This is a genomic window from Candidatus Binataceae bacterium, from assembly GCA_035500095.1.
GTDB lineage: Bacteria > Desulfobacterota > Binatia > Binatales > Binataceae > JAKAVN01.
In genome coordinates, this window is record DATJXN010000002.1 from 1 (window position 1) to 57,033 (window position 57,033).

The 57,033-nt window shown below is 63.7% G+C and carries 45 protein-coding genes and 4 tRNA genes; 23 read left to right on the forward strand and 26 right to left on the reverse strand.

The features are described 5' to 3' along the window. Positions 1 to 389 precede the first annotated feature (389 nt). The 3 genes from VMI09_00040 to VMI09_00050 form a co-directional block, all read right to left on the reverse strand. Entirely contained in the window at positions 390 to 1,871 is a 1,482-nt protein-coding gene (locus VMI09_00040; GenBank protein HTQ23057.1) for a glutamine synthetase family protein, read from the reverse strand. A 62-nt stretch (positions 1,872 to 1,933) separates the two neighbouring features. Next, complete coding sequence (locus tag VMI09_00045; GenBank protein ID HTQ23058.1) at positions 1,934 to 2,515, reverse strand: aromatic-ring-hydroxylating dioxygenase subunit beta; 582 nt, start codon at positions 2,513 to 2,515, stop codon at positions 1,934 to 1,936. 12 nt (positions 2,516 to 2,527) lie between these two features. Further along, entirely contained in the window at positions 2,528 to 3,832 is a 1,305-nt protein-coding gene (locus VMI09_00050) for a Rieske 2Fe-2S domain-containing protein (protein HTQ23059.1), read from the reverse strand. Between the two features lie 258 nt (positions 3,833 to 4,090). Between VMI09_00050 and aceE the strand changes: the two genes are divergently transcribed. Together aceE and VMI09_00060 are read left to right on the forward strand one after the other, a co-directional pair. Next, positions 4,091 to 6,751, forward strand: a complete 2,661-nt coding sequence (gene aceE, locus VMI09_00055; GenBank protein ID HTQ23060.1) for a pyruvate dehydrogenase (acetyl-transferring), homodimeric type — start codon at positions 4,091 to 4,093, stop codon at positions 6,749 to 6,751. A 4-nt stretch (positions 6,752 to 6,755) separates the two neighbouring features. Continuing rightward, positions 6,756 to 8,165 (forward strand): dihydrolipoyllysine-residue acetyltransferase, encoded by a 1,410-nt coding sequence (locus VMI09_00060; GenBank protein ID HTQ23061.1) that lies wholly within the window; start codon positions 6,756 to 6,758, stop codon positions 8,163 to 8,165. Between the two features lie 32 nt (positions 8,166 to 8,197). On the opposite strand, the gene VMI09_00065 is transcribed toward VMI09_00060, so the two are convergent. The 3 genes from VMI09_00065 to VMI09_00075 all read right to left on the reverse strand — a co-directional run bounded on the left by VMI09_00065 (position 8,198) and on the right by VMI09_00075 (position 11,505). After that, the gene (locus tag VMI09_00065; GenBank protein ID HTQ23062.1) at positions 8,198 to 9,268 is read right to left on the reverse strand and encodes an alpha/beta fold hydrolase; all 1,071 of its coding nucleotides are present in this window, start codon (positions 9,266 to 9,268) and stop codon (positions 8,198 to 8,200) included. A gap of 59 nt (positions 9,269 to 9,327) precedes the next feature. Beyond that, positions 9,328 to 9,822 (reverse strand): hypothetical protein, encoded by a 495-nt coding sequence (locus VMI09_00070; GenBank protein ID HTQ23063.1) that lies wholly within the window; start codon positions 9,820 to 9,822, stop codon positions 9,328 to 9,330. A 144-nt stretch (positions 9,823 to 9,966) separates the two neighbouring features. Next, a complete protein-coding gene (locus VMI09_00075; GenBank protein HTQ23064.1) occupies positions 9,967 to 11,505 on the reverse strand; it encodes a wax ester/triacylglycerol synthase family O-acyltransferase in 1,539 nt (512 codons plus the stop codon). 181 nt (positions 11,506 to 11,686) lie between these two features. On the opposite strand from VMI09_00075, the gene VMI09_00080 reads away from it, so the two are divergent. From VMI09_00080 to VMI09_00095, 4 genes are all read left to right on the forward strand, one after another. After that, a complete protein-coding gene (locus VMI09_00080; protein HTQ23065.1) occupies positions 11,687 to 12,271 on the forward strand; it encodes a GNAT family N-acetyltransferase in 585 nt (194 codons plus the stop codon). Between the two features lie 24 nt (positions 12,272 to 12,295). Continuing rightward, complete coding sequence (locus tag VMI09_00085) at positions 12,296 to 13,114, forward strand: SDR family oxidoreductase (protein HTQ23066.1); 819 nt, start codon at positions 12,296 to 12,298, stop codon at positions 13,112 to 13,114. A gap of 353 nt (positions 13,115 to 13,467) precedes the next feature. Beyond that, positions 13,468 to 14,112: a GNAT family N-acetyltransferase gene (locus VMI09_00090; GenBank protein ID HTQ23067.1), complete on the forward strand. Its 645-nt coding sequence runs from the start codon at positions 13,468 to 13,470 to the stop codon at positions 14,110 to 14,112. Next, a complete protein-coding gene (locus tag VMI09_00095; protein ID HTQ23068.1) occupies positions 14,090 to 15,049 on the forward strand; it encodes a peptidyl-alpha-hydroxyglycine alpha-amidating lyase family protein in 960 nt (319 codons plus the stop codon). The genes VMI09_00090 and VMI09_00095 overlap by 23 nt, the downstream gene beginning before the upstream one ends. A gap of 39 nt (positions 15,050 to 15,088) precedes the next feature. On the opposite strand, the gene VMI09_00100 is transcribed toward VMI09_00095, so the two are convergent. From VMI09_00100 to VMI09_00145, 10 genes are all read right to left on the reverse strand, one after another. Further along, positions 15,089 to 16,225 (reverse strand): VWA domain-containing protein, encoded by a 1,137-nt coding sequence (locus VMI09_00100; GenBank protein ID HTQ23069.1) that lies wholly within the window; start codon positions 16,223 to 16,225, stop codon positions 15,089 to 15,091. A 228-nt stretch (positions 16,226 to 16,453) separates the two neighbouring features. Further along, positions 16,454 to 17,074, reverse strand: coding sequence for an SCO family protein (locus tag VMI09_00105; protein ID HTQ23070.1), 621 nt, complete (start codon positions 17,072 to 17,074; stop codon positions 16,454 to 16,456). A 1-nt stretch (position 17,075) separates the two neighbouring features. Beyond that, a complete protein-coding gene (locus tag VMI09_00110) occupies positions 17,076 to 18,644 on the reverse strand; it encodes a GMC family oxidoreductase (protein HTQ23071.1) in 1,569 nt (522 codons plus the stop codon). Between the two features lie 15 nt (positions 18,645 to 18,659). Next, entirely contained in the window at positions 18,660 to 19,208 is a 549-nt protein-coding gene (locus tag VMI09_00115) for a hypothetical protein (protein ID HTQ23072.1), read from the reverse strand. 19 nt (positions 19,209 to 19,227) lie between these two features. Continuing rightward, a complete protein-coding gene (locus tag VMI09_00120; GenBank protein HTQ23073.1) occupies positions 19,228 to 20,478 on the reverse strand; it encodes a methane monooxygenase/ammonia monooxygenase subunit B in 1,251 nt (416 codons plus the stop codon). A gap of 79 nt (positions 20,479 to 20,557) precedes the next feature. Further along, positions 20,558 to 20,791: a hypothetical protein gene (locus VMI09_00125; protein HTQ23074.1), complete on the reverse strand. Its 234-nt coding sequence runs from the start codon at positions 20,789 to 20,791 to the stop codon at positions 20,558 to 20,560. 22 nt (positions 20,792 to 20,813) lie between these two features. Continuing rightward, positions 20,814 to 21,611: a methane monooxygenase/ammonia monooxygenase subunit A gene (locus VMI09_00130; protein ID HTQ23075.1), complete on the reverse strand. Its 798-nt coding sequence runs from the start codon at positions 21,609 to 21,611 to the stop codon at positions 20,814 to 20,816. A gap of 65 nt (positions 21,612 to 21,676) precedes the next feature. Further along, positions 21,677 to 22,483, reverse strand: a complete 807-nt coding sequence (locus tag VMI09_00135) for a methane monooxygenase/ammonia monooxygenase subunit C (GenBank protein HTQ23076.1) — start codon at positions 22,481 to 22,483, stop codon at positions 21,677 to 21,679. A gap of 202 nt (positions 22,484 to 22,685) precedes the next feature. Continuing rightward, positions 22,686 to 24,038, reverse strand: a complete 1,353-nt coding sequence (locus VMI09_00140) for an LLM class flavin-dependent oxidoreductase (protein HTQ23077.1) — start codon at positions 24,036 to 24,038, stop codon at positions 22,686 to 22,688. A gap of 167 nt (positions 24,039 to 24,205) precedes the next feature. After that, the gene (locus tag VMI09_00145; GenBank protein ID HTQ23078.1) at positions 24,206 to 25,447 is read right to left on the reverse strand and encodes a CaiB/BaiF CoA-transferase family protein; all 1,242 of its coding nucleotides are present in this window, start codon (positions 25,445 to 25,447) and stop codon (positions 24,206 to 24,208) included. Positions 25,448 to 25,550: 103 nt separating this feature from the next. On the opposite strand from VMI09_00145, the gene VMI09_00150 reads away from it, so the two are divergent. The 3 genes from VMI09_00150 (at position 25,551) to VMI09_00160 (ending at position 27,797) form a co-directional block, all read left to right on the forward strand. Then, on the forward strand, positions 25,551 to 25,811 hold the full coding sequence (locus VMI09_00150; GenBank protein HTQ23079.1) for a hypothetical protein: 261 nt from the start codon (positions 25,551 to 25,553) through the stop codon (positions 25,809 to 25,811). Between the two features lie 484 nt (positions 25,812 to 26,295). Beyond that, positions 26,296 to 27,144 (forward strand): hypothetical protein, encoded by an 849-nt coding sequence (locus VMI09_00155; protein HTQ23080.1) that lies wholly within the window; start codon positions 26,296 to 26,298, stop codon positions 27,142 to 27,144. Positions 27,145 to 27,179: 35 nt separating this feature from the next. After that, positions 27,180 to 27,797 carry a CBS domain-containing protein gene (locus VMI09_00160; GenBank protein ID HTQ23081.1) on the forward strand — a complete coding sequence of 206 codons (618 nt, stop codon included), beginning with the start codon at positions 27,180 to 27,182 and terminating at the stop codon, positions 27,795 to 27,797. A gap of 45 nt (positions 27,798 to 27,842) precedes the next feature. On the opposite strand, the gene VMI09_00165 is transcribed toward VMI09_00160, so the two are convergent. Continuing rightward, positions 27,843 to 28,520 carry a hypothetical protein gene (locus VMI09_00165; GenBank protein HTQ23082.1) on the reverse strand — a complete coding sequence of 226 codons (678 nt, stop codon included), beginning with the start codon at positions 28,518 to 28,520 and terminating at the stop codon, positions 27,843 to 27,845. A gap of 101 nt (positions 28,521 to 28,621) precedes the next feature. Continuing rightward, positions 28,622 to 31,279 (reverse strand): M1 family metallopeptidase, encoded by a 2,658-nt coding sequence (locus tag VMI09_00170; protein HTQ23083.1) that lies wholly within the window; start codon positions 31,277 to 31,279, stop codon positions 28,622 to 28,624. Between the two features lie 429 nt (positions 31,280 to 31,708). On the opposite strand from VMI09_00170, the gene VMI09_00175 reads away from it, so the two are divergent. From VMI09_00175 to VMI09_00190, 4 genes are all read left to right on the forward strand, one after another. Beyond that, positions 31,709 to 33,142, forward strand: coding sequence for a HAMP domain-containing sensor histidine kinase (locus VMI09_00175; protein ID HTQ23084.1), 1,434 nt, complete (start codon positions 31,709 to 31,711; stop codon positions 33,140 to 33,142). Further along, positions 33,139 to 34,590, forward strand: coding sequence for a sigma-54 dependent transcriptional regulator (locus VMI09_00180; GenBank protein ID HTQ23085.1), 1,452 nt, complete (start codon positions 33,139 to 33,141; stop codon positions 34,588 to 34,590). Before VMI09_00175 ends, VMI09_00180 begins: the two co-directional genes overlap by 4 nt. Before the next feature lie 91 nt (positions 34,591 to 34,681). After that, positions 34,682 to 35,167, forward strand: a complete 486-nt coding sequence (locus tag VMI09_00185; protein HTQ23086.1) for an isoprenylcysteine carboxylmethyltransferase family protein — start codon at positions 34,682 to 34,684, stop codon at positions 35,165 to 35,167. Positions 35,168 to 35,216: 49 nt separating this feature from the next. Further along, positions 35,217 to 35,966 carry a PspA/IM30 family protein gene (locus VMI09_00190; protein ID HTQ23087.1) on the forward strand — a complete coding sequence of 250 codons (750 nt, stop codon included), beginning with the start codon at positions 35,217 to 35,219 and terminating at the stop codon, positions 35,964 to 35,966. 29 nt (positions 35,967 to 35,995) lie between these two features. Here the strand turns inward: VMI09_00190 and VMI09_00195 are convergent, their stop codons facing one another. After that, a complete protein-coding gene (locus VMI09_00195; GenBank protein HTQ23088.1) occupies positions 35,996 to 37,405 on the reverse strand; it encodes an FAD binding domain-containing protein in 1,410 nt (469 codons plus the stop codon). Continuing rightward, positions 37,402 to 39,867: a xanthine dehydrogenase family protein molybdopterin-binding subunit gene (locus tag VMI09_00200; protein ID HTQ23089.1), complete on the reverse strand. Its 2,466-nt coding sequence runs from the start codon at positions 39,865 to 39,867 to the stop codon at positions 37,402 to 37,404. The genes VMI09_00195 and VMI09_00200 overlap by 4 nt, the downstream gene beginning before the upstream one ends. Positions 39,868 to 40,182: 315 nt before the next feature. On the opposite strand from VMI09_00200, the gene VMI09_00205 reads away from it, so the two are divergent. Together VMI09_00205 and VMI09_00210 are read left to right on the forward strand one after the other, a co-directional pair. Then, positions 40,183 to 41,934 carry a thiamine pyrophosphate-binding protein gene (locus VMI09_00205; protein HTQ23090.1) on the forward strand — a complete coding sequence of 584 codons (1,752 nt, stop codon included), beginning with the start codon at positions 40,183 to 40,185 and terminating at the stop codon, positions 41,932 to 41,934. A 65-nt stretch (positions 41,935 to 41,999) separates the two neighbouring features. After that, positions 42,000 to 43,223 (forward strand): CaiB/BaiF CoA-transferase family protein, encoded by a 1,224-nt coding sequence (locus VMI09_00210; GenBank protein ID HTQ23091.1) that lies wholly within the window; start codon positions 42,000 to 42,002, stop codon positions 43,221 to 43,223. Between the two features lie 420 nt (positions 43,224 to 43,643). Here the strand turns inward: VMI09_00210 and VMI09_00215 are convergent, their stop codons facing one another. The 3 genes from VMI09_00215 to VMI09_00225 all read right to left on the reverse strand — a co-directional run bounded on the left by VMI09_00215 (position 43,644) and on the right by VMI09_00225 (position 47,186). After that, a complete protein-coding gene (locus tag VMI09_00215; GenBank protein HTQ23092.1) occupies positions 43,644 to 44,873 on the reverse strand; it encodes a CoA transferase in 1,230 nt (409 codons plus the stop codon). Then, a complete protein-coding gene (locus VMI09_00220) occupies positions 44,870 to 45,880 on the reverse strand; it encodes a MaoC family dehydratase (protein HTQ23093.1) in 1,011 nt (336 codons plus the stop codon). The genes VMI09_00215 and VMI09_00220 overlap by 4 nt, the downstream gene beginning before the upstream one ends. Positions 45,881 to 46,019: 139 nt before the next feature. After that, positions 46,020 to 47,186 carry a cobalamin-independent methionine synthase II family protein gene (locus VMI09_00225; GenBank protein HTQ23094.1) on the reverse strand — a complete coding sequence of 389 codons (1,167 nt, stop codon included), beginning with the start codon at positions 47,184 to 47,186 and terminating at the stop codon, positions 46,020 to 46,022. Positions 47,187 to 47,294: 108 nt separating this feature from the next. Here VMI09_00225 and VMI09_00230 point away from each other — a divergent pair, with 108 nt between their 5' ends. The 7 genes from VMI09_00230 (at position 47,295) to VMI09_00260 (ending at position 51,631) form a co-directional block, all read left to right on the forward strand. Further along, positions 47,295 to 48,659, forward strand: a complete 1,365-nt coding sequence (locus tag VMI09_00230; protein ID HTQ23095.1) for a TrpB-like pyridoxal phosphate-dependent enzyme — start codon at positions 47,295 to 47,297, stop codon at positions 48,657 to 48,659. Between the two features lie 71 nt (positions 48,660 to 48,730). Further along, positions 48,731 to 49,801, forward strand: coding sequence for a nitrilase-related carbon-nitrogen hydrolase (locus tag VMI09_00235; GenBank protein HTQ23096.1), 1,071 nt, complete (start codon positions 48,731 to 48,733; stop codon positions 49,799 to 49,801). Positions 49,802 to 49,849: 48 nt separating this feature from the next. Beyond that, complete coding sequence (locus tag VMI09_00240) at positions 49,850 to 50,557, forward strand: enoyl-CoA hydratase/isomerase family protein (protein ID HTQ23097.1); 708 nt, start codon at positions 49,850 to 49,852, stop codon at positions 50,555 to 50,557. A gap of 680 nt (positions 50,558 to 51,237) precedes the next feature. Further along, positions 51,238 to 51,311 (forward strand) — tRNA-Pro (locus VMI09_00245). A 3-nt stretch (positions 51,312 to 51,314) separates the two neighbouring features. Beyond that, positions 51,315 to 51,391 (forward strand) — tRNA-Arg (locus VMI09_00250). A 56-nt stretch (positions 51,392 to 51,447) separates the two neighbouring features. Next, positions 51,448 to 51,523: transfer RNA gene (locus VMI09_00255), tRNA-His, on the forward strand. Between the two features lie 32 nt (positions 51,524 to 51,555). Beyond that, positions 51,556 to 51,631 (forward strand) — tRNA-Lys (locus VMI09_00260). Between the two features lie 325 nt (positions 51,632 to 51,956). On the opposite strand, the gene VMI09_00265 is transcribed toward VMI09_00260, so the two are convergent. From VMI09_00265 to VMI09_00275, 3 genes are all read right to left on the reverse strand, one after another. After that, positions 51,957 to 52,265: a helix-turn-helix transcriptional regulator gene (locus tag VMI09_00265; protein HTQ23098.1), complete on the reverse strand. Its 309-nt coding sequence runs from the start codon at positions 52,263 to 52,265 to the stop codon at positions 51,957 to 51,959. 492 nt (positions 52,266 to 52,757) lie between these two features. Continuing rightward, the gene (locus VMI09_00270; protein HTQ23099.1) at positions 52,758 to 53,858 is read right to left on the reverse strand and encodes a site-specific integrase; all 1,101 of its coding nucleotides are present in this window, start codon (positions 53,856 to 53,858) and stop codon (positions 52,758 to 52,760) included. A 144-nt stretch (positions 53,859 to 54,002) separates the two neighbouring features. After that, positions 54,003 to 54,323: a hypothetical protein gene (locus VMI09_00275; GenBank protein ID HTQ23100.1), complete on the reverse strand. Its 321-nt coding sequence runs from the start codon at positions 54,321 to 54,323 to the stop codon at positions 54,003 to 54,005. Positions 54,324 to 55,192: 869 nt separating this feature from the next. On the opposite strand from VMI09_00275, the gene VMI09_00280 reads away from it, so the two are divergent. After that, the gene (locus tag VMI09_00280; GenBank protein HTQ23101.1) at positions 55,193 to 55,921 is read left to right on the forward strand and encodes a hypothetical protein; all 729 of its coding nucleotides are present in this window, start codon (positions 55,193 to 55,195) and stop codon (positions 55,919 to 55,921) included. The last annotated feature ends 1,112 nt before the right edge of the window (positions 55,922 to 57,033 follow it).

Below are 57,033 nucleotides of genomic sequence, written 5' to 3' on the forward strand. Positions count from 1 at the left end.
ACCGAATCGATCGAATCAAGCTTGCCATCCTTGGGAACGTGGCATGCCGTACAAACCAGCAACGTGTCCGAGCCCTTCTGCTGCGCGCTGGCCGTGGCGTTCACGAAGCTCGCAAGCAAGACCAGCAGAACCCCCTGAAGAATTGCCCTCGACGCTCGACGCTCGCCCATTCGACGCGGCCTCCCTTCAGCTTCGACAAGATTGCCCTTCATACCGCGACCGAAGGAAAAAGGAAACCAAATAGACTGTTCGGCCCGAGCCCATCATCTGCACAATCGCGGCTCCAATTAGCGGTGTCGTTCGAGGCGATCGCATCGCGTCCTCGCGCCTTTCATGCAGGATCAGTACCATCCGGCCGGTATCTTCCTGCCCGCGAGCGGCGGCCCGCGTCAGAACATCTCGAAGTACTCGCGATGCTCCCAGTCGGTCACGTACGCGAGAAAACGCGCAATCTCGAATTCCTTGATTGCAACGATGTAGTCGATGAACTCGTTGCCCATCCTTTCGCGGAAGAGCGTGCTGCTCTTGAGCGCACTCACCGCATCCATCAGCGATCGCGGAAGTACCGCGCGGCCTGTGTCTGCGTAGGGATCGGTGGTCGGCAGCCCGGGGTCGAGCGCCCTCTCGATCCCGTCCATCCCGGCGATCAAATTTGACGCGAGGTACAAGTAGGGATTGGCGGACGGCTCGCCGATGCGGTTCTCGAGGTGGGTGCCGGGATCGGTCGGGCTGCCGATTACGCGGATCATCGCACCGCGATTTTCGGTCGCCCAATTCGCCAGGTAGGGCGCGAGCGAATTGGGGCGCAAGCGCTTGTAGCCGTTGACGGTCGGGTTACTGAATACGCAACTTGCTGCCGCATGATGCAGCAGGCCGCCGATGAAATTGCGCCCGGCTGCGGACAGCAACTGCGACTCATCGGGCGCCGCGAACGCGTTCTCGCCGGTCGCCAGCGAGTAGAGCGACTGATGCAGGTGCCAGCCGCTTGCGTAAACATTCTGCAGCGCGGGCCAGCACATGAACGTCGCGTGACATCCGTGGCGCCGGCATATCTGCTTCACCGCGCTCTTGAACAGCAACATATCGTCGGCCGGCGCGAGTCCGGTTTCGGGCTCGAACGTCACCTCCAACTGGCTGGGGCCCCATTCGGTCTCAAGGCTGCGGATCGGAAGTCCAAGCGCCTCCAGATTTTCGCGCAACATCTCGAGGATCGGCTGCATCTCATCGATCTTCTGCTCGGCCAGGTGCTGAAAGCCATGCGTCAGCAGGCTCACTTGCGGCGGCTCCGCAGGCTGACCGGATTGCTCGAGCCTTAGACGCGGATCGTCGAGCTTCATCACGTAGAACTCGACTTCCAGGCCCGCCATCGAGCCGAAGCCTTTGCCCCGCGCTTCTTCCAGCGCGCGGCGAAAGATGTAGCGCGGCGCGATCGTGACCGGCGCGCCACCGGGCAGATACAGATCGGCCGAAACCCACGCCGTAGCCGGGACCCACGGCAACACGCGGAAGGTCTCCGGGTCGGGAACCATCAGGAGGTCGCCCGAACCGCCGGCTGCGCCGAGCGGCAGGCCGCCCTGGCCGGTGAATACGGGGAACACGACGTGGTTGGAAGTGTCGAAGGCGAACAACGTGCTGACGATGCCGTGGCCGCGCTCGAGCGCCGAGAGAAAGTTCGGCGCGGTCAGCGTTTTGCCGCGTGCGATTCCGTGCTGGTCGGCAAACACCACGCGCACCGAACTTATGCCGTCGCGCTCGATCGTGTCGCGCAGGCCGCGCGCCCGCTCGCTTTGCGCCGCCGTCCAAAGTCCGTGGCGCTCGATGAATCCCGGGCGCGATAGGCCCGAGGGCCTGACTTCATCCGATTCAGCCAAGTCTCACCTCCGCGGCCAAAGAAGGCCTCCAAGCCCGGCGCGATCCTGCCGGTGGGCTGCCGTCACAGAAAAAAGGAATTGTTCTCCTGGCCCTCGTCGCAATCGAGCAGGTTGATTTGCTTCAGCGCGATTTTCCAGACGCCCTGCTCCGCCACGAACAGGTATCCGAACCAACCCGCGAGCGCGCGATGAACGCCCAGGCGATAGGTTTGAATCACGAAATTCGCCCGCGCCGCGAGTTCGTCGGTGCGGCTCGTGAAAATTTCCAGATTGCTCAGCAGATGACAGGTGCGGGTCGGCGGGATTTGCGAGTAGGCGCTGCCGGTGCGCAGCCGCGCGACGCGATCCCGCAGCCGGCGGCGATCGTGAAATTCTCCCGTAATCTCGCGCCGCGGATCGTTGCCGCGTCTGACCGGTATCCAGTAGATGCACTCGCGGCTGAACAGTTCGAGCCAGCGCTCGAACTCGCCGTCGTCGAGCAGCCGCGCCTCGCGTTTGATCAGCCGTTCGCACGCCTGCTCTAGTTCGCGCGCCGGCGGCTCTGCGGGATTCTTCCACGTGCTTTCGAGCGCCGTCAGCCGCTCGTAGAGCGCGTCGTTGACGTAGCGATACGGCTCGCCCGCGCCGGAGTCGTCCTTCGTCACCAAAGCCGGCTCCTATTGCACCGTGAGATTGAGCTCGGCACTCATCAACCGCTTCCATTCCCTGTAGTAGGCGCGCAAGTGGAGATCGTCGCTCACCGGGCCTGTGACGACCCCCTGGGCGTCGGTCCGCTCGACGCCGGTGTGCAGATGGCGGCTGATGTCGATCCATTCGAGTTCGGGAATCGCAAGCCCCTGCTGGCAGGCTTCGAAGTTCGCGCAATCGTCGACCTCGCCGAAGTTCGGAAAATCCTCCTGCGTGCGCATCCGCAGCACATTGATCTCGTCGGGCACGCCGCTCAGCGTGGTCGCATACCACGTCACCTGTACGCGGTCGACGGCGATCGGCTCGACCACCTGGATCTGATTGCCGATGATCAGAAGGTTGGGAAAGATGTTGAGGTTCATCCCTGACCCGACCGCAATCTCGAGCAATCGATTCGCTTCCTCGTCTCCCACTCGCTCGCGCAGCTGTTCCTCGTAGTTTTCGCGTCCGGGCTGCGGCCGCTGCCGTTTCCAGGCCGACTCGGCATGCATCTCGGGCCGCTGATCGATAAAGGTATGGCCGCCGCCGAGCGCCTGCGTGTACATGGCGCAATCGTCCGGATCGGCGGTGCCGAAGTACGACATGTCGCGCCCGGATCCGTGACGCCGCGCGGTCATCGCCAGCAACGAACGATGCGAGAATGGCGGATGGTAGCCGTCGCCGGCATTGTCGTAGACCATTTTCCAGTTGGCCGCCATCACCATCCGCTGCGCCGAACTGCGCACCACGATCTCGGCGCCCGAATAGCGATCAAGCCACTGGTCGATAAGCGGACGCGCCGCGCCCAGATGCTGCGCCAGCCCGGGCGCTGCGCGATTAAGGGTACCGAAGATGAATCCGCGATAAGTCTCGAGGCGCGGAACTCTCGCGAGGTCGTAGCGCTCCAGCTTGAAGTCCGGCCCGTAGGCGTCGCTGCCCGGCACCGCCACGCACTTCCCGCTGCTGCTGTAAGTCCATCCGTGATAGCCGCAGGTGAAGTACCGCGCCGAGCCCTCGCGCAGGCGGCACACCGTTGCCCCTCGATGGGTGCAGCGGTTCATCAATGCGTTGATCTTGCCGCCGCCATCGCGTGTGATGATGATCGGCCTAAGGCCGAGCGTGCGCGCGACGAAATCGTTGGGCTTGGCGATCTCGCTTTCGTGGCCGAGGTAAACCCAGGTGCCGCCGAAAATCCTCACCATCTCTTCGGCGAAGATTGCGGGGTCGGTGTAGAGCGAGCGATGCACCCGCCCTTCCTGCACCAGGTGATCCCATCGCGAGACCGCGTCGTGCATAGGTCACAGGCGATAACGCGAAGCATCCGGCTGCGTCAACAGGGCGGATATCGCTCTGGATAACCCGCGGCCGCTTGCGCGGCGGCCCCGCGATGCCCGCGCCGGCCAGGCCGGCGGTCTCGAAGGCGCGGACGCAAGAGACCCCGGGACGCGGATGCACTTTCGCTGCGGTTGGAGCAAAATGTAACTCTTGTCAGAGGGGCATCGGCGGAGGCGGCGGCGAAGCCCAAACCATCGTGCAACAACAGGAACGGTCCGATGACAGCGATTCAGGACACTGACCCGGAAGAAACCCGCGAATGGCTGGATTCGCTGGAGGCCGTGATCGACGCTGAAGGCGTCGATCGCGCGCATTATCTGCTCGAACAGCTCATCACGGCGGCGCGCCTGCGCGGCACCTACCTGCCCTACAACGCCAACACACCATACTTGAACACCATCCCGCCCGAGCGCCAGCCGCACTATCCCGGCGACCGCGAAATCGAGCGGCGCATCAGCTCGACGATCCGCTGGAACGCGCTCGCGATGGTGGTGCGCGCCAACAAGGAGGGCTCCGAGCTCGGCGGCCACATCGCGAGCTTCCAATCCGCGGCTACGCTCTATGACATCGGCTTCGGTCATTTCTGGCGCGCGCCGACCGAAAATCACGGCGGCGACATCGTCTACGTCCAGGGCCATTCGTCCCCGGGAATCTACGCGCGCGCGTTCGTCGAAGGCCATCTCACCGAAGAGCAGGTGCTCAACTTCCGGCGCGAGGTCGACGGCCGCGGGCTTTCGTCCTACCCGCATCCGTGGCTGATGCCTGAGTTCTGGCAGTTTCCGACGGTGTCGATGGGTCTCGGGCCGATCACGGCGATCTACCAGGCGCGCTTCATGAAGTATCTCGAGGGGCGCGGCCTCGGCCAGATGGGCGATCGCAAGGTCTGGGCCTTCATGGGCGATGGCGAGATGGACGAGCCCGAATCGCTCGGCGCAATTTCGCTCGCCGCGCGCGAAAAGCTCGACAACCTGATCTTCGTCGTCAACTGCAACCTGCAGCGGCTCGACGGCCCGGTGCGCGGCAATGGCAAGATCATCCAGGAGCTCGAGGCCGACTTCCGCGGCGCCGGATGGAACGTGATCAAAGTCATCTGGGGCAGCAACTGGGACGCTCTGCTCGCGCGCGACAAGCTCGGACTTTTGCGCAAGCGCATGGAGGAATGCGTCGACGGCGAATACCAGGCCTTCAAGTCGCGCGACGGCGCTTACGTGCGCAAGGAGTTCTTTGCCAAGTATCCCGAGTTGCTCGAGATGGTTTCCGGCATGACCGACGACGAAGTCTGGCAACTGCGCCGCGGCGGCCACGACCCGCTCAAGGTTTACGCCGCGTACGCCGCCGCGGTTAACCATCGCGACCAGCCCACCGTCATCCTCGCCAAGACCATCAAGGGTTACGGGATGGGCGCCGCGGGCGAGGGGATGAACATCACCCATCAGCAGAAGAAGATGGGACTCGAGGAGCTCAAGGCCTTTCGCGATCGCTTCAAGATCCCGGTGGCTGACGATCAGATCGCCGAGGTGCCGCTGCATCGGCTGGACGAAAACGGCGTCGAATTCCAGTATCTGCGCGAGCGCCGCAAGACGCTGGGCGGCAGCCTGCCGCAGCGCCGGCGCAAGTCGGCGCCGCTACCGGTTCCGCCGCTTTCCGCGTTCGAATCGCAGCTCGCGAGCACCGGCGACCGCGAAGTCTCGACCACGATGTCCTTCGTGCGGATTCTCTCCGCGCTGCTGCGCGACAAGAACATCGGCAACCGCGTGGTGCCGATCGTTCCCGACGAATCGCGCACCTTCGGCATGGAGGGGATGTTCCGTCAGCTCGGAATTTTTTCGCAGGTCGGCCAGCTCTACAAACCCGAGGACGCCGGCCAGTTGATGTTCTATCGCGAATACCAGCACGGCCAGATCCTGCAGGAGGGAATTACCGAGGCCGGCGCGATGTCGTCGTGGATCGCCGCCGCGACCTCATACAGCACCCACAACCTGCCGATGATCCCCTTCTTCATCTTCTATTCGATGTTCGGATTCCAGCGCGTGGGCGATCTCGCATGGGCCGCGGGCGATTCGCGATGCCGCGGCTTTCTGCTCGGCGGAACTTCCGGACGCACCACGCTCAACGGCGAAGGCCTCCAGCACGCCGACGGCCACAGCCACGTGCTGGCCTCGGTCATACCCAATTGCATCGCCTACGACCCGACCTTCGCATACGAGCTCGCGGTGATCATCCACGATGGCCTGCGGCGGATGCTGGCGGAACAGGAGGACGTCTTCTATTACATCACGCTGATGAACGAGAACTACGTTCATCCGGCGATGCCCGAGGGCGTGGAGGACGGTATCCTCAAGGGCATGTATCCGCTAATCAACAGCAGCGCCAACGGCAAGGGGCCGCGCGTCCAGCTGCTGGGCTCGGGAACCATCCTGCGCGAGGCCATCGCGGCGGCCGACCTGCTGCGCGACGACTTCGGCGTCGCCGCCGACGTCTGGAGCGTGCCGAGCTTCACCCAGCTAAGGCGCGACGGGATCGACGTCGAGCGCTGGAACATGCTGCATCCTACCGAGCCGCAGCGGCTCAGCTACGTCGAAACCTGCCTCGCCGACCATCCCGGACCGGTGGTCGCGGCGACTGACTATATCCGCACCTTTGCCGATCAGATTCGCCCGTACATTCCCCGACGCTACCGCGTCCTGGGCACCGACGGTTTCGGCCGCAGCGACTATCGTGCGCGCCTGCGCAGCTTCTTCGAGATCGATCGCTACTACATCACCGTCGCCGCGCTGCGCTCGCTCGCCGACGACGAAGAAATACCCGCTTCCCGGGTCGCCGCTGCGATCAAGAAATACGAAATCGATCCGGAAAAGCCGAATCCGGCAACGGTGTGATGCGATGGGCCCGCTGATCGATATCAAGATTCCCGACATCGGCGAATTCAAGGACGTCGAGGTCATCGAGGTGATGGTCAAGCCGGGCGATCCGGTGCGCGTCGACGACTCGCTCATCACGATCGAATCCGACAAGGCCTCGATGGAGGTGCCGTCCACCGAGGCCGGCATCGTCAAGGAAATCAGGGTCAAGGTCGGCGACAAGGTTTCCGAAGGATCGCCCATCGTCGTGATCGAGACCGCGCCGGCCCCCGATGGCAAGGCCGCGGAATCCGCCGGCAAGTCCCCCGATGGCAAGGCTGCGGAATCCGCCGGCAAGTCTGCAGCTCCCAACGGCAAAGCGGCGCCGCCAGCCGAGGCAAGTTCTGCATCGACCTCGGCGCCTGCGGCCGCGGCGGCTCCAGCACCCGCGCCACCGCCATCCGCCCCGGGCGCCGTAGCCGCGCAAGACGGCTCCTCGAGCGCTCCCGCGGCATTAACGCTGGCCGTATCGCCTGAGGGCGAATCCGGGCACAAGCCGCACGCGAGCCCGGCCGTGCGCAAATTCGCGCGCGAACTCGGAGTCGACCTGGGCAGCGTCAAAGGCACCGGATTGAAGGGCCGGATCTTTCGCGGCGACGTGCAGAACTTCGTCAAAAGCGCGCTCGCCGCGCCCCCGCGCGCGGGCGGGCTGGGCGGGGCGCTCGATCTGGCGCCATGGCCGAAGGTTGACTTCGCCAGATTCGGCGAGATCGAGACCCGCTCGCTCTCGCGCATCCGCCGCCTCTCGAAAGCCAATCTCGCGCGCAACTGGGCGATGATTCCTCACGTCACCCAGTTCGACGAGGCCGACGTGACTGACCTCGAGGCGCTCCGCCACGAACTCGGCGAGGCGCACGCCAGGGACGGCGTTCGCATCACGATGCTCGCCTTCGTGCTCAAAGCGCTGGTCCGCGCCCTGGCCGAGTATCCGGAATTCAACTCGTCGCTCGACGGCGAGAACCTCATCCTCAGGAAGTATTTCCATTTCGGCTTTGCCGCCGACACGCCAGAAGGCCTCGTGGTGCCGGTGGTCCGCGACGTCGATAAGAAAGGCGTGCTGCAGATTGCGCGCGAGACCGCTGCGCTCGCGCAGGCCGCGCGCGAGGGCAAGCTCAAGATGGCCGACATCCAGGGCGGATGCTTTACCGTGTCCAGCCTCGGAGGAATCGGCGGAACCGCGTTCACGCCGATTATCAACGCGCCCGAAGTGGCTATTCTCGGGCTATCGCGCCTGGCGACCAAGCCGGTATGGCGCGACGGCGCTTTCGTGCCGCGCCTGATGCTGCCGTTCTCGCTCTCCTACGACCATCGCGTGATCGACGGCGCGCTGGCCGCGCGCTTCGTCACCTACCTGAGCGCGATCCTCGCCGACATGCGCCGCGCTCTGCTCTAGGCCGAAGCGGCTCCGCAAGTCACCGCGCCGCTTCAGTCGCGCTCCGCGAGCCAGGCGCCGACCTCGGGCCAGAAGTGTTTCTGCGCCGCACCGCTGACTATCATCCCGATATGTCCCGCGGGGAAGGTCAGGTTGCGCTTGTCTTCGCTGCCGACGAAATCGACGAGCGGCAGGCTGGAGGCGGGAAATACCACGTCGTCAAGCTCGCCGATCGCGTTGAGCAGCGGGCAAACGATGTTCGCCAATTCGACGCGCTCGCCGCCGACGCTGAACTCGCCCTGCTTGAGCAGGTTCTTCTGAAAAATCTCCCGCGACATCTCGCGGAAAATCCGCCCGGCAAGCGGGACGTCCCCGGACATCCACTGCTCGAACAGATCGAAGAACTCCGCGTAGTCTTCCTTCTCCTTGTTGCGGTAGAGCCCGACGTACTTGTCGATCGCGTGATGGACCACGGCGGTCGCGGTAAACAGTCCTCTGATGAACCATGCGGGGCAGTTGCCGTAAACGGACGTGATCAGATCGACCGTCTGCCCGCTGAAGCGGTTCTCGAGGTTGTAGAGCGGATTACCCTGGACCGCGGTGTCGAAGGGAGTAGTCAGCGTAATCAGGTTTTTGACCTCGTCGGGATGGAGCGCCGCGTACAGCAGCGTCAGCAGCCCGCCGAAACAGTAGCCGAGCATGCTGACTTTCGGCGCACCGGTCAGATTCCTTACCGCGTGCACGGTATCGCCCAGGTCCTGGTTCACATAGGCATCGAAGCCGCGCCAGCTGTCGGCGCGCGACGGCGGAATCCATTCGACCATGTAAACGTCGAAGCCCTGGCGCGTCAGGTTCTCCATGACGCTGCGCCCCGGATAGATGTCGAGGATGAAGGGCCGCTTGATCAGCGCATAAACGAAGACGAGCGGCGTGCGATGCGCCCTGCCCTGCGCCGCGTAGCGTCTGAGCCTGACCTTCCCGCCTTCGTAAACGACCTCGTAGGGCGTCACTCCTGGCGGATCCTCGCTGAGCGGATAATGGTCGCTCAAACCGCGGCGTCTGCCGTCAAGCGCGCGCACGGCGCCGTCCAGCCAGTACATCGGAAGTTCGGTTATCAACGACATCGCGATTTCTTCCTCTTGGCGCACGCGGCGCGTCCCGGCCGTCAGGTTTAGGTGGCGGGTTAGTGGCCGAGTGGAGCCGGTTTCTTGTCAGCGGCGGCGTTTCCATTGTGGCTGCGCCGGCCGCGAGGCGCGGCGACGCGCTGCGCCGCCACGGGCGCGATCGGCTTCGGCATGTCCGGCGCGGTGACCTGGCGCACCTCGCGCCGCAGACTCTCGATTCGGTCGAACAGCGCTTGCATCTCGGTGAGCGGAGTCAGTCCGACCAGCGGCCACAGCGGCGCAAACAGCGAACCGACGAGCGAGTTGCCGACCTGCGCCGCGCGCAGGAAGACGTTGAGCACGCCCGCGGCGGCGTCGCCGACCGCCGGCGTCGCGACCACCCTCTCGATCGAGGCGTGCGCCGCGCGGACCCACGCGTCGTAAGCCTTCCAGGCCGCGGCGTTTAGCTCGTCGCGATCGGCGCCCGACGTCGCCTTGTGCAGGACTTCCTGCACCTCCGCTCCCAGCGCCTGATACAGCGAGGCGATTTCGTCGTCGCTTTGTGGCTGTCCCATGCTCATCTCCTCCTGACTCAGGCGGCGCCGGAAGCTTGTTGAGCGAGGGCTTGCGATGCTCTCCAAGACTGTCTTGAAGGCTGCGCTCCTCTGCAACGCCCGGTCGATGCTTTCGCCTTTACCGGCGGCCAGCCGGCGGCGCGGTTACGTCATCGCTGAATCGCGTTTCATCACCTGTTCGGCCGCCCGCGCCAGCCGCTCTTCCACGGGCACGGCGTTTAGCGCGGCCGCCTTTAGTTCTTCGAACGAGTCCGCGATACACGACTTCATGAATTCCACATCGGGCATCATCCGCGGCTCCGCCATCAGCCCGAAGAACAGCCTTTGGTTGTAGCTGACAATCGCAACGCCGTATCCTAGCGTGCCCGCGAGCGGAACGAGGCCGACGAAATCGCGCATCCTCCGCCCCGCGAAATACAGCGGAACCTGCGGCCCCGGCACGTTGGTGGCGACGAAATTGATTCCGGTCGGCGCGCCTGCGATTATCCGCGCGATCCCGCCGCTCAGCTCGGAGAGCCGCGTCGCGGCGTCGAGCGCGGTGGCGGCCATGCGCGAGCTCAGCCCTTGAAGGCTCGGCGCGACCGCGTCGGCAGTCGCCACCAGCAGGTCCATCCCCTGCGGCTCGCGCGCAGCCTTGATTCGCTCGGTCTCGAGCACCACCGAGCGATAGCGTTCGATCGGATCCATCGGCGTAGCCATAAGCTCGGGAAACATCATCGAGACCCGGTTGCCCATCGCGCCGGATTCGCTTTCGCGCCGCACGCTGACCGGGCATCCGATGCGCAGCGGGAACCCATGGGACGCGACCTTGTGATGTTTCAGGTAGCGCGCCGCGCCTTCGCTCAAAATGGTCAGCACGACGTCGTTGACCGTTCCTCCGAGAGAGCCGCGGATCGCCCGCAGGTCGCCGAAGGAGACCCCCAGGTATGCGAGCGAACGCGAGTGGCTGACCAGGCCTGCGTTCCAGGGCGCGGCGACGATCGGCCGCGACATCATCTGGAGCATCTGCGCAGCCGCGGCGGCCATCGCGGCGCTCCGCTCGGCCAGGTCGGCCGGCGAGCCGAGAAGCCGTCCGGCCTCGCCCATCTCATCGAGGCGGCTTCGCACGAGCGCCGCCGCCGCATCGAGCAGCGACCTCGAAGTGTCGGGGAGTTTTTGCGGCGACCACGGCGGCTCTTCGGGCGCAGGCGCGTGAGCGTCGGGCCGCAAATCCATCGCGGCCGAGATCACCTGCAGCGCCGAGACGCCGTCCACGATCGAGTGATGGATTTTCCATAGCAGCGCCGAGCGCCCGCCCTCGAGACCTCCGAACAGATGCAACTCCCAGAGCGGACGGTTGCGCTCGAGCATGGTTTCGTTGAGGCGCATCGCCGCTTCGGTCATCTCCGCGTCCGTGCAACGGCGAGGCAGCACGTGGTGCCAGATATGGTTGCTCGGCGCGAAATCCGGATCGTCTTCCAGCGTCGCGTGCGCAAGATTGAACGGCGCAAACACCACGCGCTGGCGGAATCGCGGCAAAAGATGGACGCGGCGCGCGAAATGCTCGGTCAGCCGCTCGGGCTCGATCTCGCCCTCGAAGGTCTGGAGGACCCCGATGTGGAGCGGTCCGTTGGCCGTCTCGTTGTAGAGAAAGGAAGCGTCCTGGGTGCTCAGGCGGCGTGCAAGTTTGCTTCCCTCGGCCATCTCCGGACGCCCCCGGTTCTGATTCGTCGCAGGCCCTCAACGATGCGCCATTCGGCGCTTTCCGTCAAATTCAATCATCCCGCGAAGACGCGCGGAGCGTTCCACAAAAGCGTTACAGCTTTGATAACTTGTTCCGCAATCACCGATTTTCATGTCGTCGCCACCATCAGGGAGTAAACCGATGGCAAAACAGAGTACCGGCGAAAATTCCGGCTATCCCAGGGAATTGAAACTCTCCGACGGCCGGCCGGTCTCGTTCAGGCTGATGCAGGCGGGGGACAAGGAAAAAGTTCTTGGCTTTGCGCGATCGCTCCCGCCCGACGACCTGCTCTTCCTGCGCACGGACATCACCGAACCTGCGCTGGTTGACGAATGGATCGGAAATATCGAGAAGGGCGCGACGGTGACCGTGCTCGCGGAAGTTGACGGCGAGATGGCCGGCTACGCCAGTCTGCATCTCGAGCAGGCGCGATGGACGCGCAGGATTGGCGAAATTCGCGTCCAGGTCGGCGTCGCCTACCGCGGTGCGGGCCTCGGCCGTCAACTGAACGCGCAGATCTTCCGCCTCGGACAGGCACGCGGGCTCAAGAAGATGGCCGCGATGATGACGCCCGATCAGGCCGGCGCGCGCGCGGCGTTCGAGAAGATAGGCTTCAGCGTCGAAGCGCTGCTGCAGGACTGGGTGGTCGATCGCACGGGCCGGCCCCGCGACCTTCTAATCATGAGCCACGACCTCGAAGGGCTGAGCGATCACGTGACCGCGTAGCCCTCGCTCATCAGGGTTCCGGCAATGGCGGCCAGCAGCTATTTCCGCGATCGCAACGCGCTGATAACGGGCGCCTCGAGCGGTATCGGACGCGACGTCGCGCTCGGGCTAAGCCGGATGGGTGCGCGAGTCGCGCTGCTGGCCAGGCGCACCGCGCATCTCGACCAACTCAAGCGGGAAATTGAAGCTGGTGGCGGCGAGGCGCTGGTGCTCGGCGCCGACGTAACCCGCCCGAACGAAGTTCGCGCTTCCGTGGACTGCATGCTCGAGGCATTCGGCGCGATCGATATTCTGGTGAACTCGGCCGGCGTTCTGATCCAGGGAAGCGTCGAGACCATGAAGCCCGCCGACCTTCAGCGGATGATGGAAGTGAATCTCCACGGCACCTTGCACGCGATCCAGGCCGTAACTCCGTCGATGCGCGCGCGAGCGCGCGGGAACATCGTCAACATCGCGTCGCTCGCCGGCCGCCGCGGAGTGCCGCCGCTCGGCGGATACTGCGCCACGAAGTTTGCGGTAGTCGGACTGACCGAAGCGCTCCGCGTCGAACTGTACGGCAGCGGGATTACCGTGTCGCTGATAATGCCGGGGGTCGTCGATACGCCGATGATCCGGGAAGGCGAGAGCGGCCAGGGCGAGTTGGCGCCGGGGCTCCTCGCGATGCCGCCGCAATGGGTCACGTGGGCGGTGGTTGCAGCGATCGCGATGGGATTGCTCGAAGTCGATGTGCCGTCCGGAGCGGCCCTCGCCGAGAAAGTCGCCGCGCTCTTTCCGGGATTCACCGACGCCGCGATGGCGTGGGGCATGGAGATGCTCAAGTGGTTCAGCCCAAAACCCGGCTAGCCGCCCGCTGAGCCTCGGATCCTCAAGAGTCTGCCTGCTCAAGCCAGCGGCGCGCGCACATCGGATGGGCACAAGTGTCCTTCTTCCGCGCGCGCGCGACCGCAGATTCGTCGCACAAATGATGGCACAGATGGTGCTTTCATTCTTGAACGCTTGAACTTCGCTCGCGAAACCGGCGCGGCGCTTTCGCGAATGGCCAAAGGCTTCATCATTTGCGAAACCGTTGTAGGCCGATCTGTCCGTGAACCTCAGGCTGCGCGTCTTCTTTACAGCATCGGAGGAGGGGAAGCATGTGGATGTCCAGCGATTTGTCGCAATACTTCGCGAATAGGATTCTGCACGACGGTACGCCGATGCGGATTCGCGCGATTCGTTCGGATGACAAGCAACTGCTTGCGCGTCACTTCGACGGGCTCGGTCCCGATTCGCGTTACAATCGATTCTTCGGAATCAAGAACGGACTTAGCGTCCAGGAGCTGCGCTACTTCACGGAACCTGATTTTTTCCGCCATGTCGCCCTGGTGGCGACGCTCGCCGGCGGCGAGGAACCGGACCTGATTGTAAGCGACGGCCGTTACGTGGCATTGGAGGAGTGCCGGTCTGCGGCCGAGCTGGGGCTCAGCGTCGTCGATGCCTGCCAGCGCCGAGGCATCGGCGGACTCATGCTGGAATGTCTCATCGGAATGGCGCGCTACCAGCACGTGAGCCGCCTCGAGGCGAGCGTGCTCGCGTCGAACCGGGGAGTGATACGCTTCCTTCAACGCCGCGGCTTCAGGTCGGCGGGAACGTCCGGCGGGGTGACCCGCATGGGACTGTCGGTGGAAAACGATGACGGCGGATCCGCGCTGGAGAGCATGTATTTTGAGGCTTCGCCTGACTTCTCGCCGGCCGGCCAGGCGGCGCCCGAGGTAATACGAGAAGCCGATACGAACCGGCAACGACGAATATACCTACGAGATCGTGGATGGGTGGGGGATGTCGCGTGCCACTGGGATTGACGGAACCTTCGACGTCGCGGGCGTGGGTATCGATTCGCGGGAAAACGTATATCTCTTCAACCGCGGTGAGCGGCCCGTCGTAGTGCTCGACAAGGACGGCGAGTTCCTTCGATCCTGGGGCGACAAGAAAACCTTTCCCAATGCGCACGCGGTCACGATCGGCCCCGACGACTCCGTGTGGCTCACGGATAATCTCGACCACACGGTCAGGAAGTGTACGGCCGACGGCAAGATTCTGCTGACGCTCGGGACCAGCGGCAAACCCGCTGCGGGCATGAGCGGGATGCCGCTATGCCGCTGCACTCATGTCGCGATTCATCCGGGCAGCGGCGAGCTTTTCGTATCCGACGGCTATGGCAACACCAAGGTCCACAAGTACACGCCGGACGGGCGCTTGCTGTGCTCATGGGGCGAGCCGGGCAACCGGCCGGGGCAATTCAGCCTGCCGCACAACATCTGCACCGATCGCGACGGCTACGTTTATGTCGCCGACCGCGAAAATCAGCGCGTCCAGGTATTCGCGCCGAACGGCAAGCTGCAGGATATCTGGACCAATATGGCGCGCCGGTGCGCGATGTATATCGACACGCGCGATTCGCAGTTGTGCTATATCGGCGAGCTCTCCAGTTCATGGTGGTGCCAGCTCGCGCCGGAACTGTGGAAAATCCAGAACCATCCCGGCTACGGTCCGCGAGTGAGTATCTATTCGCTCGACGGAACCTTGCGCGCGAACCTTCTGGATAATGCCCAGGGCGAGGCTCCGAATCAGATGATCGCGCCGCACGGAATCGCGGTGGGCCGCGAGGGCGATATCTACGTCGGAGAAGTCGCGGCGACAGCAGGCCCGTGGCTTGCGCGCAAGGATCCGGCGCGCCCGTTTCGCATGGTGATTAAGCTCCGTCGGGTGAAAGAATCATCCACGGCGCCGGGGAACTGACCGCGCGCACGCCGCGGGCGCACTAAAGCGCCAGGCGCGCTAGGGATTCGGCGCGCCCGCGTAGGCCGACGGCGCATCGGGGCCGACCGTTACGCCCTTGCGCGCGCGCACCGTAAGCTCCGGCCTTCCTGGAACGTCCACGCGCAGGCTCCGGTAGCCCGGCATCGTTGGATCAGGCACGACGAAGCCCGCGGTGTATTGCTCGCGCAACTCGTTGCTGATCGCCATGCAATCCTGCCGCAACAGCTCGCCGTCGCCTACTTCGCCGAGCAGGAAGGTGCGCGCGCCGCTCTCGGTCGACAGCTCGCGCAGCATCTCCGCGTCCACGTGATCGCGATTGCCGCCGAACAGCAGCGAACCCACGCCAAAGCCGATCTTGCTCGAGTTGGGATCGCCGATTCCGATCGAATAGATCAGCACGCCCATCCGCCGCGCTCGCCGCACGACCTCAGGGAGCGTGGCACGGCTCGCGTTGTCCATCCCGTCGGTGACGACGAGCAGCGCCTTCTTGTCGTAACGGCCGCGGGCGATCATGCGAAGCGCGTCCATCAGCGTGTCGAAAATCGCGGTATCGCCGTAGGCGTGGAGCAGGCCGAGCCTGCGCATCACGAGGTCGTGATTGGTGGTGAAGGGCTGCAGCAGGAATTCCTGGTCGGAGAATGCGTACAGAAAAATATCGTCGTTCGGGTTGAGTTCGCGGATGAACTGCGCGATCGCGGCCCGCGCCTGCGGAATCTTGGGCTCCATGCTGCCCGAGGTATCCACCAGGATCCCAACCGACACCGGCGTGTTGGTGTCGCGGCGCAAAAATTCGAGCGGACGCTGGGTACCGTCGACATAGATGCGGAAATCACCCTTCTGCAGGCCGGTAACGTAGTGCCCGCTCTGATCGGTGACGGTTACAGTCAGCTGCTCGTAGCCGCTCTGGCCGCGGAGCGCCCTCGACGGAACTTCCAGCTCGGGACCCTGTTGCGGCGCGAGCGGCGCCGTCGGCGCCTCCTCTGCACCCCCCTGGCTTGCCGGCGCCGAAGGCACCTCGAGCACAGAATCGCCCTGGTGACGGACTTGCGGCGGAGGCGCGCCGAATCCGCCCTGCTGCGAGGTCGCCGGCGAGGCCCCGGCAAGGAGCATCGCGACAAGACCGAGCGCCGCCGCCCCAATTCGACCGCGTCGCATTCTACCCGGCGTCACGCCCTTGCCCGATTCCTTCCCCAAGATCATCCCCCGATCGACCGGCGCACGAACGTAGGAAATACCTTTTCACAGCTCCCGCAGCAATTAAAACGCCGGATGGCGGTGATTTGTTTCAGCCGCAAGCCCCCGCCGGAACTCGGGATCCGGTGCGCCGGCATGAGACCGCCGGCCTGAGGGCGCGAATGATGAACAAAAAACGAAGGACTCGGTCTAACGAAGCGAAGCGGCGTTCCTGATGTCCGACGCGATCGTCTCGGGGCGGGTCGTAACTCCGCTGTAACGGCGCACTCCGGCGCCGTCGGGCCTTAGCAGGAACAGTTCAAGAACGTGGTCCGACTTGTTCTCCTCGGCCGCCACTCCATAAAGCGCGAGGAGGTGGCGGATGTCCGCGGGCGCGCCGGTCAGAAACACCCATCCGTCCGAGTTCACGCCCTGCGCCTTGGCATAGGCGAGAAGTTCGGGCGACCCGTCCTCGTCGGGCTCGGTCGTGATCGAAAGCATCGTAACTTCAGAATCGAACCCGGTTCCGAGCGAGCGCGCGACCTGCTTCATGTTGGCGGTAATCAGCTCGCAGGGGCCTTCGCATTGCGTATGGATGAAGGCGACGAGCGCGGGCTTGCCCTTCAACGAGGAAAGCGAAATCGCCCTGCCGTTCTGATCCGTAAAGCTTATCTTTGGCAGCCCGTCGGCGAGGCCAAGCTGCGTTTCGGACACGGCCTTGCCACGTTCGGCCCGCGCGGCGGGGGCAAACGCGAGCGCGAATATCGCCGCCACGGACACGATCCATACCGCCGCCGGCGTACTCCGCCCGCTAAGCCGACGCTGCGTCATTTTAGAGGTTCCGCTTCGCGCTCTCGGCGCCAATGTGATCGGCTTGCCTGATCGCCAGGGTCACGATCGTGAGCGTCGGGTTTTCGCCGCCGCTGGTAGTGAACTGGCTGCCGTCGGAGATGAAGAGATTCTTCACGTCGTGAGTCTGGCCCCACTTGTTGCACACGCCGTCGGCGGGACGCTCGCTCATCCGGCAGGTGCCCATGTTATGCGTGGACGGATACGGAGGCACCTCGATCGTTTTGATCGCTCCGACCGCATTGTAAACCGCAGCGCCCTGCTTGTACCCGTAGTTGCGCATCGCGACGTCGTTCGGATGATCGTCGTAGTGCACGTTGGGAATCGGCAGGCCCCACTGATCCTCCTCCGTCGGATGGAGGGTCACGGCGTTGGTCTCCTGCGGCATGTCCTCGCCGACGATCCACATCCCGGCCATGTTGGGATACTGTTCGAGGATGCTGGTGTAGTCGCGTCCCCACGCTCCCGGATCGAGGAACGCCGCCGCGAACGGCAATCCGAGCGAGACGGTTTCCATCTCGAACCCGCCGGCGAACCCGCGCTTGGTATTCAACCGGGCTTCGTCCGTGATGATTCCGGCCATCACGGTGCCGCGATACATGTGCACGGGCTTCTCGAAGATGGCGTAAACCGACCCGGTCGTATGCCGCATATAGTTCTTGCCGACCTGGCCCGAGGAATTCGCCAGCCCGTGCGGGAAAGTGGACGAGGCGGAATTGAGCAGGAGCCGCGGGCTTTCGATCGAGTTGCAGGCTACGCACACGATTCGCGCCTTCTGCTCAACGTGCCTGCCGTTCTTGTCGGCGTAGAGCACGCCGGTCGCCTTGCCGCTCGCGTCGTGCTCAATCCGGAGCGCGTGCGACTCCGGCCGCAGATCGAGTCTGCCGGTGGCCTCGGCCTTGGGGATTTCCGTGTACAGCGTGGACCACTTCGCTCCCGACTTGCAGCCCTGGAAGCAGAATCCGAGCTGCCAGCAGGAGGCCCGGCGATCGCGCGGCCGGCTGTTAATGGCCAGGTGCCCGGTGTGCACGGTCTTGTATCCGACGCGCGTCGCTCCGTTATACATCACCTTGAAGTTGTTGTTGCCGGGCAATCCGGGAATATCGTTGGTCCGCGTGACGCCCATCTTGTCTTCGGCCTTGGCGTAGTATGGCGCCAGTTCCGCGAGATCGAGCGGCCAGTCGAGAAGGTTCGCGCCGGCGACGCTCGAATAGGCAGTCTTGGCCTTGAACTCGTGCTCCTGGAAGCGGAGCGAGGCGCCCGCCCAGTGCGTGGTGGTCCCGCCGACCGTCTTGCAGGTCCACGCCGGCAGATTGGGAAAGTCCCTTGCCACCCGCCAGGTGCCCGAGGCGGTACGCTTGTCGAGCCATGCGAGCTGCTTGAACGCGAACCATTCGTCGTTGCGGAAGGTCTGCGATGACTGCCGCTGCCCCGCCTCGAGCAGCACGACCTTGAACCCCTTGTGGCAGAGCTCGTTCGCGAGCGTCGCGCCGCCCGCACCCGAGCCGATGACGACTACTACCGAATCGTCTTTGAGATCGAATCGACTCACGGCACGCCCCTTTGGTCAGCCTGCTTTCGGGCTTGCCGCTTCGGGTGGATCGGGCAGCCAGTTCAGGTCGTTGAAGCCATGATGCAGGTAGCCGCCGAACGGGTAGGAGGCGCCCTGGTAGCCGAAGACTTTCCAGACCTCCTGGTTGTTATAAAGCGAAACCAGCTCGACGCTGCGCACCTTCTCGAAGAACGGCGTATGCTGAATTTTCTCGAGCGCGGCGGTTTGCTCCTGCGCGGGCTCGGCGGCGAAATTTCCTTTCGCCGAGCGATCGAGATTGGCTACTCCCGCCTTTAGCATCTTCGCGGTGGCGGGCTTGCCTGACGCCTCGACGTCAAGGTCCTCGACCACCTTGACGTAATAACTGTCGTCGAGGCGGTCGTGCGGAAATATCTGCCGCGCCATCCGGAGCAGCGTTTCGGCTTCATGCGCGGTAAGCGTTTTCAGTTTCGCGGTCCAGTCGGCGGCAAGAGCCGGGACCGTGACGCCCGCGGCGGCGGCGGCCGAGACGCCCGCTACCACTATCGCGCTCTTTCGCAGAAACTCCCGTCGCTTGATCTTCACTTGGCTCCCTGTTCGGCGGCTACGGCAGGTACTGCGGACGAAATTCGGTCGGCACCAGGTCGGTCTTCATCGTCACCAGGTCCTCATGGCCCTGCAGATCGGCAAAGCGCAGCAGTCCCGCGATACGCTCCTGGGGATCGTGGAGCGGGATCAGCCGTTCTTCATCGAACAGCGGGCTCGAGATCTTCAATTGCACCTTCGCGGTCTGTCCCGGCTCGATGGGAGCGTCGGGTTCGACCTTCATCTGTCCGACGTAATGCGCCGGCCCCGCCTTTGCCTGCTCGTCCGGGCCGCCGTTGACGAACGTCGCCATCGCCATGATGTACTGTTTGAGACTGAGCGGAGCGCTGCCGTTGTTTTTGATCGCCAGATTGATCGTGAGCGTGTCGGTATTTTCGTCGTAGCTCGATGCGGAACTCATCACCTGCGCCGAATGAGTCGTCGGGTCGATCACCTCAGGCGTGAACCGCACGGTCTGCTGCGGCAGCCGCACCGGAAACTTGACCGCCATGTAGATCCAGCCGACGATCAGCATCGCGACCGTCGCGGCGGCCAGCAGATCCATCCACATGTGGTCGCGCGGCGTGATGAGCCCGATGTCGGGAGCGTCGTCATTGACCGGAATTTGCGTGGTCACCGCGAGACGGGTGACGGTGCGCTTGGGAACCGTCCAGTACACCATCCAGATCATCCCGATGATGAATCCGGCCAAGGACCACCACCATACGAAGCTCCCGCCGTAGTGCTCGAGGTTGACGGTCTCGCCGGTGAGCAGCGTCACGTCCATCTTGAACGGCTCGGCGGCCGGCTCGACCTTGACCCACTCGCCCGGACCAATCAGCGTGCCCGTGCCCTGTACCGCGATTCCCGGATGGACGTGCCATTCGCCGGGTTTGCGCCCGCGCATCACCATCTTGAAATGATAGGTCGCGCCCTTGTCGACGAGGATCGAGCCCGGAGCAGTGGTCCCGTTGATCTCGCGGTCAACCATCGCGAACACCGGGCCGGGAACTACGGGCGTGATATAGGCGGTCTGGGGCGGGTCGAGCGTGTAGGGCCAGGTCTCGAGAATCTTCACAGTGCCGGTGATGGTGACCGGATCGCCGACCTTTATCGTGGTGGGAGAGATGTGGACGTCGTAAAACGCGGCGGTGAGATCCTTCAGGAACGGCTCGTCGGCCGCCTCGCCGTGCGCGAACGCGCGCGGCGCGTAAGCCGCGGTCAGCAGAAAGAGCGCCGCCGCCAGAACTGCCGAAAATCGCCTTCGCATTTTCGTCTCCCCGTGCGGCGTGCGACGCCGCTCGCAAGTCCCCAGGCAAAGTCCCCTGGCAAATCCCCCGACAGGTCCCCTACTTCATCGCGCCGCGCAGCGGCCTGCGCTGCTTCTTGTCGTTGACGGCCGTGCGCCGGCGCGACGGCCACAGCTGCATCAGCCAATAGCCGCCGATTCCGAGCACAGCCGACGTGATGACCGGCGGTCCAAGCTCGTCGGGGCCAGCGATACCGCCGTGCGCCCAGGCGCTCGCAGAGCAGAGACCCGTCGCGACGAATGCGACGATGACGGCGCGAAAAGTGGTACGCATTGCCGCTGCTCCCGCGTCCCCTTCAGACGGTCTTGATGTATCTGCCGATAGGCCACACGGCGAGGTAGCGCCCGATAAACTGGCCAATCCAGTAGCCCAGCATTGCCAGCGTGCCGCCGAAGAGCAGCGACACGTACTGCGTCTCGCCAAGGAAGCTGCGCAGCGCGCCGCGCTCGATGTGCCGCATATATTCGGGCGTCTGGGTGCGGATGTAGACGATACCCTGAACGTCGGCGACGGTCAGAATGTGATGCATGAACTGCATCGGCTGCAGGAACGGAGCGAGCGGGATGTAATTGAAGCTCCACACCAGCAGTGCCCAGATCCCGCCGCCGAAGAGCGATGTCAGGACAAAGCTCTTCGTCCTCATCAGCAGCCAGTCAAGGATGATCGCGGCGGGGATCGTCGAGATCGGCCAGATGAAATTCATCGGATAGCCTTCGGCGACGTGCCACTGGAAGTAGCGCCCGATCCACGAGGCCATGAACAGGCATACGCAGGTGTAAGTCGCGCCGGTAGGAAATCGCCATGCGGCCCACTGGATGTATTGCAGCGCCGAAGGAATGATGATGGTGGCAAACGCGGTCACGACCGGCCACCATTGCGGGTCCTTCCAGTCCGTCCAGAAATCCCAGTCGCCGGCGAACAGCAGCCGCGTGATATCGGCGGCGCCCGCGACCACGAAGATCGCAGTGATCCAGAACACCGCATCCCACGAGCGGTCAATCCACTGATATTTCGCGTTGAGCAGATCGCGCAGCGCGAGCCTGCGCTGTTTCTCGGCCGCCGCGGCTGCGGCTATCGATGGTGCAGTCGCCATGCTTCCCCCTCGCGAGCTTCCCAGGACAGGATTCTCAGGATTCGATCAGAGCCGTCGCGCGCCCCTCAACCGCCGGCGGCAGCCGTATGGGTGGGGAACTCCTCCACCGCGCGGGCTCTCTTTTCAATCTGGTAGAGGTAGAGGATGGTTTCGCCCCAGACCGCGAACATCCCGCCCGCCAGCCATCCGTAGATAACGAAAGGCCAGTGGAAGGGCACCGAGAAAAACTCTTCCGACATCCAGAGGCTGTGACCCCACTCGTTGAACGCGACCTCGACGAATTCGAGCACCGCCGCCGCGATCAGCAGAAAGAAGGACCACGGAAACCCCTTCTCGGCTCCATAAACCGCCGGAAGCCGAAACCGCCCGTACAGATACGCGCCCAAGGCGAGCACCACCGACATCGGGAAAAAGAAGTAGAACATCGGGATGTGGGTCGGGGTCAGCGCCGTGTCGCGGACCATTGTCTGATGCCATGCCCCGTCCCAGTTGGGCCAGAAGCTCGCCTCGATGTAGATCGAAAGGCTGGTCGCTCCGATAAGTCCCCACAGGATGACGACGCGGCGAATCTCTTCGGCTGGCGCGACCGCGGTTTCGCCGAGAAGACCGCGACCGGTGCGCACCAGCCATCCGTACCACAGGCCGGCGAAGGCTCCGATGCTCAGAAGCTCGCCCCAAAACAGGGTGCGGTAGTGAACTGCGAAGGCGCGGCTGGAGGAATCGAGCCCCGCCGTGAAGGCAAAATTGTAGTCCCAAACCCAAAGAAAAAGATTGCAGGCCATAAGAAGGCCGCATCCGACAAATAAGGTTTTCCAGCCGATCAGCCAGCCGGTAGGAGGACGCCCAGCCACCACCTCTTCGATAGAGCTCATAAGCGGAACCTCGCCGAAAAGTTTGCTTTCCTTATGCCCGTTTAGACCGATTTGCTTCTGCCGTCAACAGGCGGAATCCCGCGCGAGCCGAGCTATGTTTGGATGGTTTTGAGGATTATGGCCGGCAGGGGCGCGGCCCGGCGATTGAACCTGGGCCGGACCGGATGCCGGTCCGGCCCAGGGTATTAGCGTCGGTTTCGCGTCAGGCCGATATCGACGCAAGCGCGTCGACATCGCTGACCGGCTCGGGGGAAACCCCGGCGCGCAACAGGCGCGAGCCTGGAGCGCGCGTGAACGGATCGACTAGTCCGAGCGCCTTGCCATGCTCGCGCATGGCAGGAATCACCTCGCTGTTCAGCAGCTGCAAGGATCGGATCCGGTCCTTGGCCGGGACCGGCCCGTCAAGCCAGAACGAAAAGATCCCGGGACGCAGAACGTCGAGGACCTTGTTGAGCTTGGGAATCACGTTGTCCGGCGTGCCCGCGATCATCACGTAGTCTTTGAGCACCGCCGGATAGCCGTCGTATATATGCTTCTTGACGGCCGCGATCTGCTCCGCCGTCTCGTCGTGACCGCCTTCGCCGTACGGCGATTGTGCGGCGGCGTTGGCGCCGAAATTGACTTCGGCGAGGCGCTTGGTTGCGGCTTTTGAATTGTACCCGGGCGGGAACATCCATTCCGGACGCGCGAAATGCGCAAACGCTCCGCCGAACAGGATTCGCTTGCCCAATTCCTCCGCCCGCTCCTGCGTATCCGCGACCACGACCGGCTGCAGGTAGCCGAAATTCTCCGGCCCCGCCTGATAGCCCTCCTGTGCCGCCGCCTTGGCATAGAAATCCCAAAGCTCGACCGTCGGCTGCAGCCTCGTGGCCAGGGCGACGTAGGGATAGCGCTTGCGCGCGCACCAGAAGGCCGTGTCGGGACTGACGAGGCCGGGAATCCAGAATGGCGGATGCGGCCGCTGGAGCGGAAGCACCCACGGATTCACGTTGCGGAAGTTGAAGTGCTTGCCCTCGTAGCGGAACGGGCCTGGCGTGGTCCACGCCTTGACGATGAACTCGACGCCTTCCTCGAACAGCTCACGGTTGAGCGCCGGGTTGGTATTGTTGGCGAACTGCTCCGAGCCCGCGCCGCGCACCCATCCGGAAACCAGGCGGCCTCCCGAGATGAGATCGATCATCGCAAGCTCTTCGGCCAGGCGCAGTGGATTTGCGACCGTGGCGACCGGATTGCCGAGCAGGACCATCTTCAGCCGCTTGGTGGTCTTGGCCAGGATCGCGGCTTCGACGTCCATCACGGCGCCGAGACAAAACGGCGTGCCATGATGCTCGTTGAGCATCACGCCGTCGAAACTCATCAGTTCGGCGTCCGTATAGATCTTCTCGTCGAGATACTGATTGAGCAGGTGGGCTCCGTGCTCGCGCTCGAAGAAGCGATTGGGGGTGTTGAAGAAGCTGCGCAATCCGACGATCTGGTTCTCCAGCGCGTCATACTTGGCCCGGTCGACCTCGGGATCGTAATGGTACGCCCGTTCCGTAAACCACATGAAATGCATCTTGTCTCTTCCGCTCCTTTAGCGACCTTGTACGAAGGAATCGCTGTGCTTTTGCTTAGCCTTTACGTTCCTCGATTCACGAAAATCTGTCCACATCATAACTCACTCGCGCCCGCGAGCGTAACGGTGACGGCGCAAAAACCGCTTCGGCGCATCGCAACGTTGGGTCAGCGCGAAGCCGTGCCGTGCACGATCGCCTCGATCGCGTCGGCGCTGTAGCCGAGTTCGGCCAACACTTCGCGCGTATGAGCGCCGACTTCCGCCGCCGCCGTCGGCTTTCGCTTCTCCACGCCGGAGACGAAAAGCGGGCTGTTCACCGTCTCGACGACGCCGGCCCCGGGATAGTCCATCTTGATGAACGCCTGTGCGGCGCGCATCTGCCGATCCTCCACCACCTCGTCGAGCTTGGGTATCGGCGCCCACTTGATGTCGTTGCGCTTGAAGATGGCTCGCCACTGCGCGAGATCGCGCGATTCGAACTCGGACTGCAGGATGGCGTACAGCGCAGCAGCGTTGCGGTCGCGATCGGCGTTGGTCGCGAACAATTCTCCGCTCGCCAGTTCCGGCTGGCCAAAGGCGCGGCAAAGGCGCGGGAACTCATTGTCGGGATCGATCAGAACGAGAAGAAAGAGCTTGCCGTCGCGGCTAATATAGGCTGCGGTGAGCGGGTTCGGCGGATGCTTGCCCTGGCCGCGTTCCGGAAATTTCGCTTTCAGAAGCTTGGCCTGGAGGTCGCACGCGTTGGCCCATGCTCCGCTCGCTATAAGCGAGGTGCTGACCCTCGATCCGCGCCCGGTGCGCTCACGCCGGTATAGCCCCAGCATGATCGCGCCGAACAGCGACATCGCGGTCGGATGATCGCCCATCCCGGGCCGCGGTCCGCTGGGTGAGCCGTCGACCCCCGTAACCGTCATCATCAAGCCCGAGCGCGCCCAGTAGGCGAGAGCGTCGAACGCCGGGTCATCCGCGTCCTCACCGGCGTCGCCATAGCCGGTGAGATGCGCATAGATGAGGCGCTCGTTGACCGCCGAGAGATCTTCCCAGGTCAGACGGAATTTCTCGAGCAGCGTCCTCTGGTAGTTCGTGAGGAAGATGTCGGCAGTGCCCACCAGACGAATGAGGGCCTCGCGCCCCTCGGGCCGTCCGAGATCCAACGCGACGCTCTTTTTGTTGCGGCTGGTGAGCACCCAGCACCAGTCGAGGTCGGATTTGGCCGTACCGGGGAGTTTGGAAAAAAGGCGCCACAGATCGCCGCCGCCGGGACGCTCGATCTTTATCACCTCGGCGCCGAAATCCGACATGATGGTCGCGGCGGCGGGGCCGGCGACGTAGGTGCCGCAGTCGATCACGCGGAGTCCCGCGAGCAGACCGCCGTCATTCGTTCCGTGTCCGTTGTTCATGTCGCCCATATCATCTTGCTCCGTGGAAAATGGAGATTGGAAACCCGCTGGCCCGAGTTTGGCTGTAGTACAGAGAATCAAGCGTCGCAAGAGCGAACCCTTGGCATAGGCCATGCACGGTGTTGCGGATGAAGAATACGCGGACGCAATCGCCTGGAATTTGACTATGTGGCTCAAACTTACTGAACAAACCACGAATCAGGCGGTTCTGGTCAACAGCGAACGCGTCTGTCAGGTGCTCGAAGCCGACAATGGCCTCCAAGGCTCCCGAATCATTTTCTCAGACGCCTGCGCGTTAACGGTTAAAGAACCGTTCGATTGGGTGGCCCAGCATCTGGTGGACATCCAGCGCCCGAGCGCCATGACCGGCTGATCCGCGAATAGAGATCTAGATTATTTCGACCCGCCGCCCGAAGGTCATTTTTTCGCATTTACCGCCTGTCTCCTGAGCCGAATCGCGCCAGCGAGTGTACCCAGCGGCTACACCTCGATTTTTGGAATTCAATAACTTTTAGACAATTTTTGTTGGCATAAACGATGCGATAATAAGCGAACCGAGCAGCCCCCCAAAGGAGGCCAACAAACATGCGCCCGCGCAATAAACGCTCTCAGACGGCGGTCATCATCCTGCTCGCCTTGCCGGTGCTCCTCGCCGTGCTCGGGCTTGGATACGATTTCTCGCTTCACTACTACCACTGATGTTGCTGCAGAAGGCCGCTGATGCCGGCGCGCTGGCTGGCGCCAGTCAACTCAACGGATCGCCTCCATCGGCGACGGTCAGTGCGAACGCGGTCGCGTGCGCGGAGCTTTACGCATGCTATAACGGCGCGGGCATTCAACCGCAGGGAGTATGTCCGATGGGCGGACCGAGCTGCGCGGCAAACGTCAATGACCCAATCATCGTAACTCCTGCCAGCGACGGCCGGTCGGTAACGGTCAGCATCCGGCGCGAGGTGGCGTATTACTTCCTGCGCTTCGCCGGCCGCACCTCAGGCCCGGTCGCCGCGATGGCGAGGGCTGGCGTGCTCCCGACGTCGGCGGGATGCAGAATCGCGCCTCTCGGCTTGCCCTGTCAGGAAGGCTGCACCGGCGCTGGTTGCTACGGTATGGCATCGCCCGGCAGTGGCGACTCCACCTGTGGCAACGTTTATCTCGCCAACGCCAAGAACCCCAGCGCAGGGACCGTTATCCAGCTCAAGTCCGACGATAGCGTTACCGGAATTCCAGGCAATTGGGAGCCGTTGGCGCTCGGCGGAAATGGTGGCTCCGTTTACAGAGAGAATATGGCGACCGGTTATCAGGGAATGCTAAGCGCCGGTGACACGGTATCGACAGAGAGCGGAAACATCGTGGGTCCGACGAAACAGGGCTTTGCGGATCGAATGAACGGACGCGTACCGAATAGCACGGTGCCCGCAACCATCTCGCCAGGCGATCCCCAGGTCGTCCTCGTTCCGCTGGTCGATTACACCGAGGCGACCAAAGGTGGAAAGTCGCAGGTACCCGTACTCGATTTCATCATGATGTATGTGACCGGCGTCTCCGGAAACGACGCCACGATAACGGCCACTGTCATTCCGCCGGTCCCTTGGTGCGGCATACCGACGAATCCGGGCCAACAGGGGACTGCACCCTTGAAGGTGATCCTGTGCCCCAATAGCGGATGCCCGACGGTGCCCGGTCCGTGGTGGCCGCCCGTTACCTGAAGAGAAAACCTTAACCGCTTGACGAGGATATAGAGATGCAGGTCAGTCAGCGAATGACGAAAAATCCGGTTACGGTGGGTCCCGACGAAACGCTGGCAGCCGCGGCGGAAAAGATGAAAGCGGGGAACTTTAGACGTCTGCCCGTTATCGAGGACGGAAATCTGATCGGCGTCCTGAGCCAATTCGACATGCGGGCTCAAAGCGAATCATTGGACTCGGTTGCCGTCCGGGCGGTGATGACGGAGACTCCGGTGGTGATCGCGCCCACGGCCACCCTCGAGCGCGCCGCGGCAACGCTTGCCAATCATCGGATCGGTGCGCTCCCCGTCGTCGCCGGCGGCAAGCTCATCGGTATCATTACCGCGAAGGATCTTCTGCTGCCCGAGCCGCGGCCGCTCCCTGAGTGGGCGCCTGCAGGTAGCACTGTGGGCGGGATTAACTATACTGCCGACTTCGTAATCGAGCTTGGATCCGAGCGCGGATCGGACGGAACATGGACGGCCGAATGCAGGAACATGCCGGGCGTGAAGTCCGCCGCGCCAACGGAGAATGAAGCGCTGCGCAGGACCGCCTCCATGGCCCTGCGCGGAATCGCCGATCTGGTCGCCAACGGCGATCCGCACTGGGCGCATTTCATCAAGATGCGCGGTTGAGCGCGAGCAAAATTTCCACCGGTCCATCTGGAACTCACCGGCAACTCAGCGGAACTCGACGCGGAGCTCGCGATACTGGCGCGACCCCAGATTAGTTAGTTCGCGCTCGCATCCGCCCGGTTGCCAGACCACGGCGCTCGAGGCAAGGTCGACTTCCTGCAGGCGCTCTCGGCCGTCGCGCACTTCCCGCTGTCGCACCCGGCCGCCTTCGATCACGAAGACCGCGGCGTCGCGTGGACAGGCGCGCGGCCGGGCTTCGTCGCCCGGCTCAAGCGTCAGTTCCAGCGCCCGTATTCGGCTATTCTCGAGCAGCATCGCCTCTCCCCGTTCCGGCGGCCGGCCGACCGCGGCCTCGGTCAAAGCGAAGGTCGGATTGGTGACACCGGCCGGGAGTGGACGAAGAATCTCGAAGAGCGCTTCGCGAAAGCGGCCTGCGCGGCCCAAGTTGCGCGCGCTTTCCGCGCCGCCCGCCGGTACGTACGAGATCGCCCGCCCGCCGACCTCAAGCTCGTAGGTGGTTTGCCCCGGAAAGCGGTTCGAGGTCATCCCGGGCGACTCCACCACGATCCTGCCGCCTTCGATTATGTACAAAACGTAGTCCAGGGTGTGGCGATGCAACCCGCAAATCTCGCCGGGCGCGAGATCCATCTCCCACACGCGCACGTGCTCGTTCTCGAATCGCAGATGGGTCGCGACCGGCCCGTACATGGTTTGCTCAGCCATCGATGTTCCCCGCCGCTGTTTCCGCCGATTCGGCGACGCGCCTGACCTTACTTATGATGCACCATGCTGCCGTGATTCAAACGCAAGCCTAAGGAGCGAATCTACGACGGCGCCGGATGCTGCTTCACCCACCCGTCCACCTCCGGGATGCGGTGCGCGCGGAAATCCGCCGCCTCGAGTATCTCTTCCTCGGCGCGCGCCGCCGCGATTCGTCCGCCCGCGGTCTCGTGCACCGGCGCGAAATTCGCGAGTTCGTCGGCGTGCGCGCGGTCGGCAAAGTTGGTCATCAGCGAGGACATGAAGAACGCGCGGAAAGTAGGTCCGCGCCGGGCCGCCAGCGCTTCGAAATTGGCCTTGACGAACGCGAGTGCGAGTTCCGAATGCTCGCCCGCCGCCACCGTCAGGATGATCCCGTTGGCCAGGTCCGGCGGGACCTCGTCGGTGAGCGTGATCGCCAGCGCATCCTTGGCAAGTTTGGGATTGACCGCCGACGCGAGCGCGATGTAATAGCGGACGCGCTCTTCCGTGCCGGTCGCTTTGCGGCCGAGCGCTCTCAGCTCGTCGTAGGTCGCACGATCGCCCCCGCGGCCGGCAAGGAAGATCACCGGGCCGCGCAGATTCACGTCGAGCGATCCCGGGTTCTTCACGAACGCCGCGAATCTCCGCTTCGCCTCGGCCAGCACCGCGCCGTCACCCAAGGCGCCTAATTCTCCGATCAACCTCGCGCGCAGGATCGTATCGTCTTCGGACTCGCCCACCGCGCGGTCCCATCCGAGCCGCGCAAAGGCCGGCCGCAGCTGCGCTCGCGCATACGCCTGAAAGGCGAGCCTGCCCGGCAAGCCGCGCTCAAGGTCGTCGATACGGCCGATCGCGCCGGTCACTCGCTCCCACACCGCGCGATTGCGATCGTTCGCCACCGCGTCGACCAGCCGAAAGTAGCTCTGAGCGTTCGCGCGGCCGGCCTGGAGCAGCGCCCAGTTGTCCGCGAGCATGCTCACGCGGTCGGCCGGACCCATCTTCTCGATCGATTTCGCGAGCGCGGCTTCACTGGCGGGATCGTATAGCGTCCGATAGTAACCGACGTCTCCGAAATTCAGTTTGATCGGTTCGCCGCATCGCCCGGCTGCGACCTCCATCGTCCTTGCCCGCATCAGGACGGCTCCGGTCGGCTCCTTCGCGCCCGGCAACCCGAATGCGATCGGGATCTCCCAGAGCTGCTCGCGCGCTTTGATTGGACGGATGAAAAAGCGTTCCTGTTCGAGCGCGAGCCGCTGCTGGCCGCCCGCGCAACTTGCGTTGCTCACGACGAGCGGCACCCCTGGCTGCTCGGTATAGGTTGTTGCGATCGCTGCGACCTGCCTGCCCGAGGCGCGCGAAAGCACAAGCCACAGATCCGCCGTGGTCGCGTTGCTGTTGGCATGGGCGGCCATGTAGCGCCGGATGCCGTTGCGGAATTTGTCCGCGCCCAGGTAGTTCTCAAGCTCGCGCAGAAAGGCCTGGCTCTTGCCGTACGTGATGCTGTCGAAGACCGATTGCGCTTCGCTCTCGTCGGCGACCGGCTGTTGAATCGGATGCGCCGTGGGGCGCGCGTCCACGTCCATCGCGATCTGCTTCGCGCTGCCGCTGTTGAGCCAGGTTTTCCACTCCGGATGGAGCCTGTCGGCGGCCTTGTTCTGCATCCAGCTTGCGAAGCCCTCGTTCAGCCACAGATCGTTCCACCAGGCCATCGTGACCAAATCGCCGAACCACTGATGCGCCATCTCGTGCGCGAGAACGTCGAAGATGTTGCGGCGATGCGCGTCGGGACTCGAGGAAGGATCGAACAGAAGAAGGCTTTCGTTGAAGACAATGCCGCCCCAGTTCTCCATCGCGCCGCCGACGCTGCCGGGAACCGCGATGAGGTCGAGCTTGGGCAGCGGATATTTGACCCCGAAGTAATCGTTGTAATAGCCGAGGACATCGATCGCGCTCTTTAGCGCGTAACGCCCCTGCTCGCGTTTGCCCGCAGCCGTGACCACTCCCACCGTGACTCCGTTGGCGTCGCCGGTCAGCCGTTCGAGGTCGCCCGCCACCAGCACGAACAGGTAGGTTGACATCCTGGGCGTCGCGCCGAACGAGACGCGTTTAAGGCCGCCGCCCGCCGGCTGTTCGTGAGCGATCGGCATGTTCGACACCGCGAGCGCGTTTTGTGCCACGGTCACCGACGGCTCGAAGCTTGCCTTGAAGGCGGGCTCGTCCCAGCATGGGAAGACGCGCCTGGCGTCGGCCGGCTCGAGTTCGGTCGCGATCATCCGCTTTTGCCCGTGTGCGGTCGGATAATCGACCGAAAAAAGGCCGCGGCCGAAACGGTTGATACGGCCGGTGAATGCGATGGCGAGCTTGTGCGGTCCGGTCGCAAGCTTGTGGGGAAAGAGCAGCGTCACGGTTTGCGTCTTGGGATCGGGCGTAATCGCCGCCACCTGCCCGGGCTCGCCTTGGAGCGACGCCGAATGAAGAACCATGTCGACCGCATTGAGGACCACGCGGTCCGTCGCCGCAAGGACCTTGATATCCACGACCTCGGAACCGGGAACCGCGCGGCTGGCTAGATCGGGCCTCAGATCGATCGCGTAGTGCGTCGGCACGACGTTTTTGGGCAACCGGCCGGGCGTCGTCGCGAAAGAGTAAACCGATTCGGCGCGCGCGCCGCCGCCGGCCATCAGCACCCCGACGATCGCTGCGACGACCGCGAGCGCGCCAATCCTGATTGCTCGAAGCACGAGTTAACTCCGCTCTGGCATGAGGTTGCGAACGAGAATATCCGAGCGCATTCGCCGGATACATCGCAAGAGCATCCCGACAAAGCTTCGCCGCTTGGGGCCGCCGGCGGGAATCTCGCGATGCAGCCCGCGACATGCATTGAAAGAGATGCGGTGGCGCGCCGGATGTGCGAGGAGTTCAGCAAACCATCACGGTTTTGCGGCATTTTTGCCGCCGTCCGCGGCGGCATCATGCTTGCTCCTCATTCGGGAGCATGAAGAATAAGCTTTGGCGGGGCGACGGCGCGCATCGCGGACGCGCCCCAAAGCGGGCCTGAAGCTATGGGCTTTCTAATCGTAGCAATCATCATCTTCGCCGTGATCCAGCGAAACAGATACCGGCGGCTCGGCACCGGAAGGTGCGACAAATGGTCGCGCCGATGGGACCGGATGCAATCGCACGCGGACGCGACGGCCAAGGGTGGCCGCGGCGGAAACGACAAGTGGGAAAAGTGGAGTCGCCACTGGCAGGACTGGGAGCGGTGGGCCGCGGACACACGTCATCAGGCCGCGGACGTCGGACACAAGGTCGCTGACACGATCGAGATGGCCGAGACAAAGCTGCGCCGCGAGGCCGAGAGGCTCCGCGGCGGCGCATCTGGATCTGCCGGCGCGTCCCGGTCCGCCGGCGCGACGGCAGCCCCGCAATCACGCCTGACCGAGGCGGCGTCGGGATCGGATCGCGAGCCGCAACGCGATAGCGACGAGGAACGCAAGGCCTACGAACGCGCTCGTCGGCGTGCCGCGCGCGAGGCCGGCTTTTACGTTCACCTGATGTGGTACGGGATCGTCATCGGATCGCTCCTCATCCTCAATCTTGCCGTCAGCCCCGGGTTCGAATGGTGGGTTTTCCCGGCGCTCGGATGGGGTATCGGGCTCGCGAGCCACTTTGGCGCCGTCTATGGATGGCGCTGGATTCACGAGCGCGTGTTCGAGCCCGCCGTCCAGCGCGAGGTGCAGCGCGAGGTCACACGCGAGAAAGAAGTCCTGCGCACCGAAAAGCAAGCCTCTCTCGACGAGCTCACCGCGAGCTTCGCCCACGAGATCCGCAATCCGATCGCCGCGGCGAAGAGCCTGGTGCAGCAGATGGGCGAGGATCCGACTTCGAACGAAAACGTCGAGTACGCGAGGGTCGCGCTCGACGAACTCGAGCGGGTCGAGCGCAGCGTCTCCCATCTGCTCAAGTACGCCAAGGAAACCGACTACAGCTTCGAAAGCGTCGGGCTGGCGTCGGTGCTCGATGCCGCGCTCACCGAGATGCGCGCCAAGCTCGAAGCGAACAAAGTCAGCGTATCGCGCAGCTATATCGGAGGACCAATCGTCCGCGCCGACGCCGACAAGCTGCGCCAGGTCTTCACCAACGTGATCGACAACGCGATAGACGCGATGGAATCGAACCCGGGCGAGCGCCGGCTCGAATTCGGAATCGTGAGCCTGCATCCGGGCGCGGCCACCGTGGTAATTCGCGACAACGGATGCGGAATCGCGGAGGACCGGCTCGCGAAGATCTTCAATCCGTTCTACACCACCAAGAAAAACGGCACCGGACTTGGGATGGGTATCGCCAAGAAAGTGATGGACGCCCATAGCGGCCGAATCGAGGTCCAGAGCAAACCCGGAACCGGCACCGAATTCCGGCTCTCGATTCCGCTCGCCGACGCGGCGCGCGCCCGCGATCAAGCCGGCCTTGCCGGTCCGCAGGATCAAGACGAACGGGATCGATCCGATCCAGACGGCGACAACCGCATCGCGCCCGCCGCCGGCGCATCGCAGGCGCCCGCGGATTTGAAACCGCAGCAGGCGGGAACCGGGGAGCGGCGATGAAGGGGCGTCTCCTGGTTGTCGACGACGAACGCGGCATCCTGGTCGCGCTAAAGGGGCTCTTCGGCAAGGAGGGCTACGAAGTCGAAACCGCGGAGTCGGGCGAGGAGGCGCTGGCCAGGGTCAAGGCCGGACCCTTCGACGTGATAATCACCGACCTCAGCCTGCAGGGGATGAGCGGACTTGACCTGATGCGCAGTGTGCGCCAGCTGGATCCCCGATGCGCGGTGCTGATGATCACGGCATACGGAACGCAGCGCATCGCGGTCGAAGCGATGAAGGCCGGCGCGGAAGATTACCTGCCCAAACCGTTCGACAACGACGAGCTGCGGATCAAAGTCGGCAACGTGATGGAGAAGCAGCTGCTGAGGCGCGCCTATAACCGGCTCGTCGAGCAGGTGAATCTCGAGAGCGGACGCTTTGCCGGCATGATCGGCCAGTCGCCCGCGATGATGCGGGTGTTCGAGACGATCGAAAAGGTCGCGCCGACCGACGTCACCGTCCTGGTCCGCGGCGAGTCCGGCACCGGCAAGGAACTGGTCGCGCGCGCGATCCACAACCGCAGCCCGCGTGCGAGCGGGCCGTTCGTGCCGGTCAATTGCGCCGCGTTCGCCCGCGAACTCGTCGAAAGCGAACTCTTCGGCCATGAAAAGGGCGCCTTTACCGGCGCGATCGCGCGGCGCGAGGGCAAGTTCGAGGCGGCCGAGGGCGGCACCCTGTTCCTCGACGAAATCGGCGACATGAGCCTCGAGACCCAAGCCAAGCTGCTGCGCGTCATCCAGGAAAAGCGCTTCGAACGGATCGGCGGCAACGAGCCGCTGGTCGCCGACGTCCGCATCGTCGCAGCCACCAACCAGAACCTCGAAGCGATGGCCGCCGATGGGCGGTTTCGCGAGGACCTCTACTACCGGATCAAGGTGGTCGAAGTCCGCATTCCGCCGCTACGCGAGCGGCGCGCCGATATCGCGCCGATGGCGCTGCACTTTCTCGACGAAGCGTGCAAACAGTTCGGCGCGCCACGCAAAACGCTCGCTCCCGAGGCGATGAGGGCCTGCGTCGAAAACCCCTGGCGCGGCAACGTGCGCTCGCTCAAGGCGGCGATCGAACAAGCGGTGATCCTGTCCGCGGCAAACGAGATCACGCCAGCCGAACTGCTCGGCGCCGCCGCGGACGACGACACCCCTCCCGCTCCTGACGGCGACGGCGAGAGCGTGGCGCCGTCCGCCGAAGCGACGGCGGCGGCCGGCGGCGCCGGCGAGGTCAGGTTCCGCGAGGCCAAGGAAAAATTCGTCAGTCAGTGGGAGCGCGATTTTTTTATCAACGCGCTCAGGGCGAGCGGCGGCAATATCTCGCGCGCCGCCGAGCGGGCCGGGATGTACCGGCAGAACTTTCAGCAAAAGATGCGCGAGCTCGGAATCACGGTCGACGACCTCGGACTAAAGGACGAATGAAGGCGATCCGAACCGGACTCGCGCCTGCGCGATGACGCGATCTCGCGCTTGCGCGATGGAGCAATCCCGCGCTTGCGCCTTGGAGGCAGACATGAGCGAGACAACGGATTTCAATCCCCACGAAGACGGCAGCGCGCTCAGGATTTCCCCTCCGGCGCTCGCCGGACTATTGCTCGCAGGGTTGCTCCTGCTGCATCTACTCGGCGGGGGCCGTCATCGGTTCGTCCATCCGCATGAGTTGCTGGGCTTGCTGACGGTCGCCGCGGGCGTCGGGCTTTCATCGTACGCAGCCGCGCTCTTCGCTGCGCGTGCGACCACGAAAAATCCGCACGGAGAGCCGACGGCGTTCATCACCGAGGGACCCTATACTTTCACGCGCAACCCGATGTACCTCGGTCTTGCGGCGGCGCTGCTCGGCTTCGCGCTGTTCTTCGGTTCGCCCGCGATGCTGCTCGCGCCCGTGCTCTTTTACCTGGCGATCGACCGGATGTTGATCCCGCATGAAGAGGCGACGATGGAACGCCTGTTCGGCGAGCGGTACCTCGACTACAAGCGCCGCGTCCAGCGCTGGCTCTAATCGGCCCGGGGAGACGACGCGGCGCGCGCACAAAAAGGAGGAACTGGCGATGTTCATTTCAAGATTGAAAAGCCTCATCGGTGGAAAATTCAGCCGCTGGCTCAAGGCGCGCGAAACGCACGACCCCGAGGCAGTTTACGAGGCCGCGATCTCGGACCGCATCCGGCGCTATCAGCAGCTCAAGACCGCGGCTGCCGGCGCGATCTACATGCGCAACAAGCTCGAGCGCGAGCTCGCGGAAAAGTCCGCCGAACTGGCCGAGGTCGCGGAGCAGGCTGGGCAAGCCGCCGATCTCAACGAGGATCAGTGCGCGCTGATTCTTATCCGCCGCAAGCACGAGATCGAAGCCGACTGCGAGCGGGTCAAGGAGGAGTTCGCGCAGCTCACCCTGGAGGTCGAGGACGCAAAGAAAAATCTCGCCGGCTTCAAGAGCGAAATCGACAAGCTCAAGACCGAGAAGGTCAGGATGCTCGCGCGGCTGCGCAACGCGCAGGCGCGCATACGCGTCGAGCGGGCGCTCGAAGGGCTTGCCTACGATGAAGACCTGCGCGCGTTGCAGGAGGTGCGCGAGTCGATTCAGCAGATGCTCACGCGCTCAGGCGTGAATCGCGAACTTCATGGCGCCGAGATCGATCAAAAGCTCGAGGAGATTCGCCGCCGCAACGCCGAAGCCAAAGTCCAGGCCGAGCTCGACGAGCTCAAGCGCAGCCGCCGGCCGCCGCTCGTCCCGATGGACGTGTTCACGGGCGGCGTGCACGCAAACGGCCAGGGCGCCGGGGCGCCCCAGCCGCGCGGCTGAAGAGCCGCGCAGATATCGCACGTCCGCAGCTAAGGCTTGGCGCCGGCGAGCGAGCGCGCCGCATCGGAAATCGAGTTGACGATGAACTGGTAGCCGGTGCATCGGCACAGGTTGCCGGAAAGCCCGTGCCGGATCGCCGCCTCGTCCGGATTCGGATTGTCACGCAGCAGTTGCAGCGCCGACATCACCATCCCGGGCGTGCAGTAACCGCATTGCTGGCCGTGGTTGCGCACGAACGACTCCTGCAGCGGATGCAGATGATGGATGTCCGAGGCCAGCGACTCGATCGTCTCGACGGAACATCCATCAAGGTCGGCGGCCAAGACGGAGCAGCTTTTGACCGTGCACCCGTCGAGCATCACCGTGCACGCACCGCAGCTTCCGGTGCCGCAGCCGATATGCGTGCCGGTAAGCCCGATCACCTCGCGCAAAAGGTCGGCCAGGACCATCCGGTTGTCCGCCTCGACGCGCCGCTGCTGCCCGTTTACCGAGATCGCGACCGCGGTGCGAAGCGCTCCGCCGATCGCTCCGGCGGCGGTTTTGCGCGGCGCCGGCGCGGCCGGCGCGGTTCTTCTGCCGGCCTCGGGCGTCTGCTGCGAGGGCGCGCGCCCCGCAGCGATCGACAGCGCGCGGCCGGCGAAGAGCGCGGCCATCTCGCGGCGGTATTCGGCGCTCGCGTTGAGGTCCGCGGGCGGATCGATGCAGGCGGCGCGGACGCGCCGCGCGACGGCCTCGATCGCGTCGGCGCCGGCGCCGCGCGCCAGTTCCGCGCTCACGTCGAGCGCGACGGGCGTCGGGCCGACGCCGCCGATTGCGATTCGCGCGCCCTTGTCGCTCACGATCGCCGCGACGTTGACGATCGCGAAATTGCCTTCGACGCGATGGAGCCGCGTATAGGCGCCGCGCGCCGCGCCGAGCTTGGGCACCACGACCTCGACCAGGATCTCCTCGGGCCCCAGCGCCGTCTCCATCAGGTTCGTAAAGAATTTGTCCGCGGCGACCTCGCGCTCGCCCTTTTTGCTGCGCAGGATCATGCGCGCGCCGGCCGCGGTCAGCACGGGGCTGTAATCCGCCGCCGGATCGGCATGGGCGAGGCTGCCTCCGATAGTGCCGCGATTGCGCACCTGGACGTCGCCGATGAAGGCGGCCGCCTCGGCCAGCACCGCGCAGTGGCGCGCGACGAGCGAGTCGCGCTGGATTTCATGATGGTGCGTGCCGGCGCCAATCCGCAGCGCGTCACGATCTTCGCGCACGTAGCGGCGGCCGTCGATACGGCTGAGGCTCAGCACGAGGCGCGGACGCACGAGCCCCAGCGCCATCATCGGCATCAGGCTCATCCCGCCCGAGAGCAGCTTGACGTCGCCGTCGCCGTCGGCGAGCAGGGCCAGCGCGTCCTCGAGTTTGTCAGGTGAGTGAAACTCGAATTCCTGGGTGATCATCGCGCCGCACCTCCTCCTCCGTTGACCGAACGTTTCGGCGCCGACCGGATCGCGCCAAACAGACGCTCGGGCGAAAGCGGCATCTCGAGCAGCCGCAAATCGAGTTCGGGCAAGGCGTTCTCGACCGCGCTGCAGATCGCGCCGAGGATGGCCGCCACGCCGGATTCGCCCACGCCCTTGGTGCCGAGCGGCGTGAACGGCGAACGCGTCTCCTGATGCCCCAATTCGAGCGGCGGAATCTCCACCGCGGTCGGCAGCGTGTAGTCCATGAAGGTGCCGGTTTTGAACTGGCCGTTCTCGTCGTAAACCAGATGCTCGTAGATCGCACCGCCGATGCCTTGCGCGATACCGCCGTGCACGTTGCCCTCGGCGAGCATCGGATTCACCACGACGCCGCTGTCGTGAATCATGCAGACCCGTAGCAGCTGGAGCCTGCCGCTTGCGGGATCGACTTCGACGATCGCGCCGACCACCGCGTTCGGCCATGACGGATAGGCCGAGGTACGCCCCTGCGGATCGCCTTCCTGGTAGATGTTGGGATGGCGGAAGTAGCGTGTCGCCTCAAGTCCGGGTTCGATCTCCTTGGCGTGGATTCCGAAAGTGTCGCTATAGATCGTGTTAACGACCTCGTTGAACGAGACGAACCGCGCGGGCGCATCTTTGGGAAAGATTTTTCCGCCCTTGCACTGCAAGTCGGCGGGCAGAACCTCGAGCATGTGGCCCGCGACTTTGAAAATCTTCTCCCTGATCTCGCTGGCCGCAACGAACGTGGCGGAGCCGCCCATGATCACCGCGCGCGAGCTGTAGTTACCAAGCCCCCATGGGCACAGCTCCGTGTCGCCCTGGACGACGCGCACCGCGCTCACATCGACGCCGAGCGTATCGGCGGCCACCTGCGCCATCGCGGTTTCGTTCCCGCTGCCGGGCGAGGTCACGCCCGTCAGCACCGTCACCTGCCCGGAGGGATTGACGCGCACCGTGGCGCCGTCGTAGCCCGCGACCAACAGCGAGGTCGGCAGCGAGCAGCCCTCGGCGACGAGCTCCTGGCCAAGCCCGAGACCGATCCGCCGGCCCTCGCGCAGCGCCTCGGCCTGCAGCTTGGGAAAATCCGCGTAGCCGACGAGGTCGAGCAGCTTGCGCATCGCGCCCGGGTAATTGCCGCTATCGAGAATCACCCCGCTTGCCTGCTGATAGGGAAACTCTTCAGGCTGGATGAAATTGCGCATCCGCACAGCAACGCGGTCGAGCCCGGTCTCCTTCGCGACGCCGTCCATCACCCGGTCCATCAGGAACGAAGCGGTCTCCTTGCCGAAGCCGCGATAGGCGTTCCACGGACATTTGTTGGTGACCACCGGGTAAAGTTCGACATGACAGTTGGGAACCTTGTAGACGGTCGGGATACAAAAAGTCGTTACAAGGCTCATCTCCCATCCGGCGAGCGCGGCGGGCGCGCCGACGTCGGCGACAATCTTGACCTTGAGCCCGGTGACCTGGCCGTCGCGCTTGTAGGCGGCCTCGAAGTGGACCTTCTGCTCGCGCGCGTGACCGCCGGTGAGCAGGTTTTCGCTGCGCTCCTCGATCCATTTGACCGGCCGTCCGAGCTTGCGCGCGAGATAGGCGGTGAGCGGCTCCTCCTGGTAGGTCGGAATCTTGGAGCCGAAAGCGCCGCCGACGTTGGGCTGGATCACGCGGATACGGCTCTCTTCCATTCCGATGATGTGCGCGATGAAAGTGCGCAGCGGATGCGGAGCTTGGGTCGAGGCCCAGACCGTGAGCTGATCGCGAAAGGTCTCGTAGCTGGCGACGTAGCCGCGCGGCTCCATCGGCGCGGCCATGTAGCGCTGCGTCGAAATCGTTCCTTTGATCACGCCGTCGGCCGCGGCGAACGCTCCCGCGACGTCGCCGGCATCTGTTACCCGCTCCATGACCAGGTTGGTGCCCCATGACGGCTCGATGAGCGGGGCTCCAGGAGCCATCCCGCGCTCGGCGTCGGCGACCACCGGCAACTCCTCGTACTCGACCTCGACCAGTTCCGCGGCCTTGCGCGCGGTGTACTTGTCCTCGGCGACGACGACGGCGACGGCTTCGCCCACGTAGCGCACCTTGTCATGGGCGAGCGGGTACCAGTCATAGGCGCGCACGCCGATTCCCGCCTTGTTGTAGGGCTGGGGAATCGGCTTGGTGTTGCGGCGAATCTCCTCGCCGGTGACCACGCAGACAACTCCGGCGGTGGCCTCGGCCGCACGCGTGTCGATCGACTTGATCAGCGCGTGAGCATAGATGCTGCGCACGAGAGCCATGTGCAGCATGCCCGGGAGCGTGAGGTCGCCGACGTAGATTCCGCGCCCTGCGACGAGCGTCCTGCTGTTGAGCCCCGGCACGCGGCTCCCCAGCGCGGATTGCGAGTCATGCCCGCCGTGCGCCACGGCGCCGGCGTCCCCCTGCGATTGTTCAGTCGCCATGAAATTTCCAACCCCCAAATCTCAGTAGTCAGCGTTGGAGCGCCAATCGCCCGCGCGCCGCTGCCGGGACCGCCCGCTTGATGCCCCGGATAGCTGCCTCTTATCAGAGAGCAGCGGCTTGCGGGTAGCGGATCGGAGGCGGCGCTGTCGGACATCCGCCCTCGATCGTCAAGAGCCCCGGGAAATCGGAGAGTCTGTTCAAAGCGAGTTTGACTGGGGATAACATGGTGCCCAAATCAAAAGGATGGGTATAGTTCCAAGGCACCGGGCCGGCGCGCGCAGGAACGAAGCCATGCCCGATGGAAAGGTCACGAAATGGCTGGCAACAAGAACGACAGCAGGCCGGGCGCGAGTCCCGTGTCGATTCTCGCGGAGCGCCGCGCGGCGCGTCCGCGCACAGGCGCGCAAATCCTCGTCGATCAGCTTCTCATCCATGGCGTCGAGACGGCCTACTGCGTGCCGGGCGAGAGTTACCTCGCGGTGCTCGACGCGCTCTACGACACGCGCGAGCAGATCCGCCTCATCGTGTGCCGCCAGGAGGGTGGCGCCGCCTACATGGCCGAGGCTTACGGCAAACTCACCGGCCGCCCGGGCATCTGCTTCGTGACGCGCGGCCCCGGCGCGACCAACGCGAGCGTCGGCGTACATACCGCGTACCAGGACTCGACGCCGATGATCCTCTTCATCGGCCAGGTCGCGCGCTCCTTCGTCGGGCGCGGCGCGTTCCAGGAACTCGACTTCTATCGGATGTACGGGCAGATGGCGAAATGGGTCGCGCGAATCGACGACGCGAGCCGCATCCCCGAGCTTATCGCGCGCGCTTTCGCGCTCGCGACTTCGGGACGGCCGGGCCCGGTGGCAATCGAACTGCCCGAGGACATGCTGCGCGAGGCGGCAACCGCCGTCGACGCGGCTCCCTACAAGACGGTGCAGGCAACTCCGGGCGCGGCCGAGATGGCGCGGCTGCGCGAGATGCTGGCGGCCGCGCGGAGTCCGCTGATGCTCCTTGGCGGCAGCACCTGGACGGCGCAGGCCGTCGCGGATATCTCCGCCTTTGTCGAAGCCAACCGGCTCGCGACCGCCAGCACCTTTCGCCGCCAGGACCATATCGACAATCTCCATCCCTGCTACGCGGGCGACCTCGCGATCGGTCCGAGCGCGAAGTTGGCCGAGCGCGTGGCCAATGCCGACCTCGTCATCGCGGTCGGATCGCGCCTTAGCGAAATCGTAAGCTCCGGCTACACGCTCTTCGACATCCCGCGCCCCCGGCAGACCCTCATCCACGTGCAGATGGGAGTCGAGGAACTCGGCCGCGTGTACCAGGCGGAGTTGCCGATCAACTCGGGCATGGCGCAGTTCGCGGCCGCTGCACGGGCGCTGAGGCCGGTGGATTCCGCCGCCTGGGCCGCGGCGACCGCCGCGGCCCACGCCGAATATCTCGAATACAGCCTGCCGGTGTCGAATCCGGGCGCGCTGCAACTGGCGGAGATCGTCGCAGCGCTGCGCGACCAGTTGCCGCGCGACACGATCGTCGCCAACGGCGGAGGCAACTTCGCCGGCTGGGTGCATCGCTTCTGGCGCTATCGCGAGTTCGGCACCCAACTCGGACCGACCAGCGGTTCGATGGGTTACGGCGTGCCGGCCGGGGTCGCCGCCGCGCTCGCGCATCCGGAGCGCACGGTGTTGTCGTTCTCGGGCGACGGATGCTTTTTGATGAACGGGCAGGAGATCGCGACTGCGATCCAGTACGGCGCCGCGCCGATCTTCTTCGTGGTCAACAACGGCATGTACGGCACGATCCGGATGCATCAGGAGCGCGAATACCCGGGACGCGTGAGCGGCACCGCATTGACCAATCCGGATTTCGCGGCGCTCGCGCGCGCCTACGGATTGCACGGCGAAACCTGCGAGCGCACCGCCGAATTCGCGCCCGCCTTCGAGCGCGCGCGCAAGGCCGGCCGCGCCGCGCTTATCGAGCTGCGCCTCGACCCCGAGGCGATCTCGACACGCACCACGCTGAGCAAGATCAGAGAGGCGTCGCTGGCGTCGAGGGCCAAAGCGAAATAGTCCGTCGGGAAAAAATACTCGGTTGCAGGAGAAAATGCTCAGTTGAAGGATGACGGTAGCGACTGATGGCCGGTCCGCTCAGCCATGTCCGCGTGCTGGAGCTCTCGCGCGTGCTCGCCGGACCGTGGGCCGCGCAGACGCTCGCCGACCTCGGCGCCAGCGTGATCAAGGTGGAAAAGCCGGGCGCCGGCGACGACACCCGCACCTACGCTCCGCCATACGCGCGCACCCGCGACGGCGCCGAGAGCAGCGAGTCGGCGTATTTTCTTTCGACCAACCGCGGCAAGCGCTCGGTGACGATCGATTTCATCCGCTCGGAAGGCCAGAAACTGGTGCAGGCGCTGGCTGCGCAGAGCGACGTCGTGATCGAAAATTTCAAGGTCGGCGGGCTCGCGAAATACGGCCTCGACTATCCTTCGCTGCGCGCGCTCAATCCCGGACTCGTCTATTGCTCGATCACCGGCTTCGGCCAGACCGGACCGTATAGCCACAAACCCGGCTACGATTTCATGATCCAGGGTATCGGCGGCCTGATGAGCATCACCGGCGAACCCGACGATCACCCAGGCGGCGGTCCGGTAAAGGTGGGCGTGGCCGTGGCCGACGTCTTCACGGGCCTTTACGCGGCGATCGCGATCCTCGGCGCGCTGTCATATCGCGACCGCACCGGCGAGGGCCAGCACATCGACCTCGCGCTGCTCGACACGCAGGTGGCGGTCCTCGCCAATCAGGCAATGAACTATCTTGTGACCGGCGTCGCGCCGAGGCGGCTTGGCAACTCCCATCCGAATATCGTTCCCTATCAGGTGTTCGCGGCGAGCGACGGCCATCTTATCGTCGCCGTCGGCAACGAGACCCAGTTCGCGCGGATGTGCGAGGTGATCGGACGCTCCGAGCTCGCGAGCGATGCGAGGTTTGCGACCAACGCCGCGCGAGTCAATCATCGCGACGAGATCGTCGCTACCCTGCAGGAGATTTTCGCTACGCGCACGATGCGCCACTGGCTAGACGCTCTCGAGCGCGTCGGCGTGCCATGTGGCCCTATCAACACGATCGCCGACGTGTTTGCCGATCCGCAGGTGCAGGCGCGCGGCCTGCGCCTCGACCTGCCGCATCCGGCGATCGGATCGGTCCCTTCGGTCGCAAATCCGATCAGATTTTCGGCAACGCCGATCGCTTACCGCTCGGCGCCGCCGATGCTCGGCGCCGACACCGACGAAATCCTGCGCGAGACGCTCGGCGTCTCTCCCGACGAGATCGCGCGCCTGCGCAACGCAGGCGTCATCTGAGACTGCCCTCCTCATGTCCTGGCGACAAGGAGGCGCGGCTGCGAACAATTACAATCGCTGATTTTCTGAAACTCCCTCCCGCGTGTTTTGGGAGAGGGCCAGGGTGGGGGTCCAGGGCGGTTCTAAATGTCTGCGAGAACGGCCCTTCTTCGACACTCCGCGCGAGTCGAAGGACCTCGCACAGTCCTCCGCACATATTCACGGCGTAACGTCGTCTGAACCAAGCGATACTTCCCAACCGGGGCTGGCTCTTCTGTCATCCTGAGCGAGCGCTGCGCGAGACGAAGGATCCCGATTTTTACTGAGCTGCCCAAACTCCGGGTTCCCTCGACTCCGGAAGCCTTCGCTCGGGATGACTGAAAAAAAGAGTTTCCTCCGACCGGTGAGCGAGTGATTTTTGGAAATGAGAACCAACGGCGCTCAGCGCTTCATCTTCGCGCCCATGACCACGCCCTTGTCGTGCAGCGCGGCGATCTCGCGCGAACCCATTCCCAGCACGTCGGCCAGCACCTCGTCGGTATTTTCGCCGAGCAGCGGCGCGCGCCCCACCGGCACGCGCGGCACGGCCGAAAAGTCGAGCGGCGAACCCGGCATCAGGTACGTCCCCACCCCCGGATGCTCGACCTCGCCGAAGATCGGATTCGCCGTCGAGCAGCGCGGATCCTCCTTCACCAGCTGGCGGAAAGTCTGGTAGGGGCCCCACGAAACGTTGGTGCCCGCGAACCTCTCGCGGATCGTCGCAAGATCGCGCGAGGCGAACCACGGCCGCAGGATCGCGGCGATCAGGTCGCGAGCCTGGAACCGCCCGCTCTCGGTGTCGAGGTCCTGGCTGGTCGCCTGCTCGACGCTCGCGCATGCCTCGGCGATTCCCGTCGCCTCCTTGAGCGCGGTCCACTGGCGCGCGGTCAGCGCGACGACCATCACGCGCCGTCCGTCCCGGGTCTCGAAGTCGTGGCCGAACGCCCCGTACAGGTAGTTGCCGTCTTTCTGCTGATCGCGACCGCCGAGTTCTGCCTCCGCGATACGGCCGAGATTCCCGACCATCGCAAACGCCACGTCCGAGAGCGAAAGATTCACCAGTTGTCCCTCGCCGGTCAGGCGGCGATGGCGCTCGGCCGCGAGCAGTCCGACCGTCGCGAGCGTGCCGAGTGCGATGTCCCACGCGGGCAGGATGCTGTTGAGCGGCTCGGCGAGATTGCGCGGCCCGGTCGCCCACGGGAACCCGGTCGCCGGGTTGACCGTGTAATCGACCTCGCTGGTGCCGTCGGGATTGCCGGTGAGCGCGACCATCACGAGGTCTGCGCGGCGCTGGCGCAGCGCGTCGTATTCGAGCCATCCGCGCGCGGGAAAATTGGTCAGAAAGATGCCCGCGTTCTCGCCCGGCGCGGCGATCAGCGCCGCCACCAGCTCGCGCCCCTCGGGCGTGCGGACGTCGATTTGAATCGAACGCTTGCCCTTGTTGAGCCCGGCCCAGAACAGGCTCTGGCCGTCGGCCGCGAGCGGCCATCTATGGTAGTCGAGCCCGCCGCCGATCTGGTCGAAGCGGATCACGTCTGCGCCCATCTGCGCGAGCGTCATCCCGCCGAGCGGCGCGGCCACGAACGCGGAGCCTTCCACCACGCGAAGGCCGGAGAGGATTCCAGCGCTCATGCCATCACTCCTATGAAGCGCCAGTCGAGCACGTCCTCTGAATTTTGCTTACCGCCTTCGCGCTCGGCGCGCACGCGCGAGCGCAGATGCACCAGTCCGCCGCCGCCGGGCAGCGGATCGGCGCGTTCGAGTTCGATCGTGCTGCGCAAGGTGTCGCCCTCGCGCACCGGCGCAAGGTGATCGCATCCGTGCCAGGCGACGATCGTGACCAGGTTCGGCAGCGCGCGCGTCACCTGTGCCGCCGCAAGGCCGATCGTGTGGCCGCCGTAAACCAGCCGGCCCGCCGGACTCGACGCGGCGTCATGATGGGCCATCGCGATATTCAACGTCAGACGCGCAAGCTCCGGCGCCGCCGAAACGACATCGCCGCCCGTAACCTCGAAGGTCGTCCCGGCGGCAAGGTCGGCGAAGTGCGCGCCGCGCGCGGCCTCGCGAAACGCTTTCAGGTTCCAGCCCTCGATCGGCGCCGTCAGTGCGCGCGGGTCGATTTCCTGACCGATTTTTTCGAGGTCGGCGTTGTGTCCGGTCTGCCCTTCCGGATTGCGCAGCGGCAGCATAGCGCAGCGCGTATAGTCGAGCACCGCCCGCCCCTTCTGATCAACCGTGCGTATGCGCAAGCCGGCAAGCCCCGTCGCAGCGCGCCCCGGGCGCGGACGATTCTGCCTTAAGCCGACGACCTCGGTCGTCGTATAGAGAGTGTCACCGATCGCGGGGGCGCGGCGAAACATGAAGCCGCGATAGAACAGGTTCGCGATCACGCGCTGCGTGAACAGCGTCGACTGGCCGTTCGCGACGTCCCACACCAGTGCCGGATGGGCGAGCACGGAGCCAAGCACGCGACGGCTCAGCTCCGCATCGAGCGCAAGCCGCATCCTGTCCCCCACAATCGCACCGTGCGCGGCCGCTACGCCCTCGGTAAGCGTCAGGGACGGGGCACTGTCGGCAACGAGTCCAACGTGAAGGTCGTCAAAGAACGGACCGCCGACCGTTTGCGTAGCCGGGCTCATGGTTCCTCTCAGTACATTGGGATGTAAATCGCGTTATACCACCTCAGCGGCGTTTGAGCATTCGCGAGCGCGGATACGCCCGTGGCGCAATCGGCGTCGATCTGGCCGCGCCGGGATGTTCAAGCCGCCGGCGGCGAACCTATGCCTCGCGGAAGGCAAACCGCGGGTCGGCGGCGCGCACCTCGACCTCTGGCAGGCCCAGTTCCTTGCGCACGATATTCGTCCCCATCACCAGCGAGACGCACTTGTAAAAGGCTATCCGTCGCGAGAGCCCCTCGCGTCCGAAGCCGCAATCGGCGCTGATGATCAGGCGCTCGGGCGGCACGTGCTCGAGCGCCTTGCGAATCAGATTGGCGACCAACGCGGGCGGCTCGACGGTGGTGGCGGTGTGATTGATCACGCCGATCGCGATCTTCTTGGCGGTCTTGTGATGCTTGAGCAGCGCCAGGTCGCGTCCGTTGCTGCTCGCGCATTCCAATCCCACCACGTCGGCATTGAGCGCCAGCAGGTACGGCAGCGATCGCTCGTAGCTCGGGCGCTCCCAGTAGAAGCTCTGCTGGTTCGGATTGCCCCAGCAGGTGTGCGCCCAGATTTCCGTGTTCACGCCCTCGACTTCGCGGTTGAACGCGCGGGTGTAGAACTCGAGGTCCTTTTCCGTAGCCGGCGGATTGGTGCAGCAGGCGAAGTGATGCGGCGGCTCTTCGACCTGGATCACCGGGCAGCCCGCAGCCGCGAGTTCGCGCAGCTCCTCGTTGAGCGCTGCGGCCAGGTCCATCGTCAGCTCCTGGTCGTTCTTGTAGTGCTCGTTCCATAGCATCATCGGCAGACAGGTCGCGCTGATCGCGCCGAATTTGACCGGCTTGGGCGTCATCCGCTGCGCGGTCTTCCAGAGCGCGCTGTAATGAAGCGGTCCGCGGGTGATTTTTCCGGTGACGGCCGGCGGATGGTAGGCCTCCTGGACCTCGTAAAGGATATGGCCGGGCTTGATGTCGGCGTATTCCAGAAAGTGCGAGGTGTCGCGATAGCCCGAGATACCGCCAAGGCGTTCGATCACGTAAAAGAACCACGAACGCCCGCCGACCTCGAGGTCGAAGCGGGTGTCGCCGTCGGTCAAGACGTCGAGTCCGGCGCGCTCCTGCTCGTTGATGTAGCAGGCGACCGCGTCCACGTACTGCTCGCGATAGAGCGAATCGCCCATCGCGATCTTGAACGGCCGTCCGCGGAGGCTCTCGGTGAACCAGGCCGGCTTCGGGAACGACCCGACCATCGCCGTTGCAAGTTTCTTGTCCCGTGTACCGTTCAGCATCGCACGTCACCTCAGCCTTGGAATGCGCCAGATGCAGGCTGATTTACAGCCTGCGCGGATGAGTGTAAAGCAGCGGCATACGAATCGACGCTCAGTCGCGGGTGTTCAATGCAGCAGGTAAAGTTTCTTCTCGACGAGTCCGACATCCCGGAGCACTGGTACAACGTGGTGGCCGACATGCCGAATCCGCCGGCGCCGCCGCTAGATCCCGACGGCAAGCCAATCGGTCCCGAGGCGCTCGCGGCGATTTTTCCGGAAACGATCATCGAGCAGGAAGTCTCGCGCGAGCGCTGGATTCCGGTCCCCGAGCCGGTGCGCGAGATCTACCGGCAATGGCGTCCGTCGCCGATGTACCGGGCGCTGCGTCTCGAGCAGGCGCTCGGCACTCCCGCGCGCATCTATTACAAGTACGAGGGCGTGAGCCCTGCGGGCTCGCACAAGCCTAACACTTCCGTCGCGCAGGCCTACTACAATCACCTCGCCGGCGTTCATCGCCTCGCGACCGAGACCGGCGCCGGCCAATGGGGCTCGGCGCTCGCGATGGCGGGGCAGATGTTCGGGATCGAAGTCCGCGTTTACATGGTGCGCGTGAGCTACGAGCAGAAGCCCTTTCGGCGCTCGATGATGGAGACCTGGGGCGCCGAAGTGATCGCGAGCCCGAGCACCAATACCAACTCCGGCCGCCGCGTGCTGGCGAACGACCCCGACTCTCCGGGTTCTCTGGGTATTGCGATCTCGGAAGCGGTCGAAGAAGCCGCGCAACGCAAGGATACCAATTACGCGCTCGGATCGGTACTCAATCACGTTCTGCTCCATCAGACGGTGATCGGCCTGGAAGCGCAAAAGCAGTTCGCCAGGGCCGGCGACTATCCCGACGTGGTAATCGCATGCTGCGGCGGCGGATCGAATTTCGGCGGCACCGCGTTTCCGTTTTTCGCCGACAAAGCGGCCGGACGCGACGTGCGGCTGCTTGCGGTCGAGCCCGAGTCCTGCCCCACGCTGACGCGCGGGCATTACGCCTACGACTCCGGCGACGCGGCCGGGCTTACGCCGCTGATGCTGATGTACACGCTTGGGCGCAATTTCGTGCCGCCGCGAATTCATGCCGGTGGACTCCGCTACCACGGCGACTCGCCGCTGGTCTCGCAGCTTCATCACGAGGGGCTGGTGGAAGCGGTGGCCGTGCCGCAGCGCGCGACCTTCGAGGCCGGGATCGCGTTCGCACGCGCCGAGGGCATCATCCCCGCGCCGGAAAGCAATCATGCGATCCGCGCGGCTATCGACGAAGCGCTCATTTGCAAGCGGACCGGCGCGCCGAAAACGATCTTCTTCACCCTCTCGGGCCACGGCCATTTCGACATGGCGGCCTACGACCGCTACCTAAGCGGCCAGCTCGAGGACAGCACGTATCCGGACGAAGCGATCAGAGCGGCGCTGGCAGAGCTTCCCAAGGTCGCCCCTCAGCTGTCGTGAGCGGCGCGCGGCTGGACAACTCTGGCAGGCAGCCGCTTGAACGAGTCGATACCGGGACAGGGGAGCGCAGCATGATCAAGCCTTACACCGCCGTCGGATTGATCCCCACGGTCCGCGGCATCCGCAAGCGCGAGGATATCAAGCTCAACCTCGAGCACACGGCGCACATGTGCAAGGCTGCGGCCTGGCTCTCGAGCCTCGACCTGCCGGTGCGCCTGATCGCGCTGCCCGAGGGCGCGCTGCAGGCCTTCAACGACGAGGTGCTCGACCTCGACCACGTGCAGTACGCGCGCGAGTGCGCGATCGACCTCCCCGGCCCGGAGACCGACGCGCTCGGTGCGCTCGCCCGCCAGTACGACGCCTTCATCATGGCGCAGGCCAAGGCGCACCATCCCGACTGGAAGGACCGCTTTTTCAACGTCGGCTTCATCATCGACCCGCAGGGCGAAATCATCCTGCGCCATTACAAAGTCTCGCCGCTCTTTCCGGTCGAGCACTCGGTCTGCCCGCACGATATCTTCGATTGGTGGGTGGAGAAGTACGGCTGCACGCTCGACGCGTTCTGGCCGGTGGCCGACACGGAAATCGGCCGGCTCGGGATCATGATGGCGAACGAGGGCTCATATCCGGAGAACGCGCGGGCGCTCGCGATGAACGGCGCCGAAGTCGTGTATCGCGGATCGTATCCGCATCCTGCTACCGGCAACGAGCTATTCGAGATTCAGAGCCGGGCGCGCGCGCTCGACAACAATATGTACATAGTCGCACCCAATCTGGGCACGTACTATCTATTTCCGGATAGCGACTTGCCGATCGACACCTTCGGCGGACGTTCTTTCGTCATCAATCATCGCGGACAAATCGTCGGCAAACAGGAATATGGCGGTTGCTCGACCTACGTGGCCGGAGTGATCGATATCGAGGCGCTGCGCTACCATCGCGGCCACACGCAGTGGGACAACTGGCTGAAGGATCTGCGGACCGAGCTTTACCGGATGCTGTACCAGGAGCCAATCTATCCGAAGAATCTCTACCTCGACCGCGTCCCGATGAAGCATCAGGAATACCGCAAGTCGGTGATCGAAAAGCAGATCGCCCTGATGCATCAGCGGGGCATCTGGAAGAAATCGTCGTACGAATAAACCCGGCATTTGCGGTGGGTAACGGCATTTGAACCGATGAGCGCTTCGATGGCGGCAAAGACGCCCGCAGATTTCCTGTTCGCGAAAGACGGCCCGGTCACCACCATCACTTTCAACCGGCCCGAGCGGCGAAACTGCATGAATCGCGAAGTGATGGCCGAGTTCGAGCACCTCGTCCATCGCGTGCGCGACGACCGCGAAACCCGCGTGCTGATCGTCACCGGCACCGGCGCCGCCTTTTCCGCAGGCGCGGACCTCTCGGGGGCGGACGGCGCCAAAGACCCCGAGGCACGCCGACGCTTTTTCGCCGAGCGCAACGCGGGACTGGCGCGAACGATCGGCCGCTCGTTCGATCAGATAAGCCGGCTCGATTGCATGACGATCGCCGCCGTCAACGGTTACGCGGTCGGCGGAGGATGGGCGCTCGCGCTCGCCTTCGATTTCACCATTGCGGCGGAGGAGGCGGAGTTCTGGGTGCCGGAGGTAGATCTGGGTGCGCCGTTCACAGGCGGTCCGGCAATCGTTATGGCGGCGCGGATGGGCCCCTGGCGCGCAAAGGAGGCTGCGGTGCTCTGCCGCCATTATACGGCGCGCGAATTGTTCGACCTGGGGATGGTCAACCGGGTGGTCAAAGCGCGGGCCTTAGCCAAAGCCGCGCGCGAACTTGCGGATACGCTACTAAAGAAACCATTTAAAGCGGCAAGCGCGACGAAACATTTCATCGATGGGGTTTTTCTGACGCCACGTCTCTATTGAGACGCTCCGAAGGCGACGAACCTGTGTCGACGAGAACGGGGAAGTGGCCGGGCTACCGTAATTACCGCACGTTGGGGGACCTACGGAGGTAGCCCGGCCTTGCTTGGGGACAAGCGCTGGTAGTTCTCGGGGGAGACCGACAGCGCGGTTTTTAGTGCAGCAATTCCTATGCCCACGAAAAACAGATCGTGAATTGCGGAGTTTCCGCCGTCTTAGCGGCCCATTCAATTCCTGAAATGCGACACAATCAATCGAAGAACGTCAAAAACGCAGTCTAAGCGATTGATTTCAGCCGTCATTCGCAAAACGCGGGAGATTCGCCCGCAGGTGTCCCATCTGATCCCCAATCTCGGCGAATCGTCGAGGCCATGGCTGACTCTTTGGCGGCAGCGCCGCTCAAGAGTGGGCAGGTGCCTGAATTTTGAGCGCTTTAAGTTTGCGATATGTCTGAATCGAGCAGACCTGAGAATCGAAAGCGCGGCCATGGGCTCATCGCTGTCGATAGCGGCGGGGCGATCGATATTGTTCGTCGCGATGAAGATTGTTCGTCGCGATGAAGCGTGAATCATTCGATCTCGTACTTTGCGCGATGTCGTGCTTCGCGCGCGATCTCACGGGTCGTCGCGCGCGGCGCGATTCGCGGTTGAGGGGCAAACCTGCGTATGTTATTCGATATGGTTCGGGGCGTGGCGCAGCCTGGTAGCGCACCTGCCTTGGGAGCAGGGGGTCGGCCGTTCAAATCGGCTCGCCCCGACTCGCGCCAGTAGCTCAGGTGGAAAGAGCAACGGCCTTCTAAGCCGTGGGTCAGGGGTTCGAATCCCTTCTGGCGCGCCAGGCGTGCCTTGAAAGTCCGACCCGGGCGAACGGGCCGGCAGACGACATATACAGTGGTGAGTGTAGCTCAGTTGGCAGAGCATCGGGTTGTGGCCCCGGCGGTCGAGGGTTCAAGTCCCTTCACTCACCCCATCAAATCCTGCTAAGAACGTACTCCCTTCGGTGGGCCGTTAGCTCAGTTGGTAGAGCAGCTGACTCTTAATCAGCGGGTCCGGAGTTCGAGTCTCCGACGGCCCACCAAAAAACCTCGGAAGAACAAAGCTTTTCTCTGAGGCAAATGCGGACATCGCGGCACCAATTCGCCGAATTGTCCGCATTGTGTCCGCATTTGTCAAGAGACGAGTCGCCGATGCCTTCGAAAGGGCGGCGGCCGAAGAGTGCGGCGGCCGAACCGTAAATCCAAGATCACTCGCCCAGATCGCGAAATGAGGCTTACCGATTCTCGCGGGGGCGCTTACAACGTGATTCAGGGTACGCGCTTCCCCACAGGAGGCCTTCGTAGATCTCCTTCTGACGTGGGGCATTCACAGGCAGTACTGGCCGGCACTCTCGCGGTGGTGGAACCTCACGCCGCTTGGTGGTGCGGAGAGCGGCGGGCAGGAGCGAGTCGAAGCTGGACCCGGATGCCAGCGCGGGTCAGCATGTCGATGAGCGTCTCGATGCTAAACAAGTCGATCTTTCCGCGCACAAGATCGCTGATCCTCGGCTGGGTTACTCCCAAGAGCTTTGCGGCGGAGTTCTGCGTCAGCTTGCGTGCCTGGATGAGCCGCTTGAGTTCCGCCATCAACCGAGCGCGCAAACGGAGGCTTTCCGCCTCTTTAGGCGCGAACCCAAGGTCCCTGAATACGTTTCCGGATGACCGTTCGATATTCATCACTTGCTTCTAAACCTTTGTCGCGACGCGCCGAGTCCTCACGAGCTCCTGCAGTCGAGATCGGGCCAAGTCCAAGTCTGGTTTAGGCGTCTTCCGAGTCTTCTTCTCGAATGCATGAAGCACGTAAACCGCTTCCTCGAACTTCGCCACGTAAAATACTCGATGCTCTCGTCCAGTGCGCACTCTGATCTCTTCTACGCCGGCGCCGACGGAAGACATCGGCTTCCAGTCGGACGGTTCGAGCCCAGATTGCACCAAAAACAGCTCGTATCCGGCCCGCCGTCTGGCGTCGACCGGAAAGTTCCTGATATCGCTCCGTGACGAGCCGAGCCAGAAGAGCGCCTTCGGCATCCGTTTACTCAATATACAAGTTTTTGTATCAGGCGTCGAGCCTAACCGGTGATCGTTGATCGCGAGCGCTGCCTTGGCCACCTAGCGCATGAAGATCGAAGGTCGCAGAAGCGGGTAACGGTCTCCCTCGAAGTCAAAATTTTATGGTTCGCGACCCGATCTCGGACGGACACCGATCGGGGTGACCTTCGTCTGATTCCGTTGGGCGGCCAAATGGGATTGCAGACGCTCGGCGGCTTGCTCAAGATCGGCCTCGCTCACGATGTTGTAGCGATCGAAGATGCTTCGCGTCTTGTGTCCTGACAAAGTCATTGCGACCCGATCTGGAATCCCGGCCCGGACCATGTTGCGCACAGCCGTTCTCCGGAGATCGTGCACAAGCAACTTGCCCAATCCCGCCGCCTTGCAGGCGTTGGACCAAGCCTTCCGGAAATCGCCGATGGGCTCGGCGCGCCGATGGAATACAAAAGGGCAACCGAGTTGCCGCGCACCATGCGCTCGCTCAATGATTTCCAGCAGTTCGCCCGAAAGGGGCAAAACACGGCCATCCTTGTTCTTGCTGACTTCTGGCCGCAGCCGAACCAACCTGCCGGCGAGATCAACGTCACGCCACTCGAGCGCCTTCATCTCGCTCACCCGCCATCCGGACAGGTACAGAAATGTTATAGGCTCGCGGAGATACTCTGGCAGATTGTCGCGCAGTGCGACGAACGCACCGTGGTCGACGAATCCCTGGCGCGCATTGTCCTCGTGAAGCTTCGGAATGTATGGCGTTCCGCTCAGCCGGCCGTCTTGAACGGCGAGACTGAACATCCGCTTCAGCGCCGCCAGCTCACGGTTTATGCTCGCGTTGGCTGCGCCCTCGCGCTGCCTGGTTCGCGCGTACGCTTTGATCTGATCGGTGGTGATGTCAATCGCCCGTTCGAGCCCGAAGACCTCGCGCAGATGGCTGATCGATAGTTGCGCGGAGCGCAGCGAACGCCGCCGGTTGATCTCGTAATCGGTCAACAGCGCTTTCGCCAAGTCCTCGAAGGTAGCACGCTCTTCGCGCGGTCCCGTAACGCGTCCGATTCCCGCCTCTCCGATTCGCTTCTTAAGCAGCTTGCGCGCCTGAGCCTCATTATCCGAGTGCGAGCTTTCCCGGTATTCCTTCCCTCTATGGTAAAAGGCAATCCAATAAATTGGGCCGCGCCTGAAAATGCGGCCCATACCTCGGAATGATTTGCGTTCCTCGCGTTCCAAAATCTTCAGTAGCCCAGTACGTTCCGAATCTCCAAATGAATAGAGCGCAGTAGCCGACCGGAGAATCGGACGCTCTCGCCGCTCCTCACCACGATAGATCGGGTTTGAGAAGCAGCTCTGTTAATCATGGCCGCCGGTGACCTTTCAACCGAGACGCTTGCGGATATACTCTTCTATCCCCAGTTCGGAGAAACGCAGTAACCTGCCGTGCCGCACGGTGAATCGAAGATTCCTGTGATGCCGGTAGAGCCAATCAGGCGTGACACCGAGTTTTTCGCCGGCTTCGTCTACATTTAGGAGCCTATCGCCCCGCCCTCGTTCGCGGTCATCCGATAGCACGTGTGAGCGTTCGGCTTCGAGGCGATGAAGCAGATTGAGTGCTTCGATCGCCTGTGTCTTGAGCGCCTGTGCCGTATCGTTGTCGAGCACCCTGAGCTTACCAGGGTCCACCACCAGTTCCTCCAACCTTGGGACTGCGAAGAGTCCCGCCACGCCCGACTGTCGCGGCCCTCGGCGCGAGCTACCATCGGCCCGCGACTTCGGCATGCTTCACCTCTGCAGTCAGTATGAATTGTACTGGGTTCGCGGTAGTGCCTTCTTCCGACGGGACGGCTTGCCGCTGGATAGGACTCGATGAAGTGCACTGACGCGTTCATGGAAAATGAGCTACGCGCTTTCCAATGTGCATGAATTCGAAGGAGCCGCGGCCAGCGCCAAGATAATGGCCGGTCAGCCGCGATTGACACTCGAAGATGGCTAAAAGTAAAGGTTTGCAAGTCTCTCTTGCCATCAGACATTTTGACGTGCCATTTCATCAAATATTCATCTATTTGGCTCTAAAACATCGAAAACTTATAGCTCGCCTGCTCGCTTCAGTTACAGCTCAACTCTTGCGCTAAGCTATAAATCCTTTGGGCCGAAAGATCGCGGGGTTCGATTCCCCGCCTGGGATTTGAGACGCTCGCAACTTCTCTGCTGGTACCTCCCGGCACGCCGCTGTGCCGATGCGCCATATTCGATACGATCATGTCGTTGGCGCAAGAAATACAGCTCGTAATGCGCCAATCTTTGATTCCACTTTGGCATGCGCTTTATCCAAAGCAGGACTAGCTTTGATCGCACTTTCTCCGTCGGCTGGTTTGTTGACGACGCTGGGTGATACAAAAAGGTGTCGTGGCCGACCAAGGGCTGACTTCCTTGGGTCTCGCGAGAGTCTCTTTGCCGGGGCTGGGTACTGGCCGAGGAAGGAAAGGAGTGAGGAGGGGATCGTCCTACTGCGTCAGGGTTTGGCTGCTAACCGGGACGTGGGAGCCAAGGTAACGCAAGCGTATTTTATGGCTGCGCTGACCGGAGCGTACGGGAAAATGGGGCAAGTAAAGGAAGGGCTTGCGGTAGTGGCCGAGGCACTGGAGCTAGTGAGCAAAGCTGGCGAGCGTTTCTACGAGGCCGAGCTGTATCGGCTGAAAGGCGAGCTGGCACTAAAACAATCCGAAGTCCAGGGTCCGGAGTCTGAAGTCCATAAGGCAGCCGAAACGTGTTATCTGAGGGCCATAGAAACTGCCCGCCAGCAGCAGGCGAAATCGCTGGAGTTGCGCGCCACGACGAGCCTCGCGCGGCTGCTCGCGAAGCAGGGCCGCCGCGGCGAGGCGCGCGCGATGCTGGCCGAGATCTACAACTGGTTCACCGAAGGCTTCGACGCCGCAGACTTGATGGAAGCCAAGGCCCTGCTCGGGCACTTAAGTGCCTCGCCCATGCTGCGCGTGCACGCCTTCTCCATGGCGCACGAGGCCAAGAAGGGTTTGCCGACGCCATTTTATCCACCTTGCCTTGGATTACCGCCTGTCATCGTAACCACTTCCTTGACCGACAGTCAGTGCATCCGAAATCCAGTTTTCTCGCGTAACCAACCGCCAAGCGGGCCCGCGGTAGCCATCAGCACAAAACCAAGAAGCATTAGCATTATCGGAGTTCGCGGGTCTTCGAATATCCCGAAGCTGTCCGAATGCGCCTCCGGTGATTCAGGGGCTATTTCTGGGCTTTGTTCAACAGGTGGCCCGGTGTAACCGACTGAGACACGGTCATGTCTGGCGGATCCCCCAAAACTATGAACCATCTTGTGACCATCGCGCCTCAACCTAAGCCGTGGATCGGATGAAGAGACGCAAACCGCGTAGTGGTATAGGAGCATCTCGAACTGGATATCCGGAGAAATGATGTCAGCGCTCAGAGACATCCGCGTCATGTTGTTCCGCTGTTCCTCGCAGTCCGCAGCAGTTCCGGCCGAATCCATTTCGGTCCACTGGCTAAGCGGCGCTTTCAGCTGAAGCGGACCGGGCGGATCGCCGGGAACAAAAGGCGGTACAATCAGGTGCCATCCTGCAGCGGTGGAAGTTCGGATAGTTCCGCTCGATGAGCAACTGGCTCCAGGTTTCATAAACTCGAGAATGATCAGGACGACGATTGAACCCCTTAACCATTTGGTGTCAAGCATGACTTTCCCCTTTCGTTACCAGTGCAGAGCCTTAATCTGACCGGTTGACTGAGGCCGCGACCGAAAGGTCCGGAGACGCTGTTATTTCACCACCGCCCCGCTCTCGCTGAACTGGCAATGCGCGCAAACTGCGGGAACTGGAAAAGCGGACTATCAGAATTATTGCGCGGGATGTCATGGAACAGGCGGGACAGGGGCTAAGGACGTAGATATTCCGGGCCCCGACTTAACGCATCTGAGCAAAAAGAACGGAGGCAGTTTTCCCTTTCAGGAAGTCTACGACGTGATCGACGGTCGCAAGCTGGCTGCAGCGCATAAGCGCCTTCTGGATATGCCATTGTGGGGCGTGTATTTCGAGCCGCAAGGTGTTTCCAAAGGTGCCTCGGAGGCGGAAGTCAAATCCCGAATCACTGCTCTCGTGCGTTACGTCCAAAGCCTTCAATCAACTGGAACCGCTACATCGACGGGAACGCAGCAGTAACACCGGAGCCTCGCTGCAGCTTACTCCTCTGGCTCTTGCGTCGGGTCTTGTTCTTGAACATGGGGATGCTGGATCCATCGCCTTGGTGTCGTCAGACTCGAGCTGATCCGGTGTTGGCGTGGTCTGAGCCTGCGCGAGTATGGCTTGCGACAACGCCAGCAGCAGGATCGAACACAATGTGGCGCACTTGATTGCAGACCTAG

Bases quoted from the DNA above. Each gene is read 5' to 3' on its own strand.
- VMI09_00050 (HTQ23059.1), bottom strand. From the start codon at position 3,832: ATGCACGACGCGGTCTCGCGATGGGATCACCTGGTGCAGGAAGGGCGG.
- aceE (HTQ23060.1), top strand. From the start codon at position 4,091: ATGACAGCGATTCAGGACACTGACCCGGAAGAAACCCGCGAATGGCTG.
- VMI09_00060 (HTQ23061.1), top strand. From the start codon at position 6,756: ATGGGCCCGCTGATCGATATCAAGATTCCCGACATCGGCGAATTCAAG.
- VMI09_00065 (HTQ23062.1), bottom strand. From the start codon at position 9,268: ATGTCGTTGATAACCGAACTTCCGATGTACTGGCTGGACGGCGCCGTG.
- VMI09_00070 (HTQ23063.1), bottom strand. From the start codon at position 9,822: ATGGGACAGCCACAAAGCGACGACGAAATCGCCTCGCTGTATCAGGCG.
- VMI09_00075 (HTQ23064.1), bottom strand. From the start codon at position 11,505: ATGGCCGAGGGAAGCAAACTTGCACGCCGCCTGAGCACCCAGGACGCT.
- VMI09_00080 (HTQ23065.1), top strand. From the start codon at position 11,687: ATGGCAAAACAGAGTACCGGCGAAAATTCCGGCTATCCCAGGGAATTG.
- VMI09_00085 (HTQ23066.1), top strand. From the start codon at position 12,296: ATGGCGGCCAGCAGCTATTTCCGCGATCGCAACGCGCTGATAACGGGC.
- VMI09_00090 (HTQ23067.1), top strand. From the start codon at position 13,468: ATGCGGATTCGCGCGATTCGTTCGGATGACAAGCAACTGCTTGCGCGT.
- VMI09_00095 (HTQ23068.1), top strand. From the start codon at position 14,090: ATGTCGCGTGCCACTGGGATTGACGGAACCTTCGACGTCGCGGGCGTG.
- VMI09_00100 (HTQ23069.1), bottom strand. From the start codon at position 16,225: ATGCGACGCGGTCGAATTGGGGCGGCGGCGCTCGGTCTTGTCGCGATG.
- VMI09_00105 (HTQ23070.1), bottom strand. From the start codon at position 17,074: ATGACGCAGCGTCGGCTTAGCGGGCGGAGTACGCCGGCGGCGGTATGG.
- VMI09_00120 (HTQ23073.1), bottom strand. From the start codon at position 20,478: ATGCGAAGGCGATTTTCGGCAGTTCTGGCGGCGGCGCTCTTTCTGCTG.
- VMI09_00125 (HTQ23074.1), bottom strand. From the start codon at position 20,791: ATGCGTACCACTTTTCGCGCCGTCATCGTCGCATTCGTCGCGACGGGT.
- VMI09_00130 (HTQ23075.1), bottom strand. From the start codon at position 21,611: ATGGCGACTGCACCATCGATAGCCGCAGCCGCGGCGGCCGAGAAACAG.
- VMI09_00135 (HTQ23076.1), bottom strand. From the start codon at position 22,483: ATGAGCTCTATCGAAGAGGTGGTGGCTGGGCGTCCTCCTACCGGCTGG.
- VMI09_00140 (HTQ23077.1), bottom strand. From the start codon at position 24,038: ATGCATTTCATGTGGTTTACGGAACGGGCGTACCATTACGATCCCGAG.
- VMI09_00145 (HTQ23078.1), bottom strand. From the start codon at position 25,447: ATGGGCGACATGAACAACGGACACGGAACGAATGACGGCGGTCTGCTC.
- VMI09_00150 (HTQ23079.1), top strand. From the start codon at position 25,551: ATGCACGGTGTTGCGGATGAAGAATACGCGGACGCAATCGCCTGGAAT.
- VMI09_00155 (HTQ23080.1), top strand. From the start codon at position 26,296: ATGGGCGGACCGAGCTGCGCGGCAAACGTCAATGACCCAATCATCGTA.
- VMI09_00160 (HTQ23081.1), top strand. From the start codon at position 27,180: ATGCAGGTCAGTCAGCGAATGACGAAAAATCCGGTTACGGTGGGTCCC.
- VMI09_00165 (HTQ23082.1), bottom strand. From the start codon at position 28,520: ATGGCTGAGCAAACCATGTACGGGCCGGTCGCGACCCATCTGCGATTC.
- VMI09_00175 (HTQ23084.1), top strand. From the start codon at position 31,709: ATGCAATCGCACGCGGACGCGACGGCCAAGGGTGGCCGCGGCGGAAAC.
- VMI09_00180 (HTQ23085.1), top strand. From the start codon at position 33,139: ATGAAGGGGCGTCTCCTGGTTGTCGACGACGAACGCGGCATCCTGGTC.
- VMI09_00185 (HTQ23086.1), top strand. From the start codon at position 34,682: ATGAGCGAGACAACGGATTTCAATCCCCACGAAGACGGCAGCGCGCTC.
- VMI09_00190 (HTQ23087.1), top strand. From the start codon at position 35,217: ATGTTCATTTCAAGATTGAAAAGCCTCATCGGTGGAAAATTCAGCCGC.
- VMI09_00195 (HTQ23088.1), bottom strand. From the start codon at position 37,405: ATGATCACCCAGGAATTCGAGTTTCACTCACCTGACAAACTCGAGGAC.
- VMI09_00200 (HTQ23089.1), bottom strand. From the start codon at position 39,867: ATGGCGACTGAACAATCGCAGGGGGACGCCGGCGCCGTGGCGCACGGC.
- VMI09_00205 (HTQ23090.1), top strand. From the start codon at position 40,183: ATGGCTGGCAACAAGAACGACAGCAGGCCGGGCGCGAGTCCCGTGTCG.
- VMI09_00210 (HTQ23091.1), top strand. From the start codon at position 42,000: ATGGCCGGTCCGCTCAGCCATGTCCGCGTGCTGGAGCTCTCGCGCGTG.
- VMI09_00215 (HTQ23092.1), bottom strand. From the start codon at position 44,873: ATGAGCGCTGGAATCCTCTCCGGCCTTCGCGTGGTGGAAGGCTCCGCG.
- VMI09_00220 (HTQ23093.1), bottom strand. From the start codon at position 45,880: ATGAGCCCGGCTACGCAAACGGTCGGCGGTCCGTTCTTTGACGACCTT.
- VMI09_00225 (HTQ23094.1), bottom strand. From the start codon at position 47,186: ATGCTGAACGGTACACGGGACAAGAAACTTGCAACGGCGATGGTCGGG.
- VMI09_00230 (HTQ23095.1), top strand. From the start codon at position 47,295: ATGCAGCAGGTAAAGTTTCTTCTCGACGAGTCCGACATCCCGGAGCAC.
- VMI09_00235 (HTQ23096.1), top strand. From the start codon at position 48,731: ATGATCAAGCCTTACACCGCCGTCGGATTGATCCCCACGGTCCGCGGC.
- VMI09_00240 (HTQ23097.1), top strand. From the start codon at position 49,850: ATGGCGGCAAAGACGCCCGCAGATTTCCTGTTCGCGAAAGACGGCCCG.
- VMI09_00265 (HTQ23098.1), bottom strand. From the start codon at position 52,265: ATGAATATCGAACGGTCATCCGGAAACGTATTCAGGGACCTTGGGTTC.
- VMI09_00280 (HTQ23101.1), top strand. From the start codon at position 55,193: ATGGCTGCGCTGACCGGAGCGTACGGGAAAATGGGGCAAGTAAAGGAA.